54 protein-coding genes, 1 tRNA gene and 4 pseudogenes (1 of these 59 cut by a window edge) are annotated in these 57,671 nt (G+C 50.1%); 39 read left to right on the top strand and 20 right to left on the bottom strand.

Translation table 11 applies throughout. The features are described 5' to 3' along the window. Positions 1–760, bottom strand: partial view of an acyl-CoA dehydrogenase FadE gene (gene fadE / locus FAZ14_RS05050; protein ID WP_153508133.1) — the 5' portion only. It extends 1,691 nt beyond the left edge of the window; only the first 760 of its 2,451 coding nucleotides appear in the window; it begins with the start codon at positions 758–760; its stop codon lies beyond the left edge, outside the window. A 373-nt stretch (positions 761–1,133) separates the two neighbouring features. Between fadE and lpcA the strand changes: the two genes are divergently transcribed. Beyond that, positions 1,134–1,715: a D-sedoheptulose 7-phosphate isomerase gene (lpcA, locus tag FAZ14_RS05045; protein ID WP_012885889.1), complete on the top strand. Its 582-nt coding sequence runs from the start codon at positions 1,134–1,136 to the stop codon at positions 1,713–1,715. A 75-nt stretch (positions 1,716–1,790) separates the two neighbouring features. Next, entirely contained in the window at positions 1,791–2,558 is a 768-nt protein-coding gene (locus tag FAZ14_RS05040) for a class II glutamine amidotransferase (RefSeq protein WP_016941707.1), read from the top strand. Here FAZ14_RS05040 and dpaA read toward each other — a convergent pair. Next, positions 2,529–3,254 carry a peptidoglycan meso-diaminopimelic acid protein amidase gene (dpaA, locus tag FAZ14_RS05035; protein WP_016941708.1) on the bottom strand — a complete coding sequence of 242 codons (726 nt, stop codon included), beginning with the start codon at positions 3,252–3,254 and terminating at the stop codon, positions 2,529–2,531. The two genes, FAZ14_RS05040 and dpaA, sit on opposite strands and share 30 nt — an antisense overlap. Positions 3,255–3,576: 322 nt before the next feature. On the opposite strand from dpaA, the gene dinB reads away from it, so the two are divergent. Beyond that, entirely contained in the window at positions 3,577–4,635 is a 1,059-nt protein-coding gene (gene dinB, locus FAZ14_RS05030) for a DNA polymerase IV (RefSeq protein WP_016941709.1), read from the top strand. A gap of 72 nt (positions 4,636–4,707) precedes the next feature. Here the strand turns inward: dinB and pepD are convergent, their stop codons facing one another. Beyond that, positions 4,708–6,168 carry a beta-Ala-His dipeptidase gene (pepD, locus tag FAZ14_RS05025; RefSeq protein WP_016941710.1) on the bottom strand — a complete coding sequence of 487 codons (1,461 nt, stop codon included), beginning with the start codon at positions 6,166–6,168 and terminating at the stop codon, positions 4,708–4,710. A 279-nt stretch (positions 6,169–6,447) separates the two neighbouring features. After that, positions 6,448–6,642: a hypothetical protein gene (locus FAZ14_RS05020; protein ID WP_016941711.1), complete on the bottom strand. Its 195-nt coding sequence runs from the start codon at positions 6,640–6,642 to the stop codon at positions 6,448–6,450. A 231-nt stretch (positions 6,643–6,873) separates the two neighbouring features. Between FAZ14_RS05020 and gpt the strand changes: the two genes are divergently transcribed. The 22 genes and pseudogenes from gpt (at position 6,874) to darG (ending at position 27,349) form a co-directional block, all read left to right on the top strand. After that, positions 6,874–7,332: a xanthine phosphoribosyltransferase gene (gene gpt / locus FAZ14_RS05015; RefSeq protein ID WP_013319164.1), complete on the top strand. Its 459-nt coding sequence runs from the start codon at positions 6,874–6,876 to the stop codon at positions 7,330–7,332. Between the two features lie 230 nt (positions 7,333–7,562). Beyond that, positions 7,563–8,813, top strand: a complete 1,251-nt coding sequence (frsA, locus tag FAZ14_RS05010) for an esterase FrsA (RefSeq protein ID WP_016941712.1) — start codon at positions 7,563–7,565, stop codon at positions 8,811–8,813. A gap of 264 nt (positions 8,814–9,077) precedes the next feature. Beyond that, the gene (gene crl / locus FAZ14_RS05005) at positions 9,078–9,437 is read left to right on the top strand and encodes a sigma factor-binding protein Crl (protein ID WP_029456378.1); all 360 of its coding nucleotides are present in this window, start codon (positions 9,078–9,080) and stop codon (positions 9,435–9,437) included. A gap of 127 nt (positions 9,438–9,564) precedes the next feature. After that, entirely contained in the window at positions 9,565–10,668 is a 1,104-nt protein-coding gene (gene proB, locus FAZ14_RS05000; protein WP_029456379.1) for a glutamate 5-kinase, read from the top strand. A gap of 10 nt (positions 10,669–10,678) precedes the next feature. Beyond that, a complete protein-coding gene (proA, locus tag FAZ14_RS04995; protein WP_016941715.1) occupies positions 10,679–11,932 on the top strand; it encodes a glutamate-5-semialdehyde dehydrogenase in 1,254 nt (417 codons plus the stop codon). A gap of 154 nt (positions 11,933–12,086) precedes the next feature. Then, a tRNA-Thr gene (locus FAZ14_RS04990) sits at positions 12,087–12,162 on the top strand. A 306-nt stretch (positions 12,163–12,468) separates the two neighbouring features. Continuing rightward, positions 12,469–12,606: pseudogene (locus FAZ14_RS20420) on the top strand (cell filamentation protein Fic); the annotation flags it as partial. 397 nt (positions 12,607–13,003) lie between these two features. Then, on the top strand, positions 13,004–14,017 hold the full coding sequence (locus tag FAZ14_RS04975; RefSeq protein WP_153508132.1) for a hypothetical protein: 1,014 nt from the start codon (positions 13,004–13,006) through the stop codon (positions 14,015–14,017). Between the two features lie 106 nt (positions 14,018–14,123). Then, positions 14,124–14,360, top strand: a complete 237-nt coding sequence (locus FAZ14_RS04970) for a helix-turn-helix transcriptional regulator (RefSeq protein ID WP_012768679.1) — start codon at positions 14,124–14,126, stop codon at positions 14,358–14,360. A 127-nt stretch (positions 14,361–14,487) separates the two neighbouring features. Then, entirely contained in the window at positions 14,488–15,897 is a 1,410-nt protein-coding gene (locus tag FAZ14_RS04965; protein ID WP_153508131.1) for a YfjI family protein, read from the top strand. Positions 15,898–16,125: 228 nt separating this feature from the next. After that, positions 16,126–16,749 (top strand): inovirus Gp2 family protein, encoded by a 624-nt coding sequence (locus FAZ14_RS04960; RefSeq protein WP_153508130.1) that lies wholly within the window; start codon positions 16,126–16,128, stop codon positions 16,747–16,749. 338 nt (positions 16,750–17,087) lie between these two features. Further along, entirely contained in the window at positions 17,088–18,047 is a 960-nt protein-coding gene (locus FAZ14_RS04955) for an ATP-binding protein (RefSeq protein ID WP_153508129.1), read from the top strand. A 19-nt stretch (positions 18,048–18,066) separates the two neighbouring features. Further along, entirely contained in the window at positions 18,067–19,338 is a 1,272-nt protein-coding gene (locus tag FAZ14_RS04950) for a hypothetical protein (RefSeq protein ID WP_153508128.1), read from the top strand. Continuing rightward, the gene (locus FAZ14_RS04945) at positions 19,335–21,083 is read left to right on the top strand and encodes a hypothetical protein (RefSeq protein ID WP_153508127.1); all 1,749 of its coding nucleotides are present in this window, start codon (positions 19,335–19,337) and stop codon (positions 21,081–21,083) included. Before FAZ14_RS04950 ends, FAZ14_RS04945 begins: the two co-directional genes overlap by 4 nt. Positions 21,084–21,094: 11 nt before the next feature. Further along, positions 21,095–21,739: an OmpA/MotB family protein gene (locus FAZ14_RS04940; protein WP_153508126.1), complete on the top strand. Its 645-nt coding sequence runs from the start codon at positions 21,095–21,097 to the stop codon at positions 21,737–21,739. Between the two features lie 176 nt (positions 21,740–21,915). Then, positions 21,916–22,782 (top strand): GTPase family protein, encoded by an 867-nt coding sequence (locus FAZ14_RS04935; protein ID WP_153508125.1) that lies wholly within the window; start codon positions 21,916–21,918, stop codon positions 22,780–22,782. Positions 22,783–22,878: 96 nt separating this feature from the next. Next, entirely contained in the window at positions 22,879–23,700 is an 822-nt protein-coding gene (locus FAZ14_RS04930; RefSeq protein WP_153508124.1) for a DUF932 domain-containing protein, read from the top strand. A 30-nt stretch (positions 23,701–23,730) separates the two neighbouring features. Next, on the top strand, positions 23,731–24,204 hold the full coding sequence (radC, locus tag FAZ14_RS04925) for a RadC family protein (protein WP_153508123.1): 474 nt from the start codon (positions 23,731–23,733) through the stop codon (positions 24,202–24,204). Positions 24,205–24,268: 64 nt separating this feature from the next. Next, positions 24,269–24,583 carry a TA system toxin CbtA family protein gene (locus FAZ14_RS04920; RefSeq protein ID WP_153508122.1) on the top strand — a complete coding sequence of 105 codons (315 nt, stop codon included), beginning with the start codon at positions 24,269–24,271 and terminating at the stop codon, positions 24,581–24,583. Between the two features lie 117 nt (positions 24,584–24,700). Continuing rightward, the gene (locus tag FAZ14_RS04915) at positions 24,701–25,534 is read left to right on the top strand and encodes a DUF4942 domain-containing protein (protein WP_153508121.1); all 834 of its coding nucleotides are present in this window, start codon (positions 24,701–24,703) and stop codon (positions 25,532–25,534) included. A 104-nt stretch (positions 25,535–25,638) separates the two neighbouring features. Further along, positions 25,639–26,286, top strand: a complete 648-nt coding sequence (gene darT, locus FAZ14_RS04910; RefSeq protein ID WP_153508120.1) for a type II toxin-antitoxin system toxin DNA ADP-ribosyl transferase DarT — start codon at positions 25,639–25,641, stop codon at positions 26,284–26,286. Between the two features lie 13 nt (positions 26,287–26,299). Next, on the top strand, positions 26,300–27,349 hold the full coding sequence (gene darG / locus FAZ14_RS04905; RefSeq protein WP_153508119.1) for a type II toxin-antitoxin system antitoxin DNA ADP-ribosyl glycohydrolase DarG: 1,050 nt from the start codon (positions 26,300–26,302) through the stop codon (positions 27,347–27,349). A 74-nt stretch (positions 27,350–27,423) separates the two neighbouring features. Here darG and FAZ14_RS04900 read toward each other — a convergent pair whose 3' ends face one another. Further along, entirely contained in the window at positions 27,424–28,743 is a 1,320-nt protein-coding gene (locus FAZ14_RS04900) for a tyrosine-type recombinase/integrase (RefSeq protein WP_153508118.1), read from the bottom strand. Positions 28,744–29,108: 365 nt separating this feature from the next. On the opposite strand from FAZ14_RS04900, the pseudogene FAZ14_RS20260 reads away from it, so the two are divergent. Continuing rightward, a pseudogene (locus FAZ14_RS20260) lies at positions 29,109–29,222 on the top strand (Arm DNA-binding domain-containing protein); the annotation flags it as partial. Then, a pseudogene (locus FAZ14_RS04895) lies at positions 29,217–29,496 on the top strand (transposase); the annotation flags it as partial. The pseudogenes FAZ14_RS20260 and FAZ14_RS04895, both read left to right, overlap by 6 nt. A 121-nt stretch (positions 29,497–29,617) precedes the next feature. On the opposite strand, the gene FAZ14_RS04885 reads toward FAZ14_RS04895, so the two are convergent. The 3 genes from FAZ14_RS04885 to FAZ14_RS04875 form a co-directional block, all read right to left on the bottom strand. Continuing rightward, positions 29,618–30,457: a methyltransferase domain-containing protein gene (locus tag FAZ14_RS04885; RefSeq protein WP_235914442.1), complete on the bottom strand. Its 840-nt coding sequence runs from the start codon at positions 30,455–30,457 to the stop codon at positions 29,618–29,620. 263 nt (positions 30,458–30,720) lie between these two features. After that, complete coding sequence (locus FAZ14_RS04880) at positions 30,721–32,406, bottom strand: methyl-accepting chemotaxis protein (protein WP_153508117.1); 1,686 nt, start codon at positions 32,404–32,406, stop codon at positions 30,721–30,723. 448 nt (positions 32,407–32,854) lie between these two features. Continuing rightward, complete coding sequence (locus tag FAZ14_RS04875) at positions 32,855–33,745, bottom strand: oxidoreductase (RefSeq protein ID WP_153508116.1); 891 nt, start codon at positions 33,743–33,745, stop codon at positions 32,855–32,857. A 535-nt stretch (positions 33,746–34,280) separates the two neighbouring features. Here FAZ14_RS04875 and FAZ14_RS04870 point away from each other — a divergent pair. The 6 genes from FAZ14_RS04870 (at position 34,281) to uidA (ending at position 41,678) form a co-directional block, all read left to right on the top strand. Further along, complete coding sequence (locus tag FAZ14_RS04870) at positions 34,281–36,227, top strand: BglG family transcription antiterminator (RefSeq protein ID WP_235914440.1); 1,947 nt, start codon at positions 34,281–34,283, stop codon at positions 36,225–36,227. 109 nt (positions 36,228–36,336) lie between these two features. Then, positions 36,337–36,663 carry a PTS lactose/cellobiose transporter subunit IIA gene (locus FAZ14_RS04865; protein WP_153508115.1) on the top strand — a complete coding sequence of 109 codons (327 nt, stop codon included), beginning with the start codon at positions 36,337–36,339 and terminating at the stop codon, positions 36,661–36,663. A 12-nt stretch (positions 36,664–36,675) separates the two neighbouring features. Next, positions 36,676–36,981 carry a PTS sugar transporter subunit IIB gene (locus tag FAZ14_RS04860; RefSeq protein WP_016941720.1) on the top strand — a complete coding sequence of 102 codons (306 nt, stop codon included), beginning with the start codon at positions 36,676–36,678 and terminating at the stop codon, positions 36,979–36,981. Between the two features lie 57 nt (positions 36,982–37,038). Continuing rightward, positions 37,039–38,307, top strand: a complete 1,269-nt coding sequence (locus FAZ14_RS04855; RefSeq protein ID WP_016941721.1) for a PTS sugar transporter subunit IIC — start codon at positions 37,039–37,041, stop codon at positions 38,305–38,307. 278 nt (positions 38,308–38,585) lie between these two features. Further along, positions 38,586–39,860 (top strand): glucuronide uptake porin UidC, encoded by a 1,275-nt coding sequence (gene uidC, locus FAZ14_RS04850; protein ID WP_016941722.1) that lies wholly within the window; start codon positions 38,586–38,588, stop codon positions 39,858–39,860. A 48-nt stretch (positions 39,861–39,908) separates the two neighbouring features. Continuing rightward, positions 39,909–41,678 carry a beta-glucuronidase gene (uidA, locus tag FAZ14_RS04845; protein ID WP_153508114.1) on the top strand — a complete coding sequence of 590 codons (1,770 nt, stop codon included), beginning with the start codon at positions 39,909–39,911 and terminating at the stop codon, positions 41,676–41,678. A gap of 180 nt (positions 41,679–41,858) precedes the next feature. On the opposite strand, the gene FAZ14_RS04840 is transcribed toward uidA, so the two are convergent. After that, positions 41,859–42,707 (bottom strand): helix-turn-helix transcriptional regulator, encoded by an 849-nt coding sequence (locus tag FAZ14_RS04840; RefSeq protein WP_153508113.1) that lies wholly within the window; start codon positions 42,705–42,707, stop codon positions 41,859–41,861. Between the two features lie 187 nt (positions 42,708–42,894). On the opposite strand from FAZ14_RS04840, the gene FAZ14_RS04835 reads away from it, so the two are divergent. After that, positions 42,895–43,476, top strand: a complete 582-nt coding sequence (locus tag FAZ14_RS04835) for a YbhB/YbcL family Raf kinase inhibitor-like protein (protein WP_016941725.1) — start codon at positions 42,895–42,897, stop codon at positions 43,474–43,476. A 60-nt stretch (positions 43,477–43,536) separates the two neighbouring features. Here the strand turns inward: FAZ14_RS04835 and FAZ14_RS04830 are convergent, their stop codons facing one another. After that, a complete protein-coding gene (locus FAZ14_RS04830) occupies positions 43,537–45,012 on the bottom strand; it encodes a carboxylesterase/lipase family protein (RefSeq protein ID WP_029456382.1) in 1,476 nt (491 codons plus the stop codon). Between the two features lie 111 nt (positions 45,013–45,123). Between FAZ14_RS04830 and FAZ14_RS04825 the strand changes: the two genes are divergently transcribed. Then, positions 45,124–46,032 carry a LysR substrate-binding domain-containing protein gene (locus FAZ14_RS04825; protein WP_016941727.1) on the top strand — a complete coding sequence of 303 codons (909 nt, stop codon included), beginning with the start codon at positions 45,124–45,126 and terminating at the stop codon, positions 46,030–46,032. Here the strand turns inward: FAZ14_RS04825 and FAZ14_RS20255 are convergent. The 3 genes from FAZ14_RS20255 to FAZ14_RS04815 are packed head-to-tail and all read right to left on the bottom strand — an operon-like array spanning position 45,995 to position 47,662. Beyond that, positions 45,995–46,135, bottom strand: coding sequence for a hypothetical protein (locus FAZ14_RS20255; RefSeq protein ID WP_235914465.1), 141 nt, complete (start codon positions 46,133–46,135; stop codon positions 45,995–45,997). The genes FAZ14_RS04825 and FAZ14_RS20255 overlap by 38 nt on opposite strands. A gap of 41 nt (positions 46,136–46,176) precedes the next feature. Next, positions 46,177–46,488 carry a hypothetical protein gene (locus FAZ14_RS04820; RefSeq protein WP_338084599.1) on the bottom strand — a complete coding sequence of 104 codons (312 nt, stop codon included), beginning with the start codon at positions 46,486–46,488 and terminating at the stop codon, positions 46,177–46,179. 10 nt (positions 46,489–46,498) lie between these two features. Then, complete coding sequence (locus tag FAZ14_RS04815; RefSeq protein ID WP_016941729.1) at positions 46,499–47,662, bottom strand: DSD1 family PLP-dependent enzyme; 1,164 nt, start codon at positions 47,660–47,662, stop codon at positions 46,499–46,501. A gap of 102 nt (positions 47,663–47,764) precedes the next feature. Here FAZ14_RS04815 and FAZ14_RS04810 point away from each other — a divergent pair, with 102 nt between their 5' ends. After that, positions 47,765–48,676 carry a LysR family transcriptional regulator gene (locus FAZ14_RS04810; RefSeq protein WP_016941730.1) on the top strand — a complete coding sequence of 304 codons (912 nt, stop codon included), beginning with the start codon at positions 47,765–47,767 and terminating at the stop codon, positions 48,674–48,676. A gap of 50 nt (positions 48,677–48,726) precedes the next feature. Here FAZ14_RS04810 and FAZ14_RS04805 read toward each other — a convergent pair whose 3' ends face one another. Next, on the bottom strand, positions 48,727–49,947 hold the full coding sequence (locus tag FAZ14_RS04805; RefSeq protein ID WP_016941731.1) for an MFS transporter: 1,221 nt from the start codon (positions 49,945–49,947) through the stop codon (positions 48,727–48,729). 315 nt (positions 49,948–50,262) lie between these two features. On the opposite strand from FAZ14_RS04805, the gene FAZ14_RS04800 reads away from it, so the two are divergent. Continuing rightward, on the top strand, positions 50,263–50,604 hold the full coding sequence (locus tag FAZ14_RS04800; RefSeq protein ID WP_016941732.1) for a zinc ribbon domain-containing protein YjdM: 342 nt from the start codon (positions 50,263–50,265) through the stop codon (positions 50,602–50,604). A gap of 103 nt (positions 50,605–50,707) precedes the next feature. Here the strand turns inward: FAZ14_RS04800 and FAZ14_RS04795 are convergent, their stop codons facing one another. Genes FAZ14_RS04795 through FAZ14_RS04780 form a run of 4 tightly spaced genes read right to left on the bottom strand, consistent with a single transcriptional unit; the run spans position 50,708 to position 53,673 of the window. Then, positions 50,708–51,433, bottom strand: coding sequence for a GGDEF domain-containing protein (locus FAZ14_RS04795; protein ID WP_016941733.1), 726 nt, complete (start codon positions 51,431–51,433; stop codon positions 50,708–50,710). A 4-nt stretch (positions 51,434–51,437) separates the two neighbouring features. Next, complete coding sequence (locus FAZ14_RS04790) at positions 51,438–51,857, bottom strand: DUF1987 domain-containing protein (protein ID WP_016941734.1); 420 nt, start codon at positions 51,855–51,857, stop codon at positions 51,438–51,440. A 2-nt stretch (positions 51,858–51,859) separates the two neighbouring features. Then, positions 51,860–52,411, bottom strand: a complete 552-nt coding sequence (locus FAZ14_RS04785; RefSeq protein ID WP_016941735.1) for a SiaB family protein kinase — start codon at positions 52,409–52,411, stop codon at positions 51,860–51,862. Between the two features lie 17 nt (positions 52,412–52,428). Beyond that, positions 52,429–53,673 (bottom strand): SpoIIE family protein phosphatase, encoded by a 1,245-nt coding sequence (locus tag FAZ14_RS04780; protein ID WP_016941736.1) that lies wholly within the window; start codon positions 53,671–53,673, stop codon positions 52,429–52,431. Between the two features lie 506 nt (positions 53,674–54,179). Here FAZ14_RS04780 and FAZ14_RS04775 point away from each other — a divergent pair. Further along, positions 54,180–54,764, top strand: a complete 585-nt coding sequence (locus FAZ14_RS04775; protein WP_016941737.1) for a hypothetical protein — start codon at positions 54,180–54,182, stop codon at positions 54,762–54,764. A 764-nt stretch (positions 54,765–55,528) separates the two neighbouring features. Then, entirely contained in the window at positions 55,529–56,059 is a 531-nt protein-coding gene (locus FAZ14_RS04770; protein WP_016941738.1) for a GNAT family N-acetyltransferase, read from the top strand. Between the two features lie 68 nt (positions 56,060–56,127). On the opposite strand, the pseudogene FAZ14_RS04765 reads toward FAZ14_RS04770, so the two are convergent. Together FAZ14_RS04765 and FAZ14_RS04760 are read right to left on the bottom strand one after the other, a co-directional pair. After that, positions 56,128–56,856, bottom strand: a pseudogene (locus tag FAZ14_RS04765) (MFS transporter); the annotation flags it as partial. Beyond that, a complete protein-coding gene (locus FAZ14_RS04760; protein ID WP_016941740.1) occupies positions 56,835–57,491 on the bottom strand; it encodes an HAD family hydrolase in 657 nt (218 codons plus the stop codon). The pseudogene FAZ14_RS04765 and the gene FAZ14_RS04760, both read right to left, overlap by 22 nt. Positions 57,492–57,671: the final 180 nt, after the last annotated feature.

Genomic DNA, 57,671 nt, shown 5'->3' with positions numbered 1-57,671 from the left:
CAGGGATGGCACCGGCATCGGACCCGGCTTCCGGGCTGGTCAGTGCGAAACAAGGGATTTCATCGCCACGCGCCAGTCGTGGAAGGTAGTGGTTTTTCTGCTCGTCGGTGCCGTAGTGTTGCAGCAATTCTCCGGGGCCGAGCGAGTTGGGAACGCCGACGGTAATCGCCAGAATGCCGGATACGCTCGCCAGTTTTTGCAGCACCATTGCCTGCGCGTAAGCGGAAAATTCCAGCCCGCCATACTCTTTTTTGATGATCAGTGCGAAGAAACGATGTTGTTTCAGGAACGCCCACAATTCTGGCGGTAAATCGGCGCGCTCATGGGTGATTTCAAAGTCGTTTGCCATGCGGCAGGCTTCTTCCACCGGCCCGTCCAGAAACGCCTGTTCTTCTGGCGTGAGCACTGGCCGGGGGTAGGCATGCAGGGTGCGCCAGTCTGGCGTGCCGCGAAACAATTCGCCTTCCCACCAGGTGGTACCGGCGTCAATCGCCTCTTTTTCCGTTTTCGACATCGGCGGCATAACGCGGCGGAACGCCGCCAGCGCCGGTGCGGCTAACCACCGCCGCCGCCATGGCGTTGCCAGCAACGGCACGAGTACAAGAGCAAGCGGGAGCAGCAACCAGGCTGACCACACATGCAACGACGCCATGACGACAACCCAGAGTACAAGCACTGCACTGCTCAGCCACAGTGAAACCCGGTGGTAGAGTAGAGCACCGATAAGCAGCAAGACGATCAGGACACTGACTGCAACCATGATTTATTCTCCAGTCCGTTTAATCCGTTTAATCCGTTTAATCCGTTTACGCTTGTGGTCTGACCTGTTGGTATAGTGTAGTTTTAGTTCAGTGTGCCGTTTTTATCAATTCATTTACAACGCAATTACAACTTGACTCACAAACTCGCTGCCGGATGGAACCTCTGGTGCGCGATGTTGGCGTTTGGCAATTGTCTGCTTCTCGTCGTTTGGGCGATCCGCTACACTGCACGGCAACACAGGTTGCGTCTCTTTATGGCGTGGAATGGCTGGCATCGCCTGACAACAGGGGTCATCATGGCCCAATGTTTCACACCATGCCTCACCAGAGGCTCCGCCTACATATCATGATGTCATTGAATGAGAGGATTCCATGTACCAGGACTTAATCCGTAATGAGCTGAAAGAAGCGGCATCCACACTGAATACGTTTTTAAGTGATGATGCCAACATTCAGGCGATTCAGGATGCGGCGGTTTTGCTGGCGGATGCCTTCAAGGCAGGCGGAAAGGTGCTCTCCTGCGGTAACGGCGGTTCTCATTGTGACGCTATGCATTTCGCTGAAGAACTTACCGGCCGCTACCGTGAAAACCGCCCTGGTTACCCGGCTATCGCCATTTCTGACCCCAGCCATCTGTCCTGTGTCAGTAACGATTTTGGCTACGATTTCGTGTTCTCCCGTTATGTCGAATCGCTGGGACGTGAAGGGGATGTCCTGCTGGGGATTTCCACTTCCGGTAATTCCGGCAACATCATCAAAGCTATCAGCGCGGCCCGTGCCAAGCGTATGAAGGTGATTACACTGACCGGCAAGGACGGTGGCAAAATGGCCGGTACCGCCGATGTGGAAATTCGCGTACCGCATTTCGGTTACGCTGACCGGATTCAGGAAGTGCACATCAAGGCTATCCACATTCTGATCCAGTTGATTGAAAAGGAAATGGCTGGCAACTGATTGCCTGCCATGAGGCGCCGTCGTCGTACGCGCAGCAGTAGCAGCAAGTAGCAGCAGTAGTAAAAGGAACCAGACATGTGTGAACTGCTTGGGATGAGTGCCAACGTCCCAACGGATATCTGTTTCAGTTTTACCGGCCTGATGCAGCGGGGCGGCCGTACCGGTCCGCACCGTGATGGCTGGGGGATTACGTTCTACGAAGGAAACGGCTGCCGTACCTTTAAAGATCCACTACCCAGCTTCACCTCGCCGATTGCCGAACTGGTGCAGAACTATCCCATTAAATCCTGCGCGGTGGTTTCTCACATCCGTCAGGCCAACCGTGGCGCGGTCGCGCTGGAAAATACCCACCCGTTTACCCGCGAGTTGTGGGGCCGGAACTGGACGTTCGCCCATAATGGTCAGCTTAAGGGGTATCGGCGTTTGAAGACCGGCCATTTTCGTCCGGTTGGGGAAACCGATAGCGAGTACGCGTTTTGCTGGCTGTTGTACCAACTGTCGCAACGCTACCCGCGTACGCCGTCTAACTGGCCTGCTGTGTTTCGCTATATCGCCACACTGGCGGAGCAGCTACGCAAAAAAGGCGTGTTTAACATGTTGCTGTCAGACGGGCAGTTCGTGATGGGATTTTGCTCGACGCACTTGCATTGGATCACCCGGCGGGCACCGTTTGGCAAAGCGACCCTACTGGATGACGATGTCGAGATAGATTTTCAGCAGCAGACCACACCTAACGATGTGGTCACTGTGCTGGCGACGCAACCGCTGACCGGCAACGAAACCTGGCATCGGATTCTGCCAGGCGAGTTCGTGTTATTTTGTTTTGGCGAGCGCGTAATGTGATTCTGGCTGACCAACGGGCGCGGACTGGTTAACCACGTACTGCCCGTTGAGCACCGATACCGCTGGCGGCTGGTGCATGCGATTGAAGTAAGCGTAGCCCGGCTGCAACTGACTCCAGAATTTGTAGTAGTTGGAGCGGCTGTGGCGCTTCATGTTCTGCTCGGTCATGCGGAACGGATAAATCGCCAACTCGACTTTCTGCTGCCCGTTGCGCAGTGCTTTCTCCACGTAAGTGTAAATCTCTTCGATGTATTTGTTGGTCATGGCGTAGCAGCCGATAGACACACACTCACCGTGAATCATCAGGTAACGACCGGAATAACCGTGCGCGCGGTCGTACTCGTTCGGAAAGCCGACATTAATGGCGCGATAATAGTGGCTGTCCGGTTTAAGCTGTTTTAAATCAACCTGATAAAACCCTTCCGGGCTTTTGAAATCGCCTTCGGTCATTTTAGGACCCAGACCGCCGGAGTATTTACAAATCGGGTAACTCTGTACCAGTTTGTATTCGCCGCCAATCATGGCATAAAGCTCCAGCACCCGTTCTTCCTTGAAGATCTGAATATAAACCGGTGACCCGGCGACCTGCTGTTTGGTTTCTGTCGCCGCCGGAGCGACTTGATTCGCATAGCTATTGCTGATGGCGACGGAAGGTAAAAGAAACAACATCGCAAGCGAAAACGCGACTTTGTGCATTGTTAATCCTGATTATTGGCACTGTGATTCTGTCTGATACGGTGTGTGGCGGTGATGCCCCGTATTCCCTTATCTGTCAGGCTTGGTCCTGCCATTAGGCTATGCCCCATAGCGAGGGATAGCATGATGTCAAGTCGCGCCACCACATTATCACCGTATCTGTTTTATTCAGGAAGGAAAAAAGAATAAAAAATCGGACTATTCCGGCTGATGGCGTCAGGCTAATCGCGCTGCCGTATTGACAGGGTGGCATCACGTCAAACGAAGAGATTGCCTGCCCCCCCCGACTGTCTGTATATTTATACAGTCAATCGGAGGGGCGATGCGAAAAATCATTCATGTCGATATGGATTGCTTTTACGCCGCAATAGAGATGCGGGATAACCCGCGCCTGCGTGATATTCCGCTGGCAATTGGCGGCAGTGCCGATCGTCGCGGTGTGATTTGCACCGCCAACTACCCAGCGCGCCGTTATGGCGTGCGCAGTGCGATGGCGACGGCTACCGCGTTGAGACTGTGCCCGCATCTGACCTTGTTGCCCGGCCGTATGGAGGTTTACAAAGCCACCTCTCTGCAGATTCGCGCGATATTTTCCCGCTATACCTCGCTGATTGAACCGTTGTCGCTGGATGAAGCCTATCTTGATGTGACGGATAGCCCGCACTGCGGGGGCTCCGCCACCCTGATGGCTCAGGAAATTCGCCAGACGATTTTTAATGAACTGCATCTGACTGCATCGGCAGGTGTCGCACCCATCAAATTTCTCGCCAAGGTTGCCTCTGAACAGAACAAACCCAATGGGCAGTGTGTCATTGCCCCCACGCAGATGGAGGCGTTTCTGCTGGCGTTGCCGCTGGAGAAAATTCCCGGTGTCGGCAGCGTGACCGCCCGACGGCTGGCTGAGTGCGGTTTGCATACCTGTGCGGATGTCCGTCGTTACCCTCTGAGCGAACTGTTGCGGGAATTCGGTAAATTCGGTCGGGTGCTATGGGAGCGCTGCCACGGTATTGATGAGCGCCAGGTCTCGCCGGATCGCCTGCGAAAATCCGTTGGCGTTGAAAAGACCCTGGCACGGGATATTCACGACTGGACTGCCTGCGAAGCGCTGATTGAACGATTGTACGACGAGCTGGAGCTACGTCTGCGACGTGTTCGCCCGGATCTGCATATCGCCCGCCAGGGGGTCAAACTGAAATTTGATGATTTTCGTCAGACCACGCAGGAGCATGTCTGGCCGGTACTCAATAAGCCGGATTTACTGAGGCTGGCGCGCGAAAGTTGGGACCAACGGCGTGATGCACGGGGAGTGCGGCTGGTGGGGTTGCATGTGTCGTTGATGGACCCACAACTTGAGCGGCAACTGGTCTTACCGTGGGATTGATGTTTGGCAGTAAACGAGCATGTTTCGGTCTCTGGCGGTGATGCCCGCATTAGCAGGCATCACCGGCGCAGATTAGGCGCGTTCCGGAATGGCTTTCAGCAATGCTGTCAGCAGCGTCCAGTATTGACCGACGCTGGCGATATGAACCCGCTCATCCGGTGAATGTGGGCCGGTGATGGTTGGCCCAATGGAAACCATATCCATATCCGGATACGGTTTCTTGAACAAACCACACTCCAGACCGGCATGGATCACCATGATGTTGGGGGTTTTACCGAACAGCTTCTGGTACGTTTCGCGAACCAGATGCATCACAGGTGACTGCGCATCTGGCTGCCAGCCAGGGTAGCCGCCTTTGGCCTCGGTATCAGCACCCGCCAGTTCGCCCAGCGAAGTCAGCATGCTGACCACGTAGTCTTTACCGCTATCGACCAGCGAGCGAATCAGACAGTGAATGTCTGCCTGCGTCTCGGTCATGCTGACGACGCCTACGTTCAGCGACGTTTCCACCACGCCTTTGATGTCGTCACTCATACGGATAACGCCATTGGGTGTGCTGTTCAACAGCGCGATGAAACGATCCCGGCTGGCGGTAGTCAGCGCAGCCGTGGTGCTGTCTGCGGTATCCAGCAACAAGGTGATATTTTTTTCTACGGCGGCGAGCTCGTGTTTGAGGACGGCCAGATAGGCTTGCGCGGCCTCTTTCAGGGCATCGACGTGATGAGCGGATACCGCCAGGGTCACCGCACCTTCACGCGGGATCGCGTTGCGCAGAGTACCGCCGTGCAGGTCGATCACCCGCAGATCCAGCTCGGTGGCGTAGTGCGCCAGAAAACGCGCCAGCAGTTTATTAACGTTGCCAAGCCCCAGGTGAATGTCGCAACCGGAGTGACCGCCTTTCAGCCCTTTGATGACCAGTTTCAGCGTCTGGTAACCGGCTGGAACGGCTTCGCGCTGTAATGGCAGACGGGTCATAAAATCGATACCACCCGCACACCCCATGTAAACTTCGCCTTCTTCTTCCGAATCGGTATTGATCAGAATATCGCCCTGAAGCCAGTTGGGTTGCAGGCCGAACGCACCGTCCATACCGGCTTCTTCCGTCATGGTCAGCAGCACTTCCAGCGGCCCATGCTCTACGCTGTCGTCAGACAACACCGCCAGCGCCGAAGCCATGCCGATACCGTTGTCTGCGCCAAGCGTCGTACCGCGCGCTTTGATCCACTCACCATCGACATAAGGCTGGATGGGGTCGGTGGTGAAGTCGTGTACCGTGTCGTTGTTTTTCTGCGGCACCATGTCCAGATGAGCCTGGATCACTACCGGTTTACGATTTTCCATGCCGGGAGTCGCCGGTTTACGCAGCAGAATATTGCCAACCAGATCGCGTTCCGTGTGAAGGCCGCGCTCCTTTGCCCATGACAGAATATACGCAGCCAGTGCTTCTTCATGGTAAGACGGATGTGGAATAGAGCAGATTTTGGCAAAAATATCCCACAGCGGCTGTGGGGAGAGTTGAGACAAAGCAGACACTATTGAACCTCTCCAGTTAGGCATCACGCGACAAACGGCGTGTGATGCCAGAGCAACATGGTTATTGATCGCCTGAAGACGCAGGCACGTCAGTACAGAATACCACTTTCCCACGGCGGGAGAGAATGTCCACGGTATAAGGATTATGCATGGCTGACGGGGAGGAAAGCGGAAGAAGGCGCAATACGTGGGCGCGAATTCAGAGAATACAATCCCGGTAAGAAAGTCCCGGTAAGAAAGTCCCGGGAAAAGCGTTGGCGCTCTTCCCGGTCTGCGTGATTAGTCGGTGTGGCGTGGTGAATCGGACGTAGCATCATGCCGATGTAGTACAATCGGCGTCAAAGCTGGTTGGCGTTGGCGCAACAGGCGCAAGCTGATGCTCAGTTCGAAGCAAATCACCGTCAGTATGGTGATAACAAAGAAAGGGGCGAACACATCCAGTTGTGCAAGGAGGAAACTGTCAAACATCGTCATGGCTATTCTCCTGGCTATTTTCTGTTCTCCTTGTTTGTAACGCATCCGTAACATTACGTCTAATAACTTTTTCACATTACGAACGGTTAATTAATTACGGTGAGTTACCAATTACCGGCGTGTACATAAATACTGGTTTTTGTCTGGTCAGCTATCTATAATCTCGCGCAACCTTATTTTCCCCTTCTGACTCTGATTAAGCCGACCTCATCGTTGGCTGGGATATGTTTTATGAGTGAAAAGTACATCGTCACCTGGGATATGTTGCAAATTCATGCCCGTAAACTGGCTCAGCGTCTGCTGCCGGCCGAACAGTGGAAAGGCATTATTGCCGTGAGCCGTGGTGGTTTAGTTCCAGGGGCGTTATTGGCCCGCGAACTGGGTATTCGCAATGTCGATACCGTGTGTATCTCCAGCTACGATCATGACAACCAGCGTGAGCTGAAAGTGCTTAAACGCGCTGAAGGTGACGGTGAAGGTTACATCGTAATCGATGATTTGGTGGACACTGGCGGTACTGCCAAGGCGATCCGCGACATGTACCCGAAAGCTCACTTCATCACTATTTTCGCCAAACCGGCTGGTAAACCGCTGGTAGACGACTATGAAGTTGATATCCCTCAGGATACCTGGATTGAACAGCCGTGGGACATGGGCGTGGTATTTGTACCGCCTTTGGTTGGCCGTTAATTCCATACCGCTGTTATCGTCGACGCGCCCGGTTATGCCGGGCGTGTTTGTTTTTGTAGGTTGATGGTTTTTGCTGGTTGATTGTTTTTGCCGGTTGATAGATTTTGTTGGCAAGATAATTCTTGTCGGCTGAATAGCGAGGTACCGCTATAGCCCGGTGCACGTTTGTTCGGTACACTTTTCCTACATACCCGCATCGTTCTGTCGTTGATTCGTCCATGGAGGCAACTGTGGTTCAGGCCAACCTGTCCGAAACGCTATTTAAACCATCGGTAAGACATCAGGAAACCTCCACGCTTATTCAGCGCTCCCGCAATACGCCCGGCTCGGCCGAGATGCAGTCAGCGCTGGAAGGTGAAACCACCAGTAACTGGTATCGGATGCTTAACCGGTTATTGTGGATCTGGCGTGGCGTGCACCCGTGGGAAATTGAAGAGGTGCTGTCACGCATTGCCGCCAGCCAGGCGAAACGCAGCGATGAGCAGCGACTGGATACGGTGATTGGCTATCGTGGCGGTAACTGGATCTACGAGTGGGTATCACAGGGGATGCGCTGGCAACAACAGGCCAGCCAGCATTCGCAGAGCGAACAGGCTGGGCAATGCTGGCTGAACGCCGCCAACCTGTACAGTATCGCCGCCTATCCCCATCTTAAAGGGGATGAACTGGCCGAGCAGGCGCAGACGCTGGCGAATCGGGCTTATGAAGAGGCCGCGATTCATCTCTCCTACGAACTGAAAACCCTGACCTTTCCGGTAGAAGGCGGTGGGCAGTTGACCGCCTTTTTGCACCTGCCCGCGCAGGGGAAGGCACCGTTTCCAACCGTACTGATCTGCGGCAGTCTGGACATGCTGCAATGTGATTATCATCGCCTGTTTCAGGATTATCTCGCTCCGGCGGGGTTCGCGATGCTGACGATGGATATGCCGTCGGTCGGGTTCTCTTCACGCTGGAAACTGGATCAAGATTCCAGTTTTCTCCATCAACAGGTGCTGCGGGCGTTACCGGATGTGCCGTGGATTGATCACACCCGCGTCGGTGCCTTTGGTTTTCGCTTTGGGGCCAATATCGCGGTGCGACTGGCGTATCTGGAAGCCAACCGGCTACGGGCGGTCGCCTGTCTGGGGCCGATTGTGCATCACCTGCTGTCGGATGCTCAGCGTCAGCGCCAGGTGCCTGACATGTTTATGGATGTGCTAGCCAGCCGCCTTGGCATGACCTATTCCTCCGATGCGGCGTTGCTGGTGGAGATGGGGCGTTACTCCCTCAAAATGCAGGGGTTGCTGGGACGACGCTGCCTGACGCCGATGCTTTCTGGCTACTGGAAAGATGACCTGATTAGCCCGCCGGAAGAGTCGATGCTGATAGTCAATTCATCGCAACAGGGGAAATTGCTGGCACTGAATCTCTCACCGGTATACCAGACGTTCCATCTGGCGCTGCAACAGATGACCGACTGGCTACAGCACCAGTTGCGCTAAGCTCTCGCATCCGTAGTGCTGTCACCCCGTGGCTGGGTGTAAAGGGCGACGGGGGGCGGCGATGAATAAAAAACAACTGCAATTGATTAATTTTTCTTATCAATATAGTCTGCATCTACCCGTATAGTGGGTGTTGGTGTGACACGGCTCGCGCCCTGAAACGACGGACGCAAAAAAACTTGAACCCGTGTCAGCAGTTTTGGCAGGTTGATTGACTCCGTCGCTGTGAATGCTTGGAAGTCTTCTGATTTAAAGGAGGGTGTCATGGTAGTGAAAAGCAGGCTCATCAAGAAATTTGCCTCATTGGGGCCGTATTTGCGTGAAGATCAGTGCGAAGAAAAGCATTTTTTCTTTGATTGCCTGGCGGTTTGTGTCAATGTAAAACCTGCGCCGGAAAAGCGAGAGTTTTGGGGGTGGTGGCTTAATCTGGAATGGCAGGAGCAAACCCTGTTTTATACCTACCGTATCGGTTTGTTTGATAAGGCGGGCAACTGGCGCGAAGAAACCATCAAAGATACTGAGGTACATGAGAAAGTGCTGGCTACCCGTGAAGATTTCCACACCCGCCTGCAGGCGCTGGTAGAACAACTCGACCCACCTTTTTCCCTCTCCGCACGACCATGATGCTCTCCGGCATCATGCCGGAGTCACGGGTTTTCGCGTTGTGCTGGTTGGCATAGCGCGTTTCTCCTGTTACAACGTTTTTTTCATCCTTTTATTGTTTATTGTTCAACGCAACGGCAGAAAAATTATGAGTGGCAGCCAGACTTTGGTTGTAAAACTGGGTACCAGCGTGCTGACTGGCGGTTCACGCCGCCTCAACCGCGCCCATATCGTCGAACTGGTGCGCCAGTGCGCCCAGCAGCATGCCGCAGGGCATCGCATTGTGATTGTGACTTCCGGGGCGATTGCCGCCGGCCGCGAGCATCTGGGATACCCGGAACTGCCACCGACCATCGCCACCAAGCAGTTGCTGGCAGCCGTAGGGCAAAGCCGGTTGATTCAACTGTGGGAACAACTGTTTTCCATTTATGGCATCCATGTGGGGCAGATGCTGCTGACCCGTGCCGATCTGGAAGACCGGGAACGCTTCCTTAATGCCCGCGATACCATGCGTGCGCTGCTGGATAACCGTATCGTGCCGGTGATTAATGAGAACGATGCGGTGGCGACAGCGGAAATCAAAGTCGGCGATAACGACAATCTGTCGGCGTTGGCCGCCATGCTGGCGGATGCCGATAAGCTGCTGCTGCTGACTGACCAGACCGGGCTGTTTACCGCCGACCCGCGCACTAACCCGGACGCCGAGCTTATCCGTGAAGTGCAGGGTGTGACCGACGAACTGCGCCAGATTGCCGGTGGCAGCGTTTCCGGCCTGGGGACGGGCGGTATGTCCACCAAATTGCAGGCCGCCGACGTGGCGTGCCGTTCCGGTATCGAGGTGGTGATTGCCGCAGGCAATCGTGCTGGCGTTATCGGTGATGTGATTAACGATGTTTCGGTCGGCACCCGTTTCCACGCCATGGAAACCCCGCTGGAAAGCCGCAAACGCTGGATCTTCGGCGCACCGCCTGCCGGTGAAATCACCGTGGATGATGGTGCGCTGGCCGCCATGCTGGAGCGCGGCAGTTCCCTGTTGCCCAAAGGTATTCGCGAAGTGGCGGGCAATTTCTCCCGTGGCGAGGTCATTCGCATTCGCAGCCTGAACGGCCGTGACCTGTCCCATGCTGTTACCCGTTACAACAGTGACGCGCTGCGCATGATAGCCGGGCATCACTCCCAGGAGATTGCTGACATCCTGGGCTACGAATACGGCCCGGTTGCTGTCCACCGCGACGACATGATCATTATTTGAGGAGCAGGCGATGCTTGAGCAAATGGGTAAAGCGGCTAAAAAAGCCTCTTATCAGCTGGCGGCGCTGAGCACCAGCCAGAAAAACAAGGCGTTGATGACGATAGCGGATCTGCTGGAAGCCCAGCATGACGCCATTCTGACTGCCAACGAGCAGGACCTGGCGCAGGCCAGAGAAAACGGCATGAGCGAAGCATTGCTGGATCGCTTGCAACTGACCCCGGCGCGCCTGAAAGCGATTGCCGACGATGTGCGCCAGGTGTGCCGCCTGAATGACCCGGTCGGTGAAATCATCGACGGCCGTATTCTGGACAATGGCCTGAAACTGGAACGCCGCCGGGTGCCGCTCGGTGTCGTCGGGGTGATTTATGAAGCCCGTCCGAACGTCACGGTGGATGTCGCCAGCCTGTGCCTGAAAACCGGCAACGCGGTGATATTGCGTGGCGGTAAAGAGACCTATCGCACCAACGCCGCCACGGTAAAGGTTATCCAGCAGGCGCTCACCGAGTGCGGTTTACCTGCCGCCGCGATTCAGGCGATTGAAAGCCCGGATCGTGAACTGGTCAACCAACTGCTGAAGCTCGATCGCTACGTGGATATGCTGATCCCGCGCGGTGGTGCCGGATTGCACAAACTGTGCCGCGAGCAGTCCACCATTCCGGTGATCACCGGCGGTATCGGGGTGTGCCATATTTACGTTGATGAGTCGATGGAGTTTGAACCGGCGCTGAAGGTGATCGTTAACGCGAAAACCCAACGCCCCAGCACCTGTAACACGGTGGAAACCCTGCTGGTGCATCAGGGTATCGCGGCGACGTTCCTGCCTGCGCTGAGCGAGCGCATGAAGCAGGCAGGCGTCAGCCTGCATGCCTGCCCGGCGTCGCTGCCGTTGCTAAGCGGTGGCCCGGCTAACGTCACGGCGGTAGAGGCCGCGAACTATGACGATGAGTGGCTTTCGCTGGATCTGAACGTCAAGCTGGTGACCGATATCGATGATGCCATCGACCACATCCGTGAGCATGGCACCCAACACTCCGACGCCATCCTGACCCGTTCATTAAGCCGTGCTGAACAGTTCGTGCGCGAAGTGGATTCCTCGGCGGTGTACGTCAACGCCACCACCCGCTTTACCGACGGCGGCCAGTTTGGCCTTGGCGCAGAAGTGGCGGTCAGCACCCAGAAACTGCACGCCCGTGGCCCCATGGGGCTGGAAGCGCTCACCACCTACAAATGGATTGGTTACGGCGACGATCTGGTTCGTGCGTGATTTCCTTCCATGCCCGACAGCCGCGAGAGCGTGTCTGTCGGGCAAGACGCTTAGAAAACCATCAGACGATACGTGTAAGTATTGACTTGCCGTAATGATTTGACTAGTTTGTCACCCCGTAGTTCACGTCACGCATTCGCGGGACGCTCTCAGGGCCGATATAGCTCAGTTGGTAGAGCAGCGCATTCGTAATGCGAAGGTCGTAGGTTCGACTCCTATTATCGGCACCATAAAATCAGTAAGTTACGATATCATCCCTCTCTGAAATCTCCTTTTCTTGTTCTCGGGTACACTCTCGGGTACACAAATTACAATGTATAGGTTATCTCCGTGGTTTTTCACAAAATTCCCACCATCTCATTTTGCGATGTTTGCTTTGTAGCATCCAACGAGTTTGGGCCTGCCAGTTTTGTTTCCTCAGGGCTCGATTGGGATGCGCTGTCACGCGACGATAACCGTTCGTTGCCCGCTCTGCCTATCTGCTGAATGAGCAGCAACAGGCGAGCCTTATCCTCTTTGCTGTCGCGCACTGCCCGGTGCTGGCAGGGAAGGGATTGCTGGATTACAGCCTGTGGAATAAGCATAAGGCGTTTTACTTCAAGGCAATTCAGGCGGGCGTATCAGGAAACTACAGCCCCATGATGCAACTGGTGAGCGACATAATGTCAGATTAACAACGGGCGAGGCCGACGGCTTTCGCCTGTGTCTGATTTTTTTGAGTTGCTGCTCAATTTGTTGCACAGAAACACCCGTTTCAATAGCGGTTGATCTGGTAACGGCAGGTAGAGTTGTGCTTTAGTAATCTGGTTATGTGCTGTTTTTTGTCATGCTGAAAGCCCCATTCTTTCAATCCTGATTTAAGTTTGAATAGGAACAGCCCGCAAAGCCAGATACAGCTTTAAGTAGCCTATATTGATTAGGTCATCTTATTGGCATAGATTGATGTGTCACGCTGTATTCTTGTTGACGTAAAGTGATGGAAGATTCTTTTTGATTTTTTTGAAATAAATTTAAACATAACGGCTTGTCCTGATAGAATTTTTGGTAATGACAATATGTTGGCGGTGATAAATGAAAGAAAATTCTGATTTCCTTGATGCTATTAATTCTTTGCTTTATTCCAGCGATGCTGAACGGCTTGATATTTCTGATGATTTCTATCGCGTTGATGATTTCTCTAAGAAATCCCATGTAAAAATCGAAGAGATAATAGATGTATGGTTGAGTGGTAAAATAAACATATATGTTTATCTTCGTTCTGTGTATTGCAGGATTAACCGTTATCCTAATAAAGAAGAGAATCGCTATGATACAAGTGAGATTGCTTTTGGTAGGGATTTTTATCAAGATGAGAGGAGTCCTCAGGACAAAATAAGAAAATTTATACCCTGTAAAAAAGAGTCTGAGATTAAAGAATATATAGATTTTAGCGGGAGTAGCAGTTTCAAATACGTTTACAATGGATATGCTAGTGGTTATTGGCGGTTACAACCGACTGGTATCACCCATTTGGTAAGGGATAATTACAACCTTAAAAATGCTAATGATGAATGGGTTTCAATCCCCGGTGAAGTTGATGTTTTTGGTAGAGATAAAAGGGATTATCTTCTGTTTAACACCGATATTTATATTTCATTTGAACAGTTATATATTTCTAGTTCTGATTTTAAAATAATAAAAGAATGTTTTTCTTACAATGAAAATAGTGAAATGGAAAGGTATGACCCACCTTATAACCGAATCGCAATGGTTCTTCTTATAAATAAGATTTTCAGTGTTAATGGTCATGTGACTTACTCAAATGTTAGTACAGCTCTTTCAAGTAATGGAATCAATGTTGGGCAAACAACCATAAAAAAAGTTCTTGAAGAAACATTTGAGAAAAGAGATAAGCCTTACAAAATACAGCCCCAGCATTCCAGGATAGCCGCTTGCTTAATCACGCTTCATTGCAAAAGTAAAAATATTCCTAAAACACCATCTAATGTAGCTCGAATATTGAACGATTTTGTCAAGTCATCACCAAGAGAATGGTGTATCGTCTTTACCCCCGAAATTGCTGCTAACATTATGAAAATAAAGTGATAAATAGCTCTTGCTAAAGGCTTATTAAGCCTTTAGCAAGAGCTCCTCAGCTTTTCTCCACACTCGCACTGATTCATGCTGCACTTGTCGAAACAAAGGAGGCAGTATGAGTACAACATTTATTTCCCCAACCCCAGAACAACGTTTGCAAGTCCTGCGTAATTACGGTGAGAAAGGTGATCGTCTCGTGCGTGAACGGGAGCGACAACGTATTACGTCCATTTCCCGCTCTACCGCGTGGAAACTGGAGCAGGTAGGTAAGTTTCCGTTGCGCAAATCGCTTGGCGCTAAATCCTGTGGATGGCTCTTAAGTGATCTGCTTTGTTGGATCAATGAGCGTTAGCATCAGGCTTTTTTTGCATTTATTTTTTTCCTGAAATACCCATGTTCATCCTGCTATTTCCGCTATTAATAGCGGAATGGCAAGATGAGGGAGATCGTTTTCAACATTAACCGAACAAGAGGTGTCTATGCTGTGTGGTCGTCCTTTTCCCGTGCATGTGTTTCCGCCGATCATCAAAAACGCGGTTTATGAAGTGGAGCAGCATACGCAGGCTCCCCAGGCTTTGATTGTCACAGCGATACTGGGGGTTATTTCTCTTGCCTGCCAGAACCGGATTGATGTGTGCCGACAAAGTAATTTGCGCGGACCGGTATCGCTTTTTTTATTAACGCTGGCGGAGTCTGGTGAGCGAAAAAGTACTGTGGACAAACTACTGATGAAACCACTATATCAACTGGAAGAGGAATGGTTTGAAAAATATACCCAAGACCTGATTATCTGGCGGAGTGAGGATACGGCTTTTAATATTGCAAAGAAAGCACTGATTTCAAAAATTAAATCAGAAATTCTCCGCAACAAAGATCATTCTACAACAGATGAACGACTGAAAGCACTCCTTGCGGAGACCCCGAAAATGCCGGTCAGGTTCAAGCAGATTTTCAATGATGCCACACCTGCGGCAATAAAAGACTATCTCTGCGGACGTTGGAGATCTATTGGTCTTATGTCTGATGAAGCTGGTATTATCTTTAATGGCTACGCGCTGAATGAACTGCCTTTCATCAATAAAATGTGGGATGGCGGAATGTTTTCCGTGGAAAGGAAAAAAGAGCCTGAGAAATTAATTAGAGACGCCAGAATGACGCAGTCGCTGATGGTTCAGCCTGATGCTTTTAAGGGCTATATCGAGCGGAAAGGCGATATGGCAAAAGCGATAGGTTACTTCGCACGGTGTCTGGTGTGCCAGCCTGGCTCAACACAAGGCTACAGACAAATTACCAGCCCGGTTGTCTCAAGTGAGCATCTGCCGATATTTCATCAGCGACTGATAGATATCGTTAATGAGAGCATAGCTAAAAACGATGAAAATGAGCGTCAATGCCTGCACTTCTCTCCTGAAGCAGAAAAACGCTGGATCGAATTTTATAACAAAGTCGAGTCGGAAATGGGCCTGATTGGTTTCCTGTCTGATTTTAAGGATTATGCGTCCAAGATAGCAGAGAACATGGCAAGGATTGCTGCACTGCTGCATTATTTCAACGGTGATGAAGGCGACATATCCCTTAATGCGGTGGAATCAGCCGTAGCGATAAGCGCCTGGTATGTGGATGAGTATGTAAGGATTTTTTCTAAGCCAGAGCCCCTGCTGCTGGTCAGTTCCGAAGCGGATGAACTTTACGCGTGGATAAAAGATTATTGCTATAAGTGTTTCGTGCCATATATCAGGAAGACAACCATCCTGCAATATGGTCCGAACCGGTTCAGGAACCGGAGTAAAGTGAATGAACTACTCAGTACGCTTTACTCGCAAAAGAAAATACTGACAGAGAAAAGAGGGAAAACGCTTTTTATACAACCTGTCGTTAATTTTATGTAACGGATAAGTCAAATTTAAAACGATAATCATCGTTTTATTAAAGAGTCATCATTGCAACTAATTGCAGAGTAATTTTTTGAACAGTCATCGCAGGCTGTGGCTATTCTTTTTCTGAAATAGAGTGTCGGATAGTTATTATATTGTCATTAGCAATATCTGTATATCCATCACGTTAATAAGACATAGCCAGTAATGCGATGACTGTTATCCATCGAGGAATAATTTATTATGAATCTCTACGATAGCGAGTATGGAAGTCATGTTAAATCATACAAAGAAAGAATTATCGACGTTATTAATAAGGCTGTTAAAGAACACAACCGTACACTGGCAGTACGGGTGGATCTTCATGATCCGGCTATTCTGGATAATGGTGATACCATTTCCTGTATCGCTAATACTGATTCAGGTGCTATATCAAGATTTACTAATTCACTAAAAGCAAAATTAATAGCAAATGAGCAGCGCAAGTACAGAGAGGGTAAACGGGTGCATCCTAACACGCTGAGGTATGCATGGGTAAGGGAATTTACCCAGAATGGTAAACGTCATTATCATGTATTTCTGTTCCTGAACAAAGATGCCTATTACCACCTGGGAGATTTCAATCTGGATGAAGATACGCTAAGAACCATGATTACCTCGGCATGGTGTAGCGCATTAAACCTGACTCCCGAAGAGGGACAGCACCTGGTGCAATACCCCCTTAATGGTAAATATACCCTGAACCGTGACGATATTCTCAATGGCATTTACCCCAGCGACTTACTGAACCGGATTGATTATCTCACCAAGGTGAAAAGTAAGAACTTTGACGATGGATATAGATCGTTTGGGTGTAGTAATTTCTGAGTATCTTTTCTGAATGATTTCATATCTTGATGTGTGAAATACGACCGTAAAAGGCACATTTTGGCAGGGATATAATTTCCCTGCCAGCGTGGTACTGTTGTTTTAATCCTGTGATGCCAGGATAACAATTATATACGGGCCGTTTTATCTGATGATAGAGTGGAATGTTAATTTCAGTCTGGAAAACATCGAAAATATAAATGCATTATAAGATTACTGGTTGTATATTGCGTGGCGAGTGAAAATCTAATATATATAGACAATGGATTTTTTCCTCTTAATAAATATTGCTAATATTTATCTCGCTAATTAATTTATGTGTCAAGGATGAGTATTTCATGGCAACAAACAGTAACGGCACTGCTCCATCCAGACAGCCTTTATCTTCACTTGAGCGAGGTGAAGATAGTCGAGTGTTTTCAGATATCAACATGATAAAAACCCCTCGTTTTACCCTTGATAAAGACGTCATTTTATCTCAATCCACCCGAACAGCATTAGATGAGTGTCTGGCTCGATTACGCTTTCATAAAACTATCTATGAGCAATGGAATTTTGCTTGTGTTGATCCGATGGGGGTGACAGCGATTCTCAATTTTTATGGTCCGCCGGGAACGGGAAAAACCCTGTGTGCTGAAGCTCTGGCAGGACAACTTCGTATGCCTTTTATTGCGCTAGGGATTGCTGAACTGGAAAGTAAATTTATGGGGGAGACAGCCAAGAATATCCAATTAGCGTTTGCCAAAGCAAAAGAAACAGGCGCATTACTTTTTTTTGATGAAGCAGACACACTACTTGGTAAACGACTCTCTTCTGTTACACAAGGTGTCGATAATGAAGTAAACGCGATGCGTTCTACCTTACTGATTGAGTTGGAACGCTTTGAAGGTATTGTGATTTTTGCCACTAATTTTGCCCGAAATTACGATGAAGCGTTTCGTAGCCGTATTGGTTATCACGTTGAGTTTACCTTGCCTGATCTTGCTGCCCGCCAACAGCTATGGAACAAATTTTTGGTTGCGGAGATTCCGTTATCTCAGGCGCGAGAAACGTTGGTAGAGGCTGTCAGCGCTCTTTCTGAAGGGCTTGCCGGTCGTGAAATTCGTACTTGTATGCGCCTTGCCCTACCTAAGGTTTTGCTGGAAGCCGAACAAGAAGGGATAACGCCACAACTCAGTATCAGTCACTTACGTAGTGCTATCGAACAAGTTTTTGCTTCTCATCAAGCGATTGCCACGCATTCAGGGCATACATCGAGTGAAGTCAGCACAGCAAAAAAATTATTAGGTATCCAATAAAAAATAATAGGAGCGAAAAATGGGTTTTTGGTCAAGTGTCGGGAGTTTTTGCAGTAGCGTGGTAAGTTCTGTGACGAGCGCGGCTGGACGGGTTTGGAATAAAGCTAAAGAAACCGCAGCCAAAGCTGTTTCCTGGATGGCAGAGAAAGCGGAAACCTTTGTAGGAAGTGTAAAAAGCGTTTGGGAGAAGGTGAAGCCGTTTGTCGGCAATATCATTCGCCCTATCGTACAGAGCGCAGCAAAACTGGCTGGGAAAGCGTTACCGCAATTCCCGTGGATTGGTAGTGCGTTGCAAGCATTGGATAAAGTGCTTGAGCGGTTAGTTGAATGGGACAAAAGCGCGTTGGCGAAACGGATTGGTAAAGCCATTGAATGGGCGATACAAAAAGCCAAACAGCTTAAAGACCTGTTCCTCACGCCGGAAGAAATGGATGAAGCGCGTGCGCATGAAGAAGCGCTACGTGAAGCCCGCAGCCAAATGCGTGGCGAAGCAGCCAGCGCCGTTGATCTCGCTAGCCTGATAACCCTATATGCTCAACTTTCCACAAAAATTAAGGATGTAGTGGAGAATATTCAAATCAACGATTTTGAGCATTATCTTCGTTTGCGAGCCTCTCAAAAGCTGCTGAAAGATACCGAACAACATCTGACTTGTGCGCAGGACATTAATGCGATAACGGATGACGACTTGTTCCTGATTGAGATGGGTAACGAATTGTTGAAGCCCAATCCACAATTGAGCGACGAAACGGCACAGCGTCTTGATCGCGTTGTGATGGCGCGTTTTGGTAAGAAACTCATTCCTTTTGTCTTTGAAGAAATGATCATGGCTTGGGGCTATAACCTACAGGATATGGAAAATGAGTGGAAATCATTGAATGACGACCTTTCCAAAGAGCAGGTATTGCTGCGCCGTTTACAGATCGGTCAGCGCCTTGGGGATCTCCAGGAAGAAGAGGTGGTGATGCTTACTGCGCTTGAAGCTCGCCTACCTGAGTTACAGGCTGCGATGGAAGCAAAACGTAAACGTACCAATGAAATGCGCAACTATGTTTTTGCCGCAGAAGGTTTTTTACAGATGTTGGAAAAAGAACCGGAAGAGTTTGCCGGTCAGGAATACCTGATGGAAGACAGCAGTACAGTCGGTATGGTGATCATTGACTGTGCGCAGTTTGGTAAACGTTGGGAGGATCTTGATAGTGAACAGCAAAGCTTGATTATCGATTTTGCCAACATCTTTGAAAAAGCCAGCCGTGAACGTGCCAGTAAATTGGTTGAGGTGGCAGCATGACATTTCATGAGTTCCTTGCGTTCCTGTTGCCGGATGTTGACGTTATCCAATTAATGTTCGGTGGAGTGATGTTGTTTCTGGTTCTCATGACGATCGTACAGCTTTCACGTCAGGCTAATGTTCAGTTTTGGGAGAATAAATGGCAGGGCAACGTATCCGCAGAATCTACAGAAGCGCTTGATGTTGAACATGGTTCAGTGAATGAAATCAGTACGGTCGTCGCCAGTCCGGCAGAGAAAATGGCGGATGTTATGCCTGGGATTTTGTTGATTCTAGGGCTTCTGGGAACGTTCCTTGGCCTGGGAATCGCACTTAACAAGGCATCGAACATATTGATTGATGCGAATTCCGCAGGAATGGATAGCGCCATGTCCAACCTAATGGGAATGATGGAAGGATTAGGGACAAAATTTAAGACCTCTACGTGGGGGATCAGTGCATTCCTGATACTAAAAACCTGGGTTGCCGTAAAAGGTTATGACGAGAAACGCCTGCGCTGGTGTACACAAAAGATGAAAGCTGCGTTTGAACTCTCTCGCCAGAATAAACGTATCGAACATGAGCAAACTCAGCAGCGGCTGCTTGATGCATTACAAGGAGGGGTGGATTGTGCCCAACGTGAGGGGGAAGCAACACGCCAATCGCTACAAATGCTGCACTCTGGGCTACAGCCTTTATTAAAGACTCTTGTAGATCAAGGCCATGAGGCATCGTTACAAGATAAGAACCGTGAAAATCACCTGGCAAAACTTAGCGATATGTTGCAATCCACACAGCAACTGTTAGTCGCAAGCGACCAGGCTCAATCGGAACAGAATCAGCGGCAACTGTCTGAACTGACGACGACGCGTGAATCACTGCAACGTTTTATTGACGCCAATAGCGATAATCTTGCCGCCATACAACAATCAGCAGGAAAAATGGCGCATGCTGCGCAGGAAATGGGCGATTCAGCAGGAGATTTGCAAGCAGCAATTGGTGATTTCCGTTCAGGTATTACCGATATGTTGGGAACGGTTAAAAACGATCTTGGTTCAACCATTAATCAAATGGGGGCAAGCTTTAGCCAGAATATGGACTCGATATCCACCAGTATGGCAAATGCGACGGATGGTATTTCCCATGCTGTTTCCGATCTCTCGCAAAACGTTGGCACCACTATGAGTGAAGTGCGCGTTTCTATCGACCAGTCTATGAAAACTCAGCGTGACGCCCAGCGTGAGTTCATGATAACCAGTGAAACATTGAACGAGAAAGTGATCGCCATGACAAAACTGGTTGATGATTTGCGTGAGCAAATTGTTAATGGGCTTACTGCCGTATCCAGCAGCAATCGGCAAGTCGCAAGCCTCAATAACCGCTATGCGGGGATGACGGAGTCTGGCGAGAAAAGTGCACTTGCGATCGAAGCGTTGGTTAATCAACTACAAGTGATGCAACAACATAGCCCCTTGCAACCAGGCATGGACATCATTAATGCAGGTATCAGTCAATTGGTACGCAGTATTGAATCATTACGTGATGAGATGTTGAGCAGTGCGGATGCATCTACAGCTATCTCTGCGCTGGATAACAGGCTGATTGATGCACTTAAAGAGTTGAGCGTTATTCGTGAAATACTTTCTTCGCCTGAGCGGGATCGCATAACTCAACAAATTGAGCAAAGCCTAAAACCGCTGACTGCTACGTTACAAAGCCTTGATCAAACCTTGGTGACACTAAACACGGTTAACGACGCCGCCTGAGGGGATTGCTCATGAAAGACAAGCCCAATGAGTGGGTCTCCATTTCGGATCTGATGTCAGGTGTGATGGCGGTTGTGATGTTGCTGTTGGTGATGTCGGTCTTACAAAAGACGTGGTCAGATATCAAACATAAGCAAGAGATGGAGCAAGGGGCTAATGCACAGCGCGCTAAAGTTGGTGAGATGCTAGGTAATATAAAAGCATCGCTTAATGGTACAGAGAATGAAGGCTTAGTGGCACTGGATGTGAATTCACAAAAAATCACGCTACGTGATGGTGTTTTTAATCGAGGAAGTGCTTGTATTGCCTCACAAGCGAGTCAGGCCTTTACCACAATCGAAATACAGGTGGTCAAGTTTCTTAACGAGTTCAGTACCGGGCAGGTGTTTATTGAGGGGTATACCGATAACTCGCCCGTCGTACGACCGGTAACGAATTTTGAAAGTTTTTGCACTGTGTATGACGACAATTTCACACTATCGGCAGCTCGTGCGAGAGAAGCACGTAAATTTATTGTGGGCGATCTTGCCCCAGCCATTGCACGTCGGGTGAGCGTTGCTGGATACGGTGATTCTCAGCCTATTCCGGGTATCCCACCAGAGGATGCTCGTCAGCGGCGTATTGAAGTACGTTTTGTTCTGCCAGAAAGACCTTAACTTATTGGGTTAATGTAAACAAGAAGGTCTTGATGATGTAGTGATTTACCGAGTTTGGTCACGTAATAGATAAGATAGAAAATATTTTCAGATAGATATCATCTCTCCGAACCTTCCCCTTAACGGCAGCGCCTCACGGTGCTGCCGTTTGTGTTTCTGTTTACCGAGGACATGATATGAATCATCAGGATGGGCCTGCGCCGCTGCGTCAGGCGTTGTCGGGGTTGCCGGAGTGGGTGACAGCGCAAATCTGGCAGCATATCCGGCAGTTGACCCACTACGAGCCGGTGATCGGCCTCATGGGTAAGACCGGTGCGGGCAAGAGCAGCCTGTGTAATGCGCTGTTTGCCGGTGAGGTGTCGCCGGTCAGTGCTGTGTCGGCCTGTACCCGTGAACCGCTGCGTTTTCGCCTTAATGTGGGTGAGCGTTGTATGACGCTGGTAGACCTGCCCGGTGTCGGTGAAAGTGAACGGCGTGATACTGAGTATGCTGCGATGTATCGCCAGCATCTTCCGCATCTCGATCTGGTGCTGTGGCTGATCAAGGCCGATGACCGGGCGCTGGCGGTGGACGAGCACTTTTACCATCAGGTGATTGGCGAAGCCTGGCGGCACAAGGTGTTGTTTGTGGTCAGTCAGGCGGACAAGATTGAACCCACTGAGGGCGGTGTGACGGCGTTGTCTGCCACACAGAAGCAGAGCCTTGAGCGCAAAATCGCCCTGCTGCACACCCTGTTTTTGCCGGTGCATCCGGTCTGTGCGGTTTCGGTGCGGCTGCGCTGGGGGCTGTCGCACATGGCGGCGCTGATGGTGGCAAGCCTGCCGCGCGAAGCCAGCAGCCCGCTGGTTACACAGCTACAGCCGCCCCTTCGTAGCGAACGCGTCACTCAAAAAGCCCGCGATGATTTTGCCGATACGGTGGGCAGCGCACTCGATAGCGTCAGCCGTCTGCCGCTGATACCGGCCACGGTGCGCACGCTTATCCAGACGCTGCGCGATACCGTGGTGTCCGTGGCTCGCGCCCTGTGGTCGGTGTTCTTCTGAATCGTTAGTTCTGCATTGCCCATCCGTTTTCGTTTTACGAGCCCGGTCGCCTGTGCGTCCGGGCTTTTTATTTTCAGCCATCTCAAGGAGTCTGCCATGACCCGTCTGGCCTCGCGCTTTGGCGCAGCAAACCTTATCCGTCGTGACCGTCCGTTAACCCGCGAAGAGTTGTTTCGCACCGTACCCAGCGTGTTCAGTGAGGAAAAGCATGAGTCCCGCAGCGACCGATACACTTACATTCCGACGATTACCCTTCTGGATAATTTGCAACGTGAAGGCTTTCAGCCGTTCTTTGCCTGCCAGACCCGTGTGCGCGACGACAGCCGCCGCGAGCACACCAAACACATGCTGCGTCTGCGTCGGGAAGGGCAAATCACCGGCCATCAGGTGCCGGAAATCATCCTGCTCAACAGTCATGATGGCTCCAGTTCGTACCAGATGCTGCCGGGGCTGTTCCGGCAGGTGTGCCAGAACGGGCTGATTTGCGGCGAAAGTTTTGGCGAGGTGCGGGTGCCCCATAAAGGCGATGTGGTAGGTCGGGTGATTGAAGGCGCGTATGAGGTGCTGGATACCTTTGAGCGCATCGAGGAAAAGCGCGATGCCATGCAGTCGTTGCTGTTACCGCCTCCGGCGCAATCCGCGCTGGCAAACGCCGCGCTGGCGTACCGTTTTGGTGAGGCACATCAGCCAGTGACGGCAGCGCAAATCCTGACGCCGCGCCGCTGGCAGGACGACCGGCAAGACCTGTGGACCACCTTTCAGCGTATTCAGGAGAACCTGATAAAGGGCGGGCTGCCCGGTCGCAACCCGCAGGGGAAACGGGCCCGCACCCGTGCCGTCAGCAGCATCGACAACGATGTGCGGCTCAACCGGGCGCTGTGGGTGCTGGCGGAGTCGCTGCTGCAACATGCCGACTAAATCCTGTTTGTGTTTTCAGGGAGACCCCCGATGAATCAACCGGTTTTACCGACCCCTTTTACCGAACATGAGCAGCGCATCATCCGCCGGGCCCAGCGCCTGCTGGAGCGCCACCTGCGCCAGCCGGGTGAGCCGTTTACCGCCTCCTCCTATACCCGAATGTGGCTGCAACTGCATCTGGCTCCGCTGGAGCGGGAGGTGTTCATGGTGCTGTTTCTCGATAACCAGCATCGCCTGATAGACCGGGAAATCATGGCGCTGGGCAGCATTAATCATGTCGATATTCCCATCAGAGAAATCGTCAAGGCGGCCCTGAGCCACAACGCGGCGGCGGTGATCCTGGCGCACAACCACCCATCCGGCCATGCCGAACCGAGTACGCCAGACCGGGCGCTTACCGAGCGGCTGAAAAGCGCTCTTGAGCTGGTGGATATCCGCACGCTGGATCATCTGGTCATTGGCGGCAGCCAGGTGGTGTCGTTTGCTGAACGCGGCTGGCTGTAATGCCAGCCTTCTCCTGGCTGTTGCTGCTTCACGTCCCTCATTCTTTTTCACAAGGATTTTTACCATGACCCACCACCCTGCATCGTCTCACGATGCGCTGCCGTTAACGCCGGTCCACATCTGGCAGCGCCTGCTGACGTACCTGCTGGACAAGCACTACGGGCTGACGCTTAACGACACGCCGTTTTGTGAAGAAGCTGAGATCCAGGCCCACCTCGACGCCGGAGTTTCGCTGCCGGACGCCGTGAACTTTCTGGTGGAGCGCTATGAGCTGGTGCGCATCGACCGCAGCGGTTTTAGCTGGCAGGAGCAACAACCGTTTCTGAACGCGGTCGATATTCTCCGTGCCAGACGCGCCACCGGCCTGCTCAAACCATAAAGACTGCGAGCTGCTTTCCAGTCACACAACGCCAAACCGATTAATCCTTCCCCCTGATGCATAATACGCCAGCCCTTACCGGCTGGCGCATTGGCTGTTATGTATGGACAACACACTATGAAAACTGAACCCGAGGTGTTAACCGACCACACCGAGCTGATTGGCTCGACTAACATTGCGCGTATCGTCACTGGACGTGATGCCGCGCTGCAACAGGTAGAACAGCTCATTACCCGGTTACAGGCCATTTCAACGCTAACGGCGACTATCGGTGGCGGCACCGCTGAAGACTGGGCAATGAAGCCCGGGCATCGCTACGATTGCTGGCTGACAGAAACGCCTGACAAGGCGATGCCAGCCATTATCCGCACGCTGGACAGCCATATCTGGCGCGACCTGATGCTGAAATCCGGCATGTTGTCACTGATGGACGCACAAGCCCGCAGCCAGTGGCATAAGAATCTGGACGAGGGCGACCTGCCGATCATCAGCGAAGCCAATATCCTCAGCACGTTTGAACAACTTCACCAGAGCAAGCGGGAGGTATTCGAGCGTGGCGTAATTAATGTATTTAAGGGGCTATCGTGGGATTACAAAACCAATCATCCCTGCTACTTTGGCAAGAAAATCATCATCAGTAATCTGGTGACGTACCACCGTTGGGGCTTTGGCCTGAACTGGGGCTGGCGACGCGATCAACTGGCCGATCTGGAGCGGATGTTGTCCTTGCTGGATGGCAAACCCATACCTGATAACCGGGGCGATGTGACTATCCGGCTAATGAACCATATTCGCGATAACCCCCACCATCAGCAGTACGAAGATGAGTATTTTAGTGTGCGTTACTTTCAGAAAGGCACCGGGCATCTCATCTTTAAACGCCCTGACTTGATCGAGCAGATGAATGACATTATCGCCAAACATTATCCGGGGATGTTGGCGGCGAGGTAGTCATTTCGTTTCTGGTAAGCTTAGGACTCATGCCTATTCCCGCCCTCAAAATTTGTTATTATTGCGGCAGATTAGCATTAAATTGCTACAAGGAGCTGGTTTGTATGCCGATCCCTGAACGTCCCAAGATTTACCACATCCTTCACATTGATCGGCTTCATTCAATCGTTGCCGAAGGGTTGTTGTCTGACGAGCAAATCTCGGTTCGTCATGGTGCCGGTACAATGATAGGAATGAGTAGCATTAAACAGCGTCGGCTCCATGAGTTGACGCTTACAAACCATCCCAATCTGTATGTGGGACAATGTGTACCTTTTTATTTTTGTCCCCGCTCTGTCATGCTATACCTGATATACAGAGCCAATCATCCAGAGTTGGCTTACCGTGGTGGTCAGGAACCTATTTTGCATCTTGAAGCTGACCTCTATACAACCATTGCATGGGCGGAGCAACATCGCCAACGCTGGGCGTTTACGTTATCTAATGCTGGTTCACTTTACTTCGAAGATCGTTGTCAACAATCCCAGCTTGGAGAACTGAACTGGGAAGCGATACAAAGCAATCAGTGGAGCGGCGGTAATGGAACTAAAGAGGCGAAACAGGCTGAGTTTTTGATTGAGCGCTGTTTCCCTTGGCATTTAATTGAGCGCATCGGTGTTCATTCACCTTTGATTTATCAGCAGGTTGCTAACATGATCCCGCTTGGTGGGCATCGTCCTCCTGTTGAGGTGAAACGAGAATGGTACTACTGATGAGGATTTCATAATGATTGAATACAGACAGGGCGACATCCTCCAGGCAGAGACTGAGGCTATCATCAATACCGTCAATTGCGTTGGCGTAATGGGGCGAGGCATTGCATTGCAATTCAAAAATGCCTACCCGGATAACTTCAAAGCTTATGCTGCATCCTGTAAAGCGAAACAAGTTGTTCCAGGCAAAATGTTCGTCTTTGAGACCGGGCAGTTAACAAACCCTCGTTATATCATTAACTTTCCGACCAAACGCCACTGGAAAGGGAAAAGTCGTCTTGAAGATATTGCCGCCGGGTTGGACGATTTGGTCGCCGTTATCCGGCAACATGATATTCGCTCCATTGCCATTCCCCCATTGGGGAGTGGCTTAGGCGGTCTGGACTGGCAAGATGTTAAGCCCCTGATTGAGTCTGCCGTTCAACCGCTTGAGTCAGTACGAATTGCGATTTACGATCCCAACGGTGCACCGTCATCGGAACGTATGGTACATAAAACAGAAGTGCCAAAGATGACAGCAGGGCGAGCCGCGCTGGTTGAACTGATGCAGCGTTATCTTAATGGGTTGTTAGATCCGTTCATCTCTTTGCTGGAATTACATAAGCTGATGTATTTCATGCAAGAATCCGGGGAACCATTACGTCTTAAGTACCAGAAAGCGCATTATGGGCCTTATGCGGAAAACCTACGGCATGTGCTTAACGCGATTGAAGGGCATATGATCTCTGGGTATTCAGATGGCGGTGATATGCCTGATAAGCAACTCTCGCTGGTTCCCGGAGTGGCAGAAGAGGCAAAAGCGTTTCTTGAGCAACAAGAAGAGACTTACCGCCGCTTTCAGAAAGTCTCGGATTTGGTGGAAGGTTTTGAGTCGCCTTTTGGTCTGGAACTCCTTTCAACGGTTCACTGGACAATGCAACATGAATCGCTGACGTCCCCTGAAGATGTTACTGATTTTATCTATGCCTGGAATGAAAGAAAGCGGCAGTTCACACCACGCCAGATATCTTTAGCGGTAGATACGTTGCATCGCAAGGGGTGGTTAACCTCTACCGCTGCTTAGGTTCAGTCTTTGCTTAATGACTCGCATGGCTCTTGCTGTTCACTGTATTAAGAGCCATGCCCCTTATGTAGTTTTTATTTACCACCAAACTGAACTTTAACGACATTATCTGGCCTCGATACCGAGGAGGTAATGATTTCCTGTTGAATAAAATCCCCCCAGCGTAGAAATAGCTTTTTCAGTTTGTCCGCTTGTTGCCCAACTTGATAAGTCCGAATTAATCGATCTTTAGGTACGTGGTTCAGCAGAAGCTCTATCAAGCGTTCTGGTGCATCCAGATATTCCGCACAACCCGTGGCCACGCTACGACGTAAGTCATGAGGAGAGAAGGGCGCAAGTTCCGCAAGATATTTAGATCTTACACGCTCCAGAGCACGAGTAAGGGCATCACCGGTTATAGGAAATCCTGGCTTGCTGGTGGAACCGAAAACATATGCCCCTTCCGCGATCACGCGCTGTTCTTGAATAAGGGATAGGGCGCGGGGATGTAGTGTGACAATATGGCTTTTGCCATTTTTGGTAGCTGGAATAGTCCAGCGATCACCGTTGATTTGATCCCAGCGCATTTCTGCTGCTTCTGAGCGACGAACACCCGTGAATATGATCAAGCGAAGTGCATTCGCAACGGATAATGACATTACCACGCTGGATGCTATTCCTCTGCCACCTGCTGCAATGGAGCCACCACCAACAGAGGCTTCATCGAGTGCTTTCCAAAGCATGTGGAGTTCGTCTTGTGGCAACCAACGTTCACGAGGTTTACCCATTGATGCACCAAACATGGCAGGTTTGAGCAGACGAGCAGGGTTATGTTCAATCAGCCCTTGTAACGTGGCATGATCAAGGGTCAGATTCAGGATGATTAATCCTTTGCGAACCCCTTCTGTGCTTTCCTTTCTTACGCGGCTGAGATGCTCGAAAATCACAGAGCGTGAAAGATCGTTAACGCGCATATTACCCAACGCCTTTTCAAGATGGCGGCGATAGGTGCCTTCATAGTCAGTAATGGTGCGGGCACTGATGGGTTTACTCTCAGTTCTGAATGCCAACCAGTTTTGCCACAAGTCAGCGAATATTGGCATTTGCTCGTTTTGCTGTTTCTCATTTTTTTTGACGTAACGAGGATCAATGCCCTTCTTCACCAATTCAGCTGCGTCGGCATGGGCCTGACGAGCCTGAGCCAGGCTCATAGCAGGGTAGCTACCCAATGTCAGTTTGATTTGCTTTTGTGCAATCCTGTAACGATAAATCCAGCTTTTACTCTCGCTGCCATAGCGTATGCGGACGTAGAGTCCTCCGCCTGCTTTTGATTTGACTGAGACAACATTTTCTTTCTCTTCTTCAGTGACTGAAAGGGATGCCAACTGTCGATCCTGAGTGATGATGATTGCCATAATAGGTCCTTTCTGGGGTACACTCTTAGCATGATATCAGGGGAAACGACAGCGAACGAGTGGAAGCCAAAAAATTGATTAATCATTTGATTTTTAAAAATAAAAAAATCAATTCTTGAAGAGTGTAAACAGAGGAAAACATTGGTCTATTGAGTTCGTAATGCGAAGGTCGTAGGTTCGACTCCTATTATCGGCACCATCCTACCTATTTTAACGTCTCCCCAAGTCTACTCAAATACCCTTATAATACGCGGTTTCACGACCCTTATTGTCTCTGCTCGTCTACTCACGTTCACGGAAATCTACGGTGAGTTGGGGGCATCGGTGGGGGCATATCGTGTTCGGTCTAGAGGAGATGCCCCCAAATGAAGCTCAATGCCAGACAGGTAGAGACTGCCAAGCCCAAAGATAAACCCTACAAGTTAGCGGATGGCGGGGGCATGTATCTGGAGGTGTTCCCTAACGGCACCAAAAGCTGGGGGCGCACTGGGAAAATCTCAACACGTTCTTTGGTTACCCGCCGGATATCCGCAAGGCTATCTACACCACCAATGCCATCGAGTCGCTGAACAGTGTGATTCGGCAGGCGATAAAGAAACGTAAGGTGTTCCCGACAGATGATTCGGTACGGAAAGTGATTTATCTGGCGATACAGTCGGCCTCAAAAAATGGAGTATGCCGATCCAGAACTGGCGGCTGGCGATGAGCCGTTTTATTACCGAGTTCGGTGACCGCCTGAGCGATCACCTTTAATACGGTGGCAATTACACAGAATTACGGACAGGCTCATATTCCCCGGCATGTCATTTTATTCCACAATGGTTTTTAATTTATTATGCTGGCATGCAGCATTATCCATGCGGCCACAACATTTTTAGAAGCCTTTCCAATAATCTACAAAACCTTCTTTATAATGAAAGTAAGTGGTTTGCAATTCTCTGTTTATTTTTGAAATAGATTCTTCCAGTTTATCAAGCCCAGGGTGTTTATTTTTAAAAAGATACCAACATTTTGCCTGTGGGGAATAAACTGACGCTTTATAACCCCATTGCTCCATCAGCAAAGACATACTCTTATTCGTGTGAAAGGCTGTATGCACCATAGTATTGATATAAAACCAGTTTGGATCCTTGGGTACGCGTTCAGCAATAACCGTATGCAGCATCAGAACTCCATCATCACGGACAAGCCTGTCAACTTCATCAAGTGCTTCACGCGTCATAACGTGCTCGAACATGGCACTATTGATGACAAGCTTATAGCGAGACAGGTCTTCTTCCGCCACATACTGGATTCGTTCATCCAGATTGCGAACGTAACGATCAAAAATGGGAATGTTAATATTGAAATATTTCTGCATACAGTGCGAGAAGGTTCCATACCCGGCTGCATAGTCAATTACACTATCGAGCTCAATGACATGGTTCTCTGCTAGCAACTTTGTCGCTAATGCCTGATCAATATAGGGAGGCTGATTTGTTGTTCTTGACGTAAAGTCATTCTCAAATTTGTGATGCCAGCTTGAATTCAACTGCGACCACTGATCGTCCGTCATTTCCTGGTGCGTTTTTGAAACGGTAAAACCGCAGTTATCACATTTCCAGAAATCAACCTTCAGCGTTTCTAAAAACGGGCTTCCTGGATAGCTCGGGTAGTCCTTTGAGAAGAAGTAGCTAGTTTCATGGTTGCATATTAAACATTTATGTGTGCTCATGCCCGTCCTCGAATGTCCAATCGTAATTGACGATATTATCTATCGTAACAGACACCCTGGCTCAGGGTAAGGTCATCTATCCATCGTTGCGTGACCCGTTCTCCGTTGATTCATACATCACGATGACTGTATGGTTTTTAGTGATGGCAGGGTACTGCTGTAGATGAAATTGAGTGGTATAGCTGGCAATACACATCGTGCCAGCTATACCTCAACGAGCAATATGACGTTCTGGACGTGATGCCGTCTCAGTGGCGTCTGTATCAAAATGTTGACCAATGTTCGGTCGCGGGCTCTGAGTGTTTGCGTGTAGCGCTTCTTCCCCCTGAAGAGTCCTGGTTGGACGTCAACAGAGGCGTTGCCTGATCTGCGACTGTCAGGTATCCATGATCGGTACTGGCTTGCATTGCCGTGTTTTCCAGTCGGAATCGCCCTACCAACCCGGCAAGTAATTGTGACTGGTGGGTGAGGTTTTTCGCCGTCGTGGCGCCTTTTTCGACCAGCGATGCGTTTTGTTGTGTTACGAGGTCGAGCTGCCCTACGGCATCGGTGATTTGACTGATGGCGGAGACCTGCTCCTTCGCCGTAGAACTGATCTCTGTGATGAAGTCAGAGACTGTGCGTACTTGCGAAACGATGCTGTCCATCGATGCGCCAGCGCTTTCAACCAGCTGCGAACCGTTTTCGACTTTCTCCATACTGGAGCTGATCAGTTTTTTGATCTCTTTAGCGGCTTCAGCACTGCGTTGGGCCAGTGAGCGGACTTCACCCGCAACAACGGCAAAACCTCGACCCTGCTCACCGGCGCGGGCGGCTTCAACTGCGGCGTTCAGGGCCAGAATGTTAGTCTGGAAGGCGATACCATCAATGATGGCGATGATCTCCGTGATCTGCTGGGCGCTGGTAGTGATGTCTTGCATGGTTGAGATCACCTGATGCATCACATCACCCCCTTGTTGCACCGTATCACGGGTTGACGACACGAGCCGGGTTGCTTGCTCGGCTGTTTCCGCGTTCTTTTGTACCGCGGAGCGAATCTCCATCATTGACGCTGTAGTCTGCTGTAAGCTGGAAGCTTGCTCTTCCGTACGCTTGCTAAGGTCGGCGTTGCCTGTGGATATCAGCATTGAGTCGGTGAAAATAGCGTCGGAACTGGTACGCACCATCGCGACGATGCTTTGCAGACTGTCTTTCATGTCGGCCAACGCGTTGAGCATTTCTCTGGCTTCGTCGCGGCCATGTACCTGGATGTGGCAGGTCAGGTCGCCCTCGGCAATCTTCTGTGCCGCGTCGCAGGCATTCAGCAACGGTGATGAGACCGCTGTGTGCAGACGACGGCGTGCTCCGATATAAAGGGCTAAACACACACATAGCGCCCCGATAAGTACGCCCATGCTGGTTCTGGCGTTCGATGCCTCGAGTGCATCAAAGGCTGCCAGGTTCTTATCAGCGAACGCATTAGAAACCTCAACCGTCTTGTCCACTGCTACGCGATGCGCTTCATAGAGCTTGTGCACGCTAGCCAGTCCCGCGCGCGCGGCTGCAGTATTGCCAGCAGCCAGCGGTTGCAATACGTCACGGCGCGCCGCTGCCAGGAATTTCAGCGCGGCATCGTGTTGTTCTCCCAAAAGATATTGCTCGATACCGAAGGTCGGTGTTTTGCGCCAGTAGTCCACACGAGTGGTATAGTCCTGGGCCAGTTTGTCGAACGTTTTGGTTGCTTCGGCTGGCGATAGCGTGCCATCAAGTCCTTGCGATAACGTTAGCCGAGCTTCTATCAGGTATAGCGGCGGTGGCAGGATATCCGCAGTGATGTCTTTAGCGGTGAAGATCTTACTGGCCTGCGAGAGCATCTGTTGCCCTGACCGCCAATTGACCGCACCTTGTGTTAACACTGATCCCAGTCCGATAAGCAGCAAAAAAAGCAGGATGGATTTTATCGATTTCATTGGAACATCCTCTGAGTAGCGTCCTGGCAGAGAGTTTTCTGCGCCCGAATTCGTTGCCAGCGAGAAGCTCGTGGCTGGCTAAGCACACTGGGTCAAATGGCCGCCTCGTCGTCCTGCACGTCATTCCTGAACGCGGCTTATGAATTGCAACAGTAATTGTAATCGTTCTGGCACATATTGCTCGGGGTAATGGTCATGATAATCGGTCATTTCAGGCTATTTTTAAGGGAGGGGTGTTGCCGGAATGGGGATTTTGTTTTTATAAAACAAGTGATTTTTGGGGTTTTGGTTATCAGGAATAATCCAGCCCTTGTTGTGGGCTGGTTGTGTTGAGCCGCTTCCTGTCGGTGAGTGCAATCCAGAATTGGATAATCATGCTAATGATTCAAGTCCTGGCATAAAACAGAACGATTGGGTCTGTCCGTATAGGTGCTCTACTTACCTACCATCAACCCGGACCCTCGCTTGCTGCTGCCAACAGGGGGACCAGCACATCGCTGATGGGGGTGGGAATACCGTGTAAATGACCGTAGCGCTGGATCACGCCATTGCGGATATCCCACTCCAGCGGGCGATTAGCCTGTCGGTCGGCGAGGATTGAGGTGCTTAAATCTGCTGGTGCATGATGGAAAACATCAACGATCTCCTGTGGAACGCTATCGTCAAGCAGCGCGCCTTGCGCGCGTGCGACTGCCAGACATTCACGCAGATAGGCCAGCGCCAGCTCGGCAATATCCCCGCGAGAGAACATCCCGGCGCGGCGATTTGCCAGCACCATCAGGCCACCGACGGCATTTTGCAGCAGTTTACGCCAGGCCACCGAAGTGAAATCCGATGACAATTCAACCGTGCAGCGGGTGCCGCTGAGCGCATCAACGACCCGTTTTGCCTGCGGCACATCCGGCAGTGTCAGACGTGGTTTGGCGCGCAGCCAGACAGAGGCATCTGGCTCACGCTGTGCCGGGAACCAGACGACTGACGGCAGCACCTGTGCGCCGTTGACCAAAGGGGTCAGTTGGGTTTTCTGCTCGACGCCATTTTGTAGTGCACACACGACAGTATTTTTATCGCACAGTGTCGCCAGCCAGTCGGTGCAATCAGCCACCTGGGTCGTTTTCACCGCAAGAAACACCAAATCGAACGCATGGTTGAGCATCGCAGGGTTACTCAATACCGGGCCAGGCACTACCACTTTACCGTCATCGTGGCGCAGAACTAACTGAGGATGCGCCGTGCGCCCGCAAAGGACTGGCGTGCGGTTAATGTCATGCAGTAGCGCCGCGATAGTGGTGCCGATAGCACCGGGGCCAATAAGCGCAATCGAAGGATGGTCTGGCATCTTGTCTCTCCTGATTTGACTAATTTATCACCAGTGTGCCGGTAGTCATCGTCGAGCGCAATTGGGTAGGATCAGGATGACGGACAGTCAGTCACTCCCCTATATAACAGATATGAGCCTATCTACGTCACCCAGCTTCAATCACCCAGTGGCACTGTCTCTATATTTTCAGCCGCTACGAAAATGTCGTCTCCATTCTCTGAATGGCGACCTCTCGGCAGGTAATATTGTCGGGTACGATTCCGTGTATTAGTGGGTTTGTATATATCCAGTCTTTTAATATGCGGAGTGACTCTTTGAGTCAACTGAATTGTGTTTAATAACCGTGAACGGTAATGCGTGGCTATGTATTAACGTGATTTTTGGTGATAGAGCATTTTATTTTTTGTTCTTATTAGTCTCTTATCATTGATAAGAGAGTGTTTTTGTGTGACGAGGATCAAAAAAACAACCCTTATGTCCAAATGATTACCAGAACTTCATGGTGACGGCTTGGGTGGAGTTTCCTGATTAAGGGTGATAGAGTCAAATTGGGGTGAAACATGATGATTATTATAAAGGGGATGAGATGTATAGTAAATTATCAGTCCTTTTTAATGAGTTGCTTGATGGTGAGTATCATACTGCTCGTGATTTGGCAGCCAGGATTACTGTTAGTGAAAAAACAGTTCGTAGTAGATTAAAAGATCTTAATGATTTTTTAATTTCACATGGTGGAATGATTACATCAAGATCTAATATGGGGTATAAACTTGTTGTTGATAATCATGATGATTTTAATGAGTTTGCCATTTCACTCGGTAAGGATATTAAAGGGCCGCATCCAACAACCTCAAATGAAAGAGTTTTCTTTATCCTGAATTTCCTTTTAAATCGTAATGACTATATAAAATTAGATGATTTATGTGACCAGTGTTATGTCTCTCGTAATACGATTAGTGCGGATATGAAAAAAGTAGAATATATACTTCACATACATCATCTTATTTTAGAGAGACGCCCTAATTATGGGGTTATTATCAATGGGAGTGAATTTAATAAAAGAGTTTGTATCGTTAACAATCTTATAAGACGCAGTGATTATATGAACACTGACGGTAAGAAAGATGAGAAATTAAAGATTATTGGTAATGTTGTTTTGTCTGTTTTATATAAGTATGAGTTGCGTATATCAGAGGTTTCATTAGAGAGTTTTATTTCGCATATTTTTATTGCTGTATATCGACTTCAGCAAATGCAACTGGTCGCTATTGATGGTGATCGAATAATGGAAATGATGAAGCCAGATGTGCTTGTTGCAGCAAACGAGATCTCACATGCTATTCAAGAGGCATTTCAGATTGTGTTGCCTGAAAGTGAGGTTTTATATATTTCACTGCATATGGGAGCAAAACTATCTTCTGATTCTTATAAGAAATCAGGAGGGAATATCATCATTTCAAGGAAAATTGATGAATTGACATGGAGAATGTTAGAGATTTTATATAAGAGTTTCAAGATCGATTTCATGGATAATCTTGAATTAAGAATGTCGTTGAATCAGCATATGGTGCCATTGGATATAAGAATGCAGTATGGTATTCCACTTAGTAATCCATTATTGCATGAAATCAAGAAGGAGTATGCATTTGCTTATACTATGGCTGCAACGGCATGTATTGCGCTCTCTGAACACTATGCTACCAAAATCCCAGACGATGAAGTCGCTTATTTTGCAATTCTTTTTGAGCTGGCTTTGGAGAAAAAAGATAAGAATATTGATAAGAAAAATATCATTGTAGTGTGCTCATCAGGCAAAGGCACGACTCAATTATTTATGTATAAGTATAAGCAGGCCTTCGGGAAATATATCGATAGAATTTATGAGTGTACCGCCTGGGAGTTATCGCTATTCGATTTTTCAAAAAATAGCATTGACTATATATTTACAACTATCCCTATTAATGTTGATGTGCCGGTTCCTGTTTTTGAGGTGAGTCTTTTTCTTGAAAATAAGGATATAGCCACATGTAGTGAGATATTTGAAAGTAGTAGTAATACTTTTCTTAATAGATATTACCTTCCCGAGCTTTTTTTTATGGATATCGATGCTTCGACTAAAGAAGAGGCCCTTGATATATTATTTCGATATACAAGTAAACACCATCAGTTACCGGAAGGGTTTCTTGATGCGGTAATGAAACGTGAAATGCTGGGACAAACTGACTTTGGTAATTTAGTTGCCATTCCTCATCCCTTTCAGGTCATGACTGAGGTGAGTTTTGTCACTGTAGGAATCTTAAAAAAGCCCATTTGGTGGGGACATAATGAGGTACAGATCGTTTTTCTCATCTCTATCTCTTCCGAAGAAGATGCCGATATAGGCCGTTTTTATCAACTGACAACAAAATTATTATTTGATGCTGAGGCTATCAATAAACTGATTGCTAATCAATCATTTGATGTGATGATGATGTTGCTGAAAGGTTTGCCGACATCATGAGTAGATTGCAATATTGACCAGATTAAACATGGTAAATCTTCCGCTGGAGAATGTGATTGCCGGTCGCTAAGATTGCCTTAAATAGCCATAGTGAGCAGGAGGAGTATTAATGATGGAAATTAGCCTGGAAGATATTATTACAGAGTTAGTGGTAAACGGTGGTAGTGCTAAGAGTAAAGCTATGCAGGCAATGAAAGCAGCGCGGATGGGGAATTTCGATATAGCAGAAATACGCATTGCCGAAGCGAATGAGTCTTTGCAACAAGCGCATTTTTTTCAAACTGAATTGATTCAGGCTGAGGCGCGTGGAGAAAAAAAAGCTTCTGTTTCACTTATCATGGTTCATGGTCAGGATCATTTAATGAATGCGATGACAACCAGAGATATCGCTCTTGAAATGATAGAAATGTACAAGATGATTAAAAATAAGGAATAGCAAGGAGAGTCTATGATTCATATTACTTTGGTTTGTGCTGCGGGCATGTCAACCTCCATGTTGATGGCGAGAATGCAGCAAAGTGCTAAAAGCAAGAGTATTGATGCTAGCATTATTGCAATGCCAGAGGAGAAGTTTAAAAGCTATAATGGTCAAACGGAAATACTATTGTTGGGTCCACAAATTTCTTATCTTGAAGATGATTTAAGAGAAAAATATGAACCTCGTGGAATAAAGGTTTCTGTTATTGATATGGTTGACTATGGAACCATGAATGGTGAAAAGGTATTAATGGATGCACTAAGTCTGTTGAATTAATTTCAATTGAAAAAGTATTAATTTTCACGGTTCAATATTCGTAGCCAGGGGAGCCCTATGTCTAATTTTGATAGAAAAAAGATAACCAGTAAAATCCATCCTGTAGTAAATAAAATTCAGACCAGTAAACTGGTGAATGGCATTACAGGAGGAATGATGGGGGCAATGCCTATTACTATATTAGGTGCATTTGCTGCATTGTTTTTAAACCTACCAATCCCAGCCTACAAGGAGTTTATCATACAGGCAGGCATTGCTGGGGCATTAAAAACAATTATCATGTTCACTACTAATTTCCTGGCTGTTATATTTGGTGTGACTATTGCTGGGAGTTATGCGAAACAGCATGATGAAGATGGTTTGTTTTGTGGGCTGCTGGCGCTACTGAACTTTTTTATCGTTACACCAGTCGATTTTTCTGAAAAAGGATTGCCGTTGATTCCCATGCAGTGGCTGGGAGGTACAGGTATATTCACTGCTATTGTCGTTAGCCTGTTATCAACATGGATCTATATTTTTTTGAAACGCCAGGGATTCACTATAAAAATGCCGGAAAGCGTTCCTCCCGTTGTTTCAAGTAGTTTTAGTAGCCTGATTCCTGGATTTGCATCTATTATATTTTTTACGGCAGTCTCTGTTGTTTTTACCATTACGCCATTTAAAAGCCTGCATCAATTTATCTATGCATTTCTGCAGCTTCCGTTGCAAGGTGTCGGCGGGAATATTGTTTCCATCATAATACTGTGGACTTTGGCGCAGTTACTGTGGTTTATGGGTATTCATGGCACAATGGTAATTTATTCTGTCGTTTTGCCTATTTTTACCGCAATGGATGCCGTGCAACTTTCAGCATATTCTGCCGGTGAGGCATTGCCTAATATTACTGGTCGCTCATTCGTCAGTACTTATACGATGTCTGCCAGTGCTATTGGTTTGACACTGCTTATGCTGTTTTTTTCAAAAAGTCAGCAGTTTAAAACATTAGGAAAATTGACAACAATTCCAGCATTGTTCGGTATCAGCGAACCTCTGGTGTTTGGTACGCCTATGGTTTTTAATTTTCGCTTTGCCATTCCATTTATCTTTATGAATGCTATCAGTTTGGGTATTGCTTATCTGGTTACTTATATAGGCCTGGTACCAAGAGTCGCAGGGATAACACCAATAACAGGCATGCCGATTATATTGAGCGGTATTATGGAAGGAAGTTGGAAGATTGCTGTGTTACAGGTTTTTTTAGTCGGTGTGCAAATTCTGGTTTGGTACCCGTTTTTCAGAAGAGCAGATAACGCCTCTTATGCTTTAGAAATGGGTGAGAAAAAATAAACACAATAGCAGGTTACTCTGATTAGTAATTATATCCTAAATGATTCGAGTTGAGTGGAAGGCATATTGATGTTTCTAAAGCGCTATGCCTTAGTTCTTTAACGTGAAGCCTATTTATGTATAGGGCAATAACACTAATTCATCTTTCACGTGAAGTATGATGTCGATATCAATTAAATTAAATGATTTGCCAGATGTGTTTTAATTCTGCTTAACCGTGTATCTGGTATTTATCATTATTTTAAATAAAAACCTCATGTACTCTATAGAGAATAATTATGATGAAGAATAGAAAGTTATCCATTTTGTTTTTTATTTTGGTGTCTGGCACATTAGCAGTACAGGCCGCGGAAATTAATGATAATGAGGATTCATTAAGGATTCGTCTAAAAAATGATTTCCGGCGTGCAGATCGACCCAGTGCTGGTGCTGCATCAAGAGATATTTATGGGTGGGTTCAGGGGACGATGCTTGATGCCAATACCCATTATTATTCTGATTTTATCGGAGCCGAAGCCGGGGGGTATTATGTTTATAAACTAGGTGCGAAAGCGCGTTGGAGTACCCGTGGATATCTTGCAGACTATGACAGCTTTGGTCTTGCTTCCGGTGCGATCAAGCTAAAGCCAACAGATAATATCTATGTAAAAATAGGCCGTTTTGGTACTGATAATGGTTATGGTAGTTTGCCATATCGAGTTCCGCTTATTGCGTCCGGCTCAACGAGAACCATGCCAACACTTTCTGAAGGTGTCATTGGTCGTTATGATGTCGATAAAAATATTGATATATGGGCTATGTACAGAACCCGTGTATTCCTCTGGCCTGATGCGGCTGTGGGGGTTCGCAATGAAGGGATCTATAACTCTGCGACAGGTCGCTATGATACAAAACGTGCCCGTTCTTTTTTAGCGGGTAGTTGGCATGACGATAGTAGTCGTTATTCCCTCGGAGGTTCATGGCAAAGTGATGTTTCATCTCAATATGAAGCAATTGTTGAGAAAAAATTCTCTCTCGAAAATAAAGATACGATAAAAGTAGAGCTACTTGCATTCCACGCAATGCTGGATGGGGTTTCGCGCTCTCGCAGTACTCATGATAATACTCAGGTATATTCGGGGCAGGTAACTTACAGTATGCCAAAATTAAGCTTCTTTGGCGCTGCTGGTATGGTCACCCATGCCATGAATAATATTGGCTCCAATGTGGATACAGATATTGGATATCCTAATTCTCTTAGCATTGATAGAAACAAAGAAGATATGTTTTCTTTCCAGGCCGGGGTGCAATATTTTTTTCAGCCTAACTTTAGTGTAATGATTGCACCACTTATTACCCATGGGTATGAGGATGCCAATAGAACCATTGAAATTAACGGACGGGGTATTCTTACCGGGGTGTTCTATAACATAAAAGAAGGGCCACTCTCAGGTGTGAAAATGTATGTGGCATCCGATGTGGCAAAAGAAAAAAGAAATGGTAGCAAACTCGGCAATGAGTTGAATTACTGGGATGTAAAAGCAGGAATACAGTACGATTTTATGTGGAAGTAAATACTGTGTTTGTCTTCTCGATATGAAAAGCCACCAGAAGGAATCGCAATGTTAAAACCAATAGAGTCAGAATCCCGAGAATATAAACTGCTCGATGGTCTGTGGGCGTTTAAAGTTGATAGTGACAGACAAGGATACACGCAAACATGGTGGAAAGCGCCTCTTGAGGGTGGACGTAAGATTGCTGTTCCCGCAAGTTATAACGATCAATTTTCCGATGAGAGTGTGCGTAACCATGTTGGTGATGTGTGGTATCAGACGGAAATATATATACCGAAGGGGTGGAATCAGCAACGTATAGTACTGCGTTTCGATGCTGTGACGCATCGCGGCACGGTATGGCTGGATGATGAGCAAATTATGTGTCATCAGGGGGGATATACACCTTTCGAAACGGATATTAGCGCCCTGATCGGTTCGAAACGGACTGTACGTATTACGGTATGTGTGAATAATGAACTGTCATGGCATACGATCCCACCAGGGGTTGTCGTGGAAGAACATAATGTGCGTAAGCAGCACTACTTTCATGATTTCTTTAATTATTCCGGTATTCATCGGCATGTATGGCTGTATACCACGCCACACCAGTTTATCCGTGACATCACGGTTAATACACATTTCCTGGATGATGTCAGTAAAGGCTATGTGCAGTATCACATTGATGCGCCCGGTGCGGTGATCTGTCAGTTGATGGACAGAGAAGGAACCATCGTCGCGCAAAGCGAAGGGACTCAAGGGCGACTTGAGGTAGCTCACCCCATACTCTGGCAACCAGGGAAGGCTTTTCTATATCGGTTGAAAGTGATAGCAGGGGATGACTGTTACGAGCTTCCCGTTGGTATTCGCTCGGTTCGTGTGGATGGAGACCGTTTTTTAATCAATAACCAGCCCTTTTATTTCACCGGATTTGGTCGGCATGAAGATGCCGATTTCCGTGGTAAAGGGTTTGATAATGTTCTGCTGGTACATGACCATGCACTCATGACGTGGGTGGGTGCTAATTCTTACCGAACCGCTCATTATCCTTATGCCGAAGAAATGCTGGATTGGGCTGATGAACATGGCATTGTGGTGATAAATGAAACCCCAGCAGTAGGATTTAACGTTTCATTGCCGATGATCCGTAATTTTACGCGGCCAGAAAAACTCTTTTGTTCTGAAGCCATCAATGAGGTAACTCAGCAGGCTCATCTCGATGCTATACACGAATTAATATCCCGGGATAAAAATCATCCATCGGTGGTTATGTGGAGTATCGCCAATGAACCAGATGCGCGCGAACCGGCCAGTCGGGATTATTTCTTGCCCCTTGTTCAGGCAACAAAGGAACGGGATCCTACTCGTCCGATTTGCTGTGTTAACATCACCAAATCCTCATTGCAGGAAGATCAAATCAGCGATCTGTTTGATGTACTGTGCCTGAATCGCTATTACGGCTGGTATGAGAATCCGGCTGATCTGGAGGCTGCAGAGAAAACGCTGGAAAGCGAACTTATTGCTTGGCATGAGCATCATAAAAAACCCATTATTATCACTGAATATGGTACCGATACGCTTTCAGGGCTGCATTCGGTATATAACGAAATGTGGTCTGAGGAATATCAATGTGCATTTCTTGAAATGTATCACGGCGTATTTGATCGGCTGCCATTTGTAGTGGGCGAGCATGTATGGAATTTTGCTGACTTCGCTACTTCGCAAGGCATCATTCGTGTAGGCGGAAATAAAAAAGGGGTTTTTACACGAGACAGAAAACCGAAATCCGCAGCCTTTTTACTAAAAAAACGCTGGACGAAAATGTTGTCGAGGCCGTAGTACGTATCAGGTCATGTAAAAATCCACCACTTCGAGAGGTGGATTTTTACTTATAACACCGACTATTCGTTAATACTGTACGGGAGTTGAAGGCGCTGGTTGTCAATACATCGATCAACGCCAGTGCGTGGTGGACCTAATATTCTGTGGAGATAGTAACGTATAAGATATCAGAACTCATCACCTGCGTAATGCCGAGGGCACGATGCCGAAGCGGCGGCGGAAAGCGGCAGTGAATTTGCTGTGAGATTCGTAACCGACATCAAGGGCGATGGCGGCAACCGAGCGTGCAGATGACTGCAATAACACCATGGCGGTTTCCAGCCGGGTTTCCCGTACGCAGCGGGTAATGGTGTTGTCTTCCTGCGCCAGTCGGCGGTTTAAAGTGCTGATGGTGGTGGCGAGCGCTTGGGCTACCCGACCCGATGACCAGTCGTCATACGGGCGTTGTGCCACCAGCCGGCGCACGCGCTCACTCCAGTTCATTGTCTCTGGCGGGGCCAGAACCACACCGGCGTGTTCAGCCAGTAGCAACAACACCTCCAACATTCTGTGTTCACTCAGTGAGGCTGAACTGCCTGTATCACGTAGTGCGTCGACAGTGCGTAAAAACGCGGTCTTGATAGCAAGGTTATCCGTCACTCTGGCGACGCGGCGTAGTGGCTCCTGTGCGGCAAACTGACCGAAAGACTGATAAAAGCGTGCTATCGTCTCGGGTTGCAGGTTGAGGATCTGCGCCACATAGCGCCCCTGTGGGGCCGGGTCGTTGACAACATCCCATTGGGTGCCACGCGGCAATATAAATATTTCTCCAGGTGCAAAATCACTGCGGCCTTCCGGTGCCAGCAACTGCTTGGTGCCAGAAACGACTAACCCAATCAGGTCAGCCCGAATAACCACGGTGCGTAATGCGTATTGGCTGCGGGCCACAATCTGATGCAAAAGCAGCGGGCTGGTGGCGGCGTGTGGCGGAATAGGCTCGACGGGATTCGTCAGGGACAGGGCAGTATGATGGTGGGTTAGCGTCATCCCGTATCGTTATCCGTGGTGAAAATGGAGCAGAGATTGCACGAACCGGAACAACGGGAACAAGGGCGGTTCGCTACTATTGTTATCACAGTTTTAGTGTGTGCTGACACTCATCGTCAAGCGTTGCCGTTTGGAAAAGGGCGGTGAGTGACGGTCCAAGCCTACCATGAATAACAGGAGTATCGATATGAGAACCGGTTTGCGGATGAGCCGTTCCTGCGTTTCATTATTTGCTGGTGCCATCATGACTGCCGCCGCAGCCCATGCGGATACGCTGACGTTGTCCAGCCCGGCAATTGCGCCGAACAGTACGCTGCCTGCCAGCTTTGAATTTAACGGTTTTGGCTGCAGTGGGCAGAACCAGTCCCCTGCGCTGAACTGGCATGGCGCACCGGCAGGTACCCAGAGTTTTGCCGTCACCGTTTATGACCCGGACGCACCGACAGGGTCTGGCTGGTGGCACTGGATGGTTATCAATATTCCCGCAAATGTAAACAGCCTTGCCACTAACGCAGGCGAGATTGGCGGTAAGCACTTGCCAACCGGCGCTAGCCAGGTGCGTATTGACTACGGGGTGGCGGCATGGGGTGGGGTCTGCCCGCCAGCGGGTGACAAACCGCATCGGTATATTTTTACCGTCTACGCTTTGAAAGCCAAAACACTGGATGTGCCTAAAGACGCGAATCCGGCACTTGGCGGCTTTATGATTAACGCCAATACGCTCGCCAAAGCCAGTTTCACGGCTTACTACGGCCGTGCGGCGCAATAATCAATAATAACAGCGGCAATCCCCGCACGGTGGCGGGGGTTGTTGACGGACGACTGCCGTTTATTGGATGTGATGAAACACGCTGGTGCGGTTATCGAAATGCATTACCGCACACTGTTTCTGATAACTGGGCCAGTGTGGTGTGTTTTCTCCGCACGGGGTTCCGGTATGAACAAATGCACTCAGCGCCTGTTGGAAACACAGGGTTAGCGATCTCACAACCTGCGGATCCGCATGGTGCAGCATGGGAGCAGACGACCAGGTATCCAGGTTCCCGAATAGGAAAGGCAGATCGAGACAGTGGCCTGCGCCGAGCCCTTCCTGTGGTGATTGCCAGTCAAAATGGTAGAAGTAAGTTTGTGCCTGGCCGTGCTTCACCTGACTGCCAACAAACTGGAATGTCGGGTCGATGAAGTCGACATCGCTTCGCATATCGGCGAGCAGATTGCGTGGGGTGGCTGGCATTCTTCTGGCTCTGTTTGCTTTCAGTATCGCTGGGCCTTTGGTCGGGCCATACTGTTTTTCAAACAGCATGGCCACTTGGTCATCGGTAAGGGTGTTAAGCGGAGAGTCACCGACCGAGAAGGAAAAATGCTCCTCTCGGGTGATGCCCACCAGCGTATGACACCAGGCGGCACTGCCAGTAATGATCGCCTTCAATGGATCGCACGTAATGATGTTGCCATCGATAACCGGCATAAAGGGGGGCGTCACATCCCCGGTTACTTCACCTGATGGTTTCATTCGCGCCAGAGCGGCCAGCAACGTACTGGCGGAAGGCTCCAATAATTTTTCCAACGCATCTGGCGGGTATCCCAGTTCACGCAGTAACGCGGAACGAAAGGTCGTGGATTCTTCGGCGGTTTTCAGCGGTAAGCCAAGTGGTGCGCTCATTAGAATCGCCTGATCAAACAGTGACGGGCCGAGTTCGGTTCCCAGCATCACTGCGATACTGTAAGCCCCTGCGGATTGACCGGCAACGGTGACCTGTGATGCATCGCCACCGAACGCACCAATGGCCTGACGAACCCATCGCAGCGCGGCAATCTGGTCGTGATGTCCCAGATTGACAGCACCCCATTCAGGGATTGGCATAAATCCCCACAGCCCCAACCGGTAATTGATGGTAACGACCACCATCCCGGTGTTTTTGGCTAATTCATGGCCGTTATAGCACGGTAGCGATCCACCTCCAGTCATGAATGCGCCGCCGTGAATAAACACCAGTACCGGGGCTGGCTGCTCCAGATCACGGGGAGCCCAAATGTTGATATGCAGGCTGTCTTCAGACTGTGCCGCTTCGTAAGCACCCATCACGGCATCAAGGCGTGAAGGTAATTGCGGGAATACCGGGCCGGGCGAGGTGGCATCGTAAATATCGTCCCAGCATGGGGGCGCTGAGGGTTTCTCAAACCGGTTGACACCGGTACGTGGCTGAGAGTATGGCACCGCGTTGAACGCCATAATCCCATCAAGACAGGTGCCGCGAATTTTACCAAAACGTGTGTCGATAATGACATTATCTGCTGTGTTCATGTTGGGCATTTCATCGTACCTCAGTCCAGGTTAGTGCTTACAGTATACGGTTGAGTGCGTGATGAGGTTGTTCTACTATTGAGGTTGTTTCGTCCCGAATTTGGAACTATTGTGGATAGTTTGGATGATCTGTATCTGTTTAAGCAGGTTGTTGATTTTGATGGTATTTCATCTGCATCTCGCCAGTTGGGTATCGCTAAATCGACACTGTCACGCCGGATTAATGCGCTGGAGTCACGCTTAGGGGTTCGCTTGTTTCATCATGGGCCTCGGCAGTTCCAACTCACGACATTCGGTCAGTTTTGCTATGAAAAATGCGTGGTTTTGGCACATCAGGCGGAACAGATTCATATTATGGCGGAGCAATCGCGCGAGCATCCGGTAGGGCGGTTGCATGTGATTTGTCCACCGATGATTGGTTCACGGGTGATTGAAGCTATCGCGACGGAATTTGCCTGTATGGCACCTGATGTCCACCTTCACCTGGAAGAGACCACTGGTCGGTATGACCCCCGCAGCGCACAAGCAGATGTGGTTATTTATCCGTCGTTTAAACCGTTGGCAGATTCTACATTGGTTGCCCGACGAATTTTCACTTCCTCGTATATGTTGGTTGCTCGCCCCGAGCTATTGGCCGATAAACCGGTAGTAGATCATCCACAAGCATTGGCGTCGGTCAATTGTCTGGGGCTGGGAGAACGTTCTGGCGACTGGGTATGGGAGTTAAGAAACGAGCAACAGGTGTTCCAGTTTCGTTTTAAGCCGGTTTTCACTTCCACCCAGCCGACCGCACTGTTGCAGGCTGCGCTTCACGGGCTGGGAGTCGCCTCGTTACCCACGTTACTGTGTCAGGATGACCTGCAAAAAGGTAACCTGACACAGGTTTTAACGTCGTGGCGTCCTAAGTCTGTCACCTTTTTTGCTATTCATCCCGGCAGTAAGGCGATGACGGCGGCGACTCGGGCATTTTTGGATCTGTTGGTCACGCGAACCCGCCATCTTGATGATGGTGGGCGTTAATCACTGATTTCGCTATATACAAATCCTGAATCGCCAGGCCGGAACTGTCGAAAACGGTGATATCAGATGCCGCTTCCCGGCCGCTGATTTTACCTGCCAGCACATCGGTGGCAACCGCATCGGCTGCCGCGGTGCGATAAGCGTTTAGCGTACCGGCTTCAACCGCCGCATGATAACCCCCCGCGACTGGTCGAAAAGGAAAATGATTGAGTTATGGCACGGCAGGCCATCAGCGGCATTGCCTGGCCAGTAAGAGCCCACTTTAAGCCCGGCCAGATCCGGCGTCGCGCCTGATTTCACGGTAAATCGGTTATTGGCGTCGGAACCGTGACCGTGAACGACGGGAAAAAGGGCGGTAGCAGGATGTACCGCATCGATCAGTGCAGCGCGCACTGCCTCATAAGCCATCGCGTGGCTGGCTAATGCGGCACTGGTTTTTTCGTTAATCATAAGCATGCTGATGTCCTCACCATCCACCAAAACGTGACCATTGCGCCAGCGGCGCATCGGCCTGAGCGGGAATGACATGATAGGTATCGAACTGGCCTGCTGTCGCACAGGCGTGATTCGGCAGAATACGCAGTCGTGTGCCGACTGGCAGATGTGGCAACGCAGCGGTGCTGCCGGGGCGTAATGCAAGGATGCCGTGCTCCTGATTCGCGGCGGTGACGATAAGGTCGGGAATGATCTGTCCATTGCTATCACAGACGAGGCCGTAACCCTGATCGACCGCCTGACTGGCGGTACCGCGATCACGTGAGAGCGCCATCCAGCCTGCATCGACCATAATCCAGCCACGCGCCGCCTGATGGCCGATAACGGTGGTCAGCACCGACAGGGCGATATCGTCAGTGCGGCATACGCCGATCCCGGCCATGACCAGATCGAAAAAGACGTAGACACCGGCGCGGACTTCGGTCACGCCAGCCAGATTGCGGGCGGCATGTGCGGTAGGCGTGGAGCCGATGCTGACGACAGGGCAAGGCAACCCGGCCTGACGCAGGTGGTCGGCTGCCGTCACAGCCGCGTTACGCTCCTGCTCGGCAAAGACGGCGTGGGCGCTGGCACCGGCTACGTTGTAGCTTTCTCCTGCGTGGGTCAGTACGCCGCGCAACAACCCGCCGCCTTCATGCAGTACACGCCCTGTCTCAATGAGTAGCGGTGATGTGGGTGGTAAACCGCTGCGGTGACCATCGCTGTCGATTTCCAGTAAGGCCGGGATGCTGACGCCATAGGCGTGAGCGGCGGCGACTACGGCTTGTGCCTGTTCGATGGAATCCAGCAGGACGGTCAGGTTACAACCTGCTTTTATCAGGTGTGCGGCGCGGCCCAGTTTCTGCGGTGCAATCCCGACGGCGTACAGAATGTCGTTGATGCCGGATTCAAAAAAAACCTCGGCCTCACGTAATGTCGAGACGGTTGCCGGTCCGGTGCCGTTAGTCAGCAGACGGCGGGCAACCTCTGGCGATTTTGCCGTTTTCAGGTGAGGGCGCAGGGTGATACCAGCCAGTTCCGGGCGATTTCGCAGTCGGGCGATGTTAGACAGCATGATACTTTCGTCGAGGATAAGCGACGGTGTCGGTAACGTCGCCAGTTGTTCGGTGCGTGTCGGTTTTTCGTTCCACGTCATAAATGCAGTTCTCATTTTTGCTCTGTCGGTATGAGATTTTTACTGTGTTGGCATTTAGAATGGAATTTATCAAAACTGTATCTATCATTAAGATGAATATTAATGATTACCTCACGAGACCTGCATTTCTTTTCCATTCTGGCCAGTTCGCCGTCTCTGGCGGCAGCCGCTCGGGCGCTTGATGTTACGGCACCGGCGGTTACGCAGCGGCTGCAAGCGCTTGAGCAGCGTTTAGGCGTCCAGCTTGTCGATCGCTCCAGTCATCGCTATCACCTGACCGCCGAAGGCGCGCTACTGGCGGAGAAAGGGGCCGATGTGCTTGATCAGATTGAAGGAATTGCAGCCTTACTCGCCGAACGTCGAAATGAAGTGATCGGCCCATTGCGGATACTGGCCCCGTTGGGATTTGGGCGAGCTTATGTGGCTGAAGCCGTGGCTCGCATGTGTCGACAGTTTCCGACGATTCAACCTTCACTGATGCTGTCAGACGCGCCGATTGGTACGCTGGATACCGACGATTGGGATGTGCTGATCCATGTTGGCCCGCTGACGGATTCCAGTCTGGCATTGCGGTCACTGGCACCCAACCGCCGTATTCTGTGTGCCGCACCGGACTATCTGGCGAAATACGGCTGGCCTGAGCATCCGCGGGATCTGCACCTTCATGTCTGTGGGGTATTGCGTGAAGACCGTGCGGATGCGTCGTTGTGGGGCTTTATCCGCCGTGATGGTAGCGAAACGAACACGGTGCGTATCAGACCGGCTTTCACCAGTAATGACGGCGAAGTGGTCAGGCATTGGGCTGTTGCCGGGCTTTGCCTGATTCAGCGTTCCGAGTGGGCCGTCGCGGATGATTTAAACGCCGGACGGCTGGTTGAAATCATGCCAGAGTGGAGCCTGCCAAACGCGGATGTTGTGGCGTTACTGGGGCCGCGTGCGGGACGGGCGGCTCGCATGGAGCGGTTCGTGAATATACTCAAAGCGATGCTGGAACCAGCGCCCTGGCGCACCTAACGGCTGTCATCTCTGGCCGAAAACCACCTTTTGCATGTCCACGGCCTGTCTCAGGCATTTTCTCCCGCTTCGAGCGTTTGGCGCTGGGTGAGTGTGGGGAAGCATTTCATCCACAGCGCGACGACCAGCAAGGTGCCAATTCCCCCGACGACGATAGCCGGTACGACCCCCAACCAGGCCGCCGTCACGCCGGATTCGAATTCCCCCAGTTGATTCGATGTGCCAATAAAGATGGAGTTGGCGGCACTTACCCGGCCACGCATGTCGTCCGGTGTTTCCAGTTGCACCAGCGTTGAACGGATGACGACGCTTATCATGTCAGATGCGCCTAACAATAGCAGGGCGAGCAACGACACAAACAGATTGGTGGACAGGCCAAACGCGATGGTGGCGATGCCAAATATCGCGACGGCGGAAAACATGATTTTTCCAACATGGCGGGTAAGCGGGTGTCGGGTCAGGTAAACCGACATCAGCACGGCACCGAGCGCGGGCGCGCAGCGCAGCAACCCTAATCCCCACGGGCCGGTGTGCAGGATATCTTTGGCGACGATTGGCAGTAGCGCAGTAGCGCCACCCAGCAACACGGCGAACATGTCCAGCGAGATAGACCCCAGAATCACCGGATTACGGCGGATAAAATTCATGCCGCCAAACAGCGTTTCCAGGCTTACCGGTGCGCGAGCGGGCGCTTTGTACTCATAGCGCAGGTTGAGCAACACCAGAAATGACATCAGAAAGCAGGCTACGCTGGCGCTATACAGCGTGGTAGCGCCGATGAGGTAAATCACCCCGCCCAGTGCCGGGCCTACGATCACCGTCGCTTCACGGGCCGAGGCCATCAACGCCACGGCGCGAGACAGTTGGTTGGGGGCGATCAGATTCGGCAAGAGCGCTTGGGTGGCGGGCATTTCGAAGGCTCGTGTCGCCCCCAGCAGCGCGGAACACGCATAAATCATGGTGGCGCTGATGGTGTGGGTGACGTTGCCCAGTACCAACACCAGTATGGTGGCTGCCATCAACAAGCGGCAACAAAGGATAATCACCCGGCGGTTGTACTGATCGATGGTATGACCGGCAACCAGCGTCAGCGCTAACTGTGGCAGGAACTGCGCCAGCCCGACCAGACCCAAATTCAGCGCGCTGTTCGTCAGGTCATACATTTGCCAGCCAATCCCGACCACCAGCATCTGAAACGCAAAAGAGGACGCGATTTGTCCTAACCAAAAGCACAGAAAGGTGGGGTTTTTGAGTGGGGACGCGATTTCCACAGGGTGTTATCCATGCCAGTTGTTGTAATGAGACGTGTTCAGTGTACCCAACTTATTGTTTTATTAAACTGAAGTTTGCTCCACAGATGTAAGGAAAAGATAACCATTGACCCATGCCTTTCATGGTGCGTTGTGGTAATGAGAAAAGTGAATAAATTGAGTGGCTTTGATGAAAATGGTGGGCGAATATCAGTTTGTATGACTCTTTTTGCTGACAGTGTTGAGTAAAAGACGATAAAATAATGAACACGAAATTTATTATGTATTGATATATTTAAAATTTATCAAACTTATTTGGTATTAATGAGGATTATTATGCAACAGTTGCCTGCTTGCCCTAAATGTCAGTCTGAATACACCTGGCAGGATGGCGCAATGCTGAATTGCCCGGAGTGTGGACACGTATGGTCGATGGAGGGTGACGCGGGGGCTCAGGAGGAAGGGCTGGTGGTGCGTGACGCCAACGGTAACCTGCTGGCAGACGGCGACACCGTTACCGTCATCAAGGATCTCAAGGTTAAAGGAAGCTCGTCGACATTGAAAATCGGCACCCGTGTGAAAGGGATTCGTCTGGTGGAAGGCGATCACAACATCGATTGTAAGATCGAGGGTTTTGGCGCAATGAAACTGAAATCTGAATTTGTGAAGAAAAACTAAGTCTGTCCCCGCCTCATCCGGCGGGGCGTACTGCCCGACACAGTGTGGGGTAGTACGGTGAGGTACGGTGAGGTACGGTGAGGTACGGTGGGCTACCCGTGGGTTAGCTGGCAGTATCGATCGGTATATAGTCCACCCGGTTACGGCCCTGGTGTTTGGCCCGGTATAACGCGGCGTCGGCCGTGCCGTACAAGGTATCGAATCCGGTATGCGGCGGTGCCCAACTGACGCCGAAGCTGGCGGTGACCTGATGTTCAGGCAGCGGTTCCAGCGGTGAGTGATTCAGACTGGCGTGGATATGCTCGGCGATATCTACCGCCGCCATCAGCGTGTAGCCGTCCAGCAGGATGGTGAACTCCTCGCCGCCGACGCGTCCAATACTGCCTTTCCCTTGTAATACATCACGAATACGAGCAATTAGCGAGCAGATGACGGCATCACCGGTTGGATGGCCGTAGGCGTCGTTGACCTGTTTGAAATGGTCGATATCCAGCACGATCAATGCCGCCTGATCCTGCTCCAGCGCGTGATCGACCAGGTCGATGATCGCGCTGCGGTTGAAGACGTCGGTCAGTGGATCATGTGTGGCTTTGTACTCCAGTTCCACCGCCAACTGATGCAATTGGGTATTCAGGCGGGTCAGCTCGCGCTCCGCCCGATCGCTACGGGTGATCAGCCGGTGGGTTTCACGTACCAGACGTTGGTAGTGTTCTGCCAGCATAATCAGGCTTTCCCGATACACCTCCGCTGGCATGTCGGCCTGAGCGGCGATATTACGCGCCGACAGCAGGATGTCATATTCGGGGGTGAACAGTTCGTAGCTACTCATGCCGTTACTCCAGAATGTGGGGGTGGAATTCGAGTGCAGAAAAGTCGATATGCAGCTCTTGTCCAAACTCCTCGGCGATGTCATCGTCCTGGTCGTAATACCAGTGCAATGCAATAGGAAGCTGCTGCTGGGCGGCCTTGTCGAGAATATTGAACAGGCTAAAAAGCATCTTGGTGCTGGAGCTATTGAAGTAGGGCAGCGATACATGCACGTCAATGCGCGTTGGCGAGGAGGGGAGTGCGGCAAGACATGCTTGCAGGTAGTGTTGTACCCGTTCAATCAGCGGGCCATAAAATGCCGCGGCGTTTTCCGGGTAAGACTCGCCGGAAAGTGAAAGCTGATGTGTATCAAAGCGAAAATCCACGGTCGGCGTGCTGGCTGTGCCGGTAATATGGAGATTGTTCGTTGTTATTATGTCTGTCATGGTTAAATCACCGCCTTCAGATAAAACGTGGAGAGCCCGGTGGCGTCGTCGCTACGAAAGGTGAACTGCAGTGGCTCGCTGGCGTCGCGGGCCACGGTCAACAGACCAATGTCCGCCCCTTTGCTGGAAGCCGGAATGTCTTCACGCAGCGAGGTCTTATAGGCAAGTCTGATTTCATCAAGTGTCATCGTGCACAGCGGTTCCAGCCGCTGGCGAAGTATCTCCGCATCTGCCGGGTATACCCGATTGGCGCTCAATAAAAAGTATTTTCCCGCTTCAACGCCGATACACACCGAGCCATGACGGATTTCATTGGTCTGCTCTTCCGTCGTCAGTGCTGAGGCAGAATAGTGGATGATGTTTTGCACCATTTCCACAAAACTGGAAAACAGTTTGCGGCGCACGCTGGGCGGCACCCGGCTTTTTTCCAGTTGTAAGCGCACTGTTTCTGCCAGTGAGCAGATAATGTTTTGTGAAAAGTACCCCACATAGTACAGCGCGATATCCTGCTGTTGGGTGAGGTCGAAGAATTCAGCGTACTTCGTTTCAGACATGTTCCGGTTTTACCTGGTTAAACGTGTTCATGGTGCCTGAAGCCCCAAAATGTAAGATCGTCTCGTCGTGCCTGCGTTCCTTGCCAGGCGCGATGGTGTTGTAAGAGTTGAGTAGCAAGCTGACTCATCGGCAGTTCCCCGAGGCGTTGCAGCAGATTTTGCAGGCGACGTTTGCCGAATTTAATCTGCCGTTCGCCGCCTATCTGGTCGAGTAAGCCATCGGTGGCGGCGAAGAACAGATCCTGCGCTGACAATGGGCGCTGAAACGCCGGCCAACTGTAGTCATAGGGCGTATTGGTATAACCGACGCCCATCCGGTCGCTATCCAGCGTCAGCAGGTCACCGCTTTGCGCATCGGTCACGAATGCGGTCATACGCGCGCTGGCCCAGTTAAGGGTCTGTTCGGTGGTATTCACGTAGACCAGCAGCGCGTCGCAACCATCATCGGAAGCGGACATCTGCCCCGGGTAGCCGCTTTTCTGACCCAATGTATCTTTGATGTATCGATTGATGCTGCCCAGCAACTGCCCCGTCTGGTCCGGGCGGTATTGCGCCAGTGCCTGTTCCAGCGCTGAATTGAATATCAATGTCATAAAGGCACCCGGCACGCCATGCCCCGTGCAATCGGTAAGCACGGCCAGCCAACCTTGTTCATATCGCCGGAAGGCATAGCAGTCACCCCCGACGCAGTCGCGCGGTTCCCACACCAGACACCAATCCTGCAAGGTGGCTTCCAGTGTTTGACGGAATGGGGTCAGCATCGCCCCCTGAATGACGCTGGCGTACTCTATGCTTTGGACTATCTGTTGGTGCTGGCGCACATGGGTGTCCGACACAATGCGGAACAAATCGATACCCAGGCCGATACCGAGGTAGTGGCCGTTTTCGGTAATAATGAAGCCGTCAGCCAGAAAGCGTTCACCGCTGATGACCGCCTTGTCCGCAACATCGCTCAAGGAGGCTGAGGCCTCGACGATAAGCGGCGTTTTATCCATAAACGCGATGCAGCTTTTTCGGTCATACAGCTCACGGTAATAAGGCCGTGACATTTGCGACAGGAAACTATGGCGGTTGATCAGGCCAAATGGGCGTCCGTCTTCCACGACAGGCAGGCTAACCAGGTCTTTGTGGCGGCTGAACAACTGCAATACAGTGGCGTTATCGGTGGAGGGAGAGACATCCGGCGTGGTGATACACAAGTCGCGTGCGCTTGGAAAGGAAACGAAACGTAACCGATGTTCCTGTGGCGGTAAGGCGCTCATTGTCTTGTCTTTCTGGGGAATTAGGCTATCGTCACGGTAGCAGCTGCAGATGACGAAAACATGACAGCTCGCTGAAATGCTAAGGAACTGTCAGGTTTCTCTTTACAGTTATGGCTAAATATTTCTGATGCGCTCGTTTTGTGAGCGTTTTTATGCTTTTTTCGTATTAATGAAAAAATAAAATGGCCGATATATTTTAGGAGTGGATCTGTATTTATCTATTTCGTTCACACGGTGTGAAAAATGAGATGGCACCGTGTGGTTTGTAAACCACTCTTTCTATTTCCTGATAGTTTTAGACGGTACCACCTGTAAATAATGTGAGTGAAGGAAGGCCAATATCACTTGACGTATGAAGGGTATGTCCGGGGGTAAATCTGTTAAGCCGTCTTTTTGATATATGTTTTGGCAGGTATGTTGTTTTTTTTCGGTGTATTGGTGTTACGTCGCGGTAGTAAATCAGTGCCCTTAGAGGCATGTTTTCGTTAGAAAAAAGGAGTGATATCGTGGTTATATCAGGCATTCAGAATCAAAACATTACATCGTCTTCCTATCCACAGCAGACTTATGTTGCGAATAGTAGCTCAAGTGACAGCAACGATGCTCTGGGCGCTAATCAGTCTGTTTCCCTGAAAACAGGGAAAACAAATGATTCGCTAAATAATCAGTTTCAGGATAATAATTCCAACGATGTTACTGATACGCGTGATCGTAGTGCATCATCACTGGACGAGCGTTTAGCTAAAGAAAAATTACAGAAACAGCACAATGAATCCACTGTGGAGCGCTCATTGCGGATGACCGGTATCCCGCTGTATGGCGGCGTGCTGGTGTCTGTCGTGAAATATCCTGATGGTCAGAGTGAAAGTTATAATGTATTTACCGGGAAACGTATTTCATCTACGGATCCCACTCTGAGTGGTGTACGTGCGCCAGCGAGTGCGGCTGAGTTTGGTTATTATAGCCAGGGCTTATATAGCGGCATGTCGGCAGCGGAAGTGTACGAGAAAATACAGCATCTATTGAACGCAGGTTCTGGTGATGTTGCCTGGAAATTGCCGGGAAGCAGCGAATTGCCGCAAACTAGTTGATATGCAAAGGTATTGCTGACGATTTATTCTATATTAAATAGCATTAATAGCCTGATTTATTATCAGGTGGTTATCTATTTTTGAATTTTATTCCTTTGGTCTTTTCAAACACAGGGTTCATGTTTTTTCATGAACAATGCTTTTTCATGTCACTGGTTTTTCATGGATATCGGTTTTTCATGGACAGCCGTTTCTCCCGGCTTGCTCAGCTACATTCCACGCCAGTAAGTTCCTGTCTCTGATGGCCTCGTCACCGCTTATTTTCTTATTGGTTACAATGAGATGTTCTAATTACAGGTATATACCCTTCATACTTCAAGTTGCAGGTGTGTTGGCTGCGTTACTCGGCCCATCAATGGGCCTCGCCCTTCGGGCCGCTGCAAGCAGCGTTCAAATCGGCGTATGCCGATTTGTCGTTCACCCGAATCACTTACCTGAGTAAGCTCATCGGGATGAAATGAGAGACATCCTGTCTCTCACCAGAGGCCAGCCGTTGGCTGGTCAAATTCGTTCCCAACGAATTTGTCACTCTCTTGCCGCGTTACAAGGCTCTAACGTGCCTTGCCCTAAAGGGCCAACGCATCGCGTTGTTCAACACGCGAGCGTGTTGTCCTGCAACTCGAATTATTTTGGGTATAAGTAATTGTTTCTGTTGCTCCGTTCGGGCGTTGGTTAAGCTGGCGGCTATGAGTTGCCCTTTTAGTGAGTGATGAGGCCGCCATATCGGCGTTCATCTCACTCGCTGTTCTGACAAGGATACAAGAATGACCACGATTCTCATTGAGGATGCCAGAGAAGAGCATATTGCCGCTATCCAGGATATTTATACCCATCATGTTTTGCATGGCACTGCGACGTTTGAAACGGAACCGCCCGATGAGGCGGAGATGTTGGCTCGCTGGCGGAAAATTCGTGATGCTGGCTTACCCTGGCTGGTGGCAACGGAAAATCAGCAGGTGTTAGGGTACTGCTATCTGGGGTTTTATCGCCCGCGCTACGCGTATCGTTTCACACTGGAAGATTCTATCTATTTGCACCCGGAGCAGGTGGGAAGAGGTTTAGGTAAGCGCTTGCTGTCCGAGGCCTTGCGACGGGCTGAGCTGCGGGGATACCGTCAGGTGGTGTCGGTCGTCGCTAACACTGGCAATCAAGCCTCGCTGCAGTTGCACTTGTCATTGGGGTTCGAACTGGCAGGCACGTTACGTTCCGTTGGTATGAAGCACGGACGCTGGTTGGATACGGCCTTGTTGCAGCGTACATTAGGCGAAGGTGACAGCTCCTTGCCACCTGCCTGAACGGTGGTGTGAGCGAGTTTGCTATAACGGAGCCCATCAGAGCCGCTCTGACGGGGATGGGGCTGTCATCAGTGGTGATGTAACTGGGTTTGCCACAGCGCCAGCACGCTCATCAAGGCGGTGAACATCAGGTAATAACTGGATGCCAGGCTACTGCCGGTGGCGCGGGTCGAGATCGGAAACCGATCGGCCATCATCGACGGTACGGTGGAGAAATACACCGATTTCAACAACGCCATCCACCCGACCGCGATAATCAGTGAGGTGGCCGACAGATATTGCGTCATCAACCAGAATGCCGGATAGATAGTCGCCGCCAGCAACAGCAGTGATCCCCACATCAGCGGCAGGCGTCCGATTTTTTCTGCCCACAGCCCCACCAGCGGTGTAATCACCATCAGGCCGACAGCAATCAGGAGCAGTCTTTTCTGTCGGGTAAACAGGGTTTTGATCGGTGCCTGCGTTTTCTCTGTTTGCGCAAAGTTTGCTGGTTCATGTACATGACGGCGGATAGACAACCCCACCGGGCCAGTCAACAAACCGAAGGCAAACGGAAGACGCCATCCCCAGTCCCGAATCTGGGCTTCGCTCAATGACTGTGATAATCCCAGGCCGAATGCCGAGGCCATCAGAGTGCTGGCCCCTTGGGTGGCAAACTGCCTGCTGGCGATAAAGGCGCGACGCTCGGGGAAATGCTCCACCAGAAACGCGGTGGAACTGCCGAACTTGCCACCTGCCGGGATGTTGAAATAGTTGAGAATAATAGTCGGTGGGCCTAGCGTTCCCAGCGGCAGATACGCCAGCCTTTCTCTCGGGCTAATTCCGCCAGTTCAGGCACCGGGTTGACGACATAAGCCTGATCAACGAATTCCAGCATGGCACGATCGTTAAGCGAGTCGCTGTAACCGTAAAGTTGCCCAAAAGGCTCGGCGTCACGTTGTGTCAGCCATTCACGGATGCGGGTAACCTTGCCATGCTGATACGTTGGCACCCCGTGAATGTCGCCGGTAAAGCGGCCGTTCTCCAGGGTCACACCGATCGCCAGCGCGTGATCGGCTCCCAGGTGACGGGCAATCGGCCCTACCAAATGTTCGCCGCTGGCGGAGATGACCACCAAGGTATCGCCACGCTGGCGGTGCCACGCCATTTGTTCGCGTGCTGCCGGGTAGAGGCGGGGCAGAATATCACGCTGGATAAAGCGTTCTATCCAGGCGGACACGGTCTCTGTGGTTAACCCAATGAGTGGCGACAGTGAGAGGTACATATAATCTTCGATCGCCAATGTACCTTCGTAGTAGCTCTGCATCAGGTGTTTTTCCCGTTGCAGCAGCTCTTTGCCAGCGAATCCCTGTGATTCGAGCCAGCGTAACCACAAGCCGGTGCTGTCGGCGCAGATCAGGGTTTCGTCCAGATCAAACAGGGCTAAATCCATTGGGGTCCTCCGGAAAGTCAGAATGGATAGTGAAAACAGTGCGTATTCTGAACAGAATGTATCGGGCTGTCGGTATTGTGGGCTGTGCACTGACGTCCAGTGTACCAGCGATTGATGACAACGGCGCGTCAACAAAAGGCACGCGATGTGAGTGCGAGCAACGTGTGGCGATTCCCAACC

This window comes from Dickeya oryzae (assembly GCF_009372235.1).
Lineage (GTDB): Bacteria > Pseudomonadota > Gammaproteobacteria > Enterobacterales > Enterobacteriaceae > Dickeya > Dickeya oryzae.
Note: the sequence above shows the minus strand (reverse complement) of the source record. Positions and strands in the feature narration are given on the sequence as shown.

Excerpts from the sequence above, each read along its gene's own strand:
- lpcA (WP_012885889.1), top strand. The coding sequence starts at position 1,134 with ATGTACCAGGACTTAATCCGTAATGAGCTGAAAGAAGCGGCATCCACA.
- FAZ14_RS05040 (WP_016941707.1), top strand. The coding sequence starts at position 1,791 with ATGTGTGAACTGCTTGGGATGAGTGCCAACGTCCCAACGGATATCTGT.
- dpaA (WP_016941708.1), bottom strand. The coding sequence starts at position 3,254 with ATGCACAAAGTCGCGTTTTCGCTTGCGATGTTGTTTCTTTTACCTTCC.
- dinB (WP_016941709.1), top strand. The coding sequence starts at position 3,577 with ATGCGAAAAATCATTCATGTCGATATGGATTGCTTTTACGCCGCAATA.
- FAZ14_RS05020 (WP_016941711.1), bottom strand. The coding sequence starts at position 6,642 with ATGACGATGTTTGACAGTTTCCTCCTTGCACAACTGGATGTGTTCGCC.
- gpt (WP_013319164.1), top strand. The coding sequence starts at position 6,874 with ATGAGTGAAAAGTACATCGTCACCTGGGATATGTTGCAAATTCATGCC.
- crl (WP_029456378.1), top strand. The coding sequence starts at position 9,078 with ATGGTAGTGAAAAGCAGGCTCATCAAGAAATTTGCCTCATTGGGGCCG.
- proB (WP_029456379.1), top strand. The coding sequence starts at position 9,565 with ATGAGTGGCAGCCAGACTTTGGTTGTAAAACTGGGTACCAGCGTGCTG.
- proA (WP_016941715.1), top strand. The coding sequence starts at position 10,679 with ATGCTTGAGCAAATGGGTAAAGCGGCTAAAAAAGCCTCTTATCAGCTG.
- FAZ14_RS04975 (WP_153508132.1), top strand. The coding sequence starts at position 13,004 with ATGAAAGAAAATTCTGATTTCCTTGATGCTATTAATTCTTTGCTTTAT.
- FAZ14_RS04970 (WP_012768679.1), top strand. The coding sequence starts at position 14,124 with ATGAGTACAACATTTATTTCCCCAACCCCAGAACAACGTTTGCAAGTC.
- FAZ14_RS04965 (WP_153508131.1), top strand. The coding sequence starts at position 14,488 with ATGCTGTGTGGTCGTCCTTTTCCCGTGCATGTGTTTCCGCCGATCATC.
- FAZ14_RS04960 (WP_153508130.1), top strand. The coding sequence starts at position 16,126 with ATGAATCTCTACGATAGCGAGTATGGAAGTCATGTTAAATCATACAAA.
- FAZ14_RS04955 (WP_153508129.1), top strand. The coding sequence starts at position 17,088 with ATGGCAACAAACAGTAACGGCACTGCTCCATCCAGACAGCCTTTATCT.
- FAZ14_RS04950 (WP_153508128.1), top strand. The coding sequence starts at position 18,067 with ATGGGTTTTTGGTCAAGTGTCGGGAGTTTTTGCAGTAGCGTGGTAAGT.
- FAZ14_RS04945 (WP_153508127.1), top strand. The coding sequence starts at position 19,335 with ATGACATTTCATGAGTTCCTTGCGTTCCTGTTGCCGGATGTTGACGTT.
- FAZ14_RS04940 (WP_153508126.1), top strand. The coding sequence starts at position 21,095 with ATGAAAGACAAGCCCAATGAGTGGGTCTCCATTTCGGATCTGATGTCA.
- FAZ14_RS04935 (WP_153508125.1), top strand. The coding sequence starts at position 21,916 with ATGAATCATCAGGATGGGCCTGCGCCGCTGCGTCAGGCGTTGTCGGGG.
- FAZ14_RS04930 (WP_153508124.1), top strand. The coding sequence starts at position 22,879 with ATGACCCGTCTGGCCTCGCGCTTTGGCGCAGCAAACCTTATCCGTCGT.
- radC (WP_153508123.1), top strand. The coding sequence starts at position 23,731 with ATGAATCAACCGGTTTTACCGACCCCTTTTACCGAACATGAGCAGCGC.
- FAZ14_RS04920 (WP_153508122.1), top strand. The coding sequence starts at position 24,269 with ATGACCCACCACCCTGCATCGTCTCACGATGCGCTGCCGTTAACGCCG.
- FAZ14_RS04915 (WP_153508121.1), top strand. The coding sequence starts at position 24,701 with ATGAAAACTGAACCCGAGGTGTTAACCGACCACACCGAGCTGATTGGC.
- darT (WP_153508120.1), top strand. The coding sequence starts at position 25,639 with ATGCCGATCCCTGAACGTCCCAAGATTTACCACATCCTTCACATTGAT.
- darG (WP_153508119.1), top strand. The coding sequence starts at position 26,300 with ATGATTGAATACAGACAGGGCGACATCCTCCAGGCAGAGACTGAGGCT.
- FAZ14_RS04900 (WP_153508118.1), bottom strand. The coding sequence starts at position 28,743 with ATGGCAATCATCATCACTCAGGATCGACAGTTGGCATCCCTTTCAGTC.
- FAZ14_RS04885 (WP_235914442.1), bottom strand. The coding sequence starts at position 30,457 with ATGAGCACACATAAATGTTTAATATGCAACCATGAAACTAGCTACTTC.
- FAZ14_RS04880 (WP_153508117.1), bottom strand. The coding sequence starts at position 32,406 with ATGAAATCGATAAAATCCATCCTGCTTTTTTTGCTGCTTATCGGACTG.
- FAZ14_RS04875 (WP_153508116.1), bottom strand. The coding sequence starts at position 33,745 with ATGCCAGACCATCCTTCGATTGCGCTTATTGGCCCCGGTGCTATCGGC.
- FAZ14_RS04865 (WP_153508115.1), top strand. The coding sequence starts at position 36,337 with ATGATGGAAATTAGCCTGGAAGATATTATTACAGAGTTAGTGGTAAAC.
- FAZ14_RS04860 (WP_016941720.1), top strand. The coding sequence starts at position 36,676 with ATGATTCATATTACTTTGGTTTGTGCTGCGGGCATGTCAACCTCCATG.
- FAZ14_RS04855 (WP_016941721.1), top strand. The coding sequence starts at position 37,039 with ATGTCTAATTTTGATAGAAAAAAGATAACCAGTAAAATCCATCCTGTA.
- uidC (WP_016941722.1), top strand. The coding sequence starts at position 38,586 with ATGATGAAGAATAGAAAGTTATCCATTTTGTTTTTTATTTTGGTGTCT.
- uidA (WP_153508114.1), top strand. The coding sequence starts at position 39,909 with ATGTTAAAACCAATAGAGTCAGAATCCCGAGAATATAAACTGCTCGAT.
- FAZ14_RS04840 (WP_153508113.1), bottom strand. The coding sequence starts at position 42,707 with ATGACGCTAACCCACCATCATACTGCCCTGTCCCTGACGAATCCCGTC.
- FAZ14_RS04835 (WP_016941725.1), top strand. The coding sequence starts at position 42,895 with ATGAGAACCGGTTTGCGGATGAGCCGTTCCTGCGTTTCATTATTTGCT.
- FAZ14_RS04830 (WP_029456382.1), bottom strand. The coding sequence starts at position 45,012 with ATGAACACAGCAGATAATGTCATTATCGACACACGTTTTGGTAAAATT.
- FAZ14_RS04820 (WP_338084599.1), bottom strand. The coding sequence starts at position 46,488 with ATGCTTATGATTAACGAAAAAACCAGTGCCGCATTAGCCAGCCACGCG.
- FAZ14_RS04815 (WP_016941729.1), bottom strand. The coding sequence starts at position 47,662 with ATGACGTGGAACGAAAAACCGACACGCACCGAACAACTGGCGACGTTA.
- FAZ14_RS04810 (WP_016941730.1), top strand. The coding sequence starts at position 47,765 with ATGATTACCTCACGAGACCTGCATTTCTTTTCCATTCTGGCCAGTTCG.
- FAZ14_RS04800 (WP_016941732.1), top strand. The coding sequence starts at position 50,263 with ATGCAACAGTTGCCTGCTTGCCCTAAATGTCAGTCTGAATACACCTGG.
- FAZ14_RS04795 (WP_016941733.1), bottom strand. The coding sequence starts at position 51,433 with ATGAGTAGCTACGAACTGTTCACCCCCGAATATGACATCCTGCTGTCG.
- FAZ14_RS04790 (WP_016941734.1), bottom strand. The coding sequence starts at position 51,857 with ATGACAGACATAATAACAACGAACAATCTCCATATTACCGGCACAGCC.
- FAZ14_RS04785 (WP_016941735.1), bottom strand. The coding sequence starts at position 52,411 with ATGTCTGAAACGAAGTACGCTGAATTCTTCGACCTCACCCAACAGCAG.
- FAZ14_RS04780 (WP_016941736.1), bottom strand. The coding sequence starts at position 53,673 with ATGAGCGCCTTACCGCCACAGGAACATCGGTTACGTTTCGTTTCCTTT.
- FAZ14_RS04770 (WP_016941738.1), top strand. The coding sequence starts at position 55,529 with ATGACCACGATTCTCATTGAGGATGCCAGAGAAGAGCATATTGCCGCT.
- FAZ14_RS04760 (WP_016941740.1), bottom strand. The coding sequence starts at position 57,491 with ATGGATTTAGCCCTGTTTGATCTGGACGAAACCCTGATCTGCGCCGAC.